Below are 57,671 nucleotides of genomic sequence, written 5' to 3'. Positions count from 1 at the left end.
CCGTTTACTGATACTTCCTGATCCAATTTTCCGTGTACCGAGTCATACTTCAATAGATGTGCAAGCATATCAGCATCTGTTAAGTCATTTACTGCAACAACCTCTACCTCGTCGTTCTTAAGTGCCTGACGAAAAACATTACGTCCAATACGTCCAAATCCGTTAATTCCCATTTTTACTGTCATGTATAATTCCTCCTATGATTTTGCAAAATTTTATTCTATTTAAAGAGACTCATCCCTTAAAATCTGTTCAGCTGCTGCTTCATCTGTTATAAGCAGATCACTTTTACCTTTCTTAAAATAAGAAGCGATTGCGTTAGCCTTTGAATGTCCTCCAGCTATTGTGATCACTTGATTAACTGTCGATAAATCATCCAGCTGTATGCCAATAGTCCTTACCTTGTGGACAACATCACCGAACTTATCAAAATAATAACCAAATGCTTCACTTATCGCTTTTTTATCCTTTAATTTCTCCATAACTTCTTCTGATGTCTTTCTTCGTTTAGCCATTGTTAACGCATCGCCTATTCCATGTAAAACAATATTGGAACCTTTAATAAGCTGGAGCGTATCATTAATGGAAGGTTCCTTGATGATGTTCTGATACGATGTTTCACTTAATGGGTCAGGAACATAAAGTAATCGATAATCACCTCTTACCTTTCTAGCCATCTTGGCAACAATCGTATTGGCCTGATTCTCCTCTTTCTCACCGATACCACCTCTTGCTGGAACAAATAAGCTGCTTGCCGCATTATCAAAAGGAACCATCATATTGGCAACTGCAGCCATTGTTGTGCCACCAGTAGCGGCAATCGTCTGAGGAGATTTCACTCTTTCCTTTAAAAAAGATGCACAAGCTTTACCCATCTCTTGTTTTACCCAATTATGATCATCGCTATTACCTGGGACAATCATAATATTACTTACATGTAATTTATCCTTTAATTGCCTTTCTAAAACGCTTAAACCCATAGCTTCATGCATGAACTCGCCCAATTGTTCTATAACTATTTTTCCCTCTTTTGTAATTTGCATTCCTTTTGTTGTGATATCAATTAAACCTTGTTCATGAAGAAAATCGATTTCACCACGCACATTACGTTCGGTTAAGTTTGTGTTTTCAGCCAAACCACGCCTCCCAATCGGTTGCAAGAGTTCGATATTCTGCAAAACAACGTAGCGATGCTGCATAATTTCCAAGAGATCAGGATATAATTTCTTCTGTACATCAATCAAAGCTCGCATGAAAATGCTCCTTCGTGGACACAATTAGTCCCGCCTGGCAATTTTTCGTCCCACCTTAGGCAAAAAAATATGTGATGGTTTTACTCTCCTTATTATTTTACCATACACACATTTTTATTCAATCATTTTGATTCTTTTAATACTCTTTCCAATTCTTCGTAACTAATTTCCTCACAATCAAGTGTAGTATCATTTACTTTAACAACCGGAATCATCAATTGATATTTTTCTAGCCATTCATCTTTTGAATAAATATCCCGCTCTTCCAATTGAAAAGGATAATCATAATTTAATAAGTCAAGTAAAGATCGTGCATCATCGCATAATGAACAATTTTCTTTTGTATAAAAAATAACGTTTTGCATGAATTATCCCCCTATTACTTTCTTTTCGTTGATGAAGCTATCCCTAACTGTTCACGATACTTCATCACTGTTCTTCGCGCAATCGAAATACTGAACTCTTCATACAGACGATTTTTAATCATCTGATCGGACAACGGCTTATGCTTGTTTTCATGTTTAAGCATTTCAAAAATTAACTGCTTAATTACAAACGACGACGTCTGCTGTCCGTCCGATTGCTTCACCCCTGACTGAAGGAAAAATTTCAGCGGGATGACACCATGCTTTGTCTGAACATATTTATTGGATATCGCACGGCTGACAGTTGAAATATGAAGCCTTAATTCTGTGGCAATATCCTTTAAGGTTAACGGCTGCAGCATAAAAGAACCATGTTCAAAATACATCTGCTGCTTGTCCACAATATTCCGGATGACATTCTCTAATGTATTTGACCTAAATGAAATTGCATGCTTCAGCCAGTCCACTTGTTTAAATTTTTCTTTTAGATAGTCCTCTGCTTCTTTCTCGTTTGCCATAAGGTTAGTATAGGATTCATTTATTTCAATCGCGGGTGAATTCCATTTATAAAAAGAAATCTTCCATTTTCCATCTTCTTCATATATGTTTGCTTCTGGAATAATATATTCCGTGCTGGTTTGTGATAGCAGTTTACCAGGCTTTGGGTGACAGGATTTTATTTCTTCTAACATAACACTAGCTTTATCCTCAGTTAATTGATATTGAACGCTTATAGCAGAAATATTTTCTTCAGCTACCCAATCCAAATGTTCTTGTAACAATTCTCCAATATATGGATAAGATTTATCCATTTGTAACTGGATACATTCCTGCAATGTTCTAGCTCCAATTCCGGCAGGTTCAAGTGATTGTATTAATGCTAATGCCTGTTCAACCTTCTCAATTGTTGTATTGCAATTTTCGGCCCAAATATTCAATTCAATATCCAAATAGCCATCATCATTCAGCGAATCAATCCCAAACGAAACAACTGGCTCCAGATTACTTGGAACATTCAGCATATACAGCTGGTTTTTCAATTGTTCGTACATTGATAATGTTGCCTGATTTATCTCTCCGATTGAAGGCTGGTCCGCATTCGAATTTTTATATTTTGTTATTTCATAATCATAGTTGACCTCTTCAATTAACGGGTTCTCTTTGGAAATTTCTTTAATATATTCAATTATTTCAATCCCAGTAAATTGTAGTAAATGGATTGATTGCAGTAGGGATTGGTTCATTTTTAATTGTAATGTCTGTTCTTGCTTTAGTTTTTGCTGCACCATAATCCCTCCAGTCTATCTTCTATTTTATTAGAAAACTTGGCATTCGCCAAGCCTTTAATTGCGAATGCCTTAGTTGCACTTATGCAGTAGGAAAGTTTTATACTTTCCTATCTGCCAATAAAAACTGGAATAAGTGAAAAAGAACAAGGCGAAGTTTATCAGCCCTGTTCTTTTGCTTATTTTATCCTCACTTTTTCATCCCCGGTAATCCAATTTGGAAAAAACTCCAATTCAATTGATATAGGTGATTTCAGTTGATCAGAACCTTTCATATTAAAGCCAATTTCCGCCATACCCTTATCAGGCCTATACCCATAGGTAAATGAACGCTCCGTTGTTACCTCTTTCCCAGTATTATCACTCATTTTTCCAAACATAAAGTAGGAAAATCGCTTTTCGGTATGCAAACTAAGACTAACCCTATTTCCATTAATCTCCAGGTTTCTTAATTTATTTCCGTTAGGCTGATTCAAGATGACTTCTTCCTCAGTATCTACTACAAGCTTACGCTTATCTTTATCAATGGCTTGCATCCTGCTGAATACCAAATACAACCTCTCAGGGTCGTGAAAATAGTTACTTTGCAAGTATATAATTTCCTCATTTTCAGCAATTTCGGATCCAACAACCCCATTTGTTTTCCCCCATGTTTCTCCACGTTCATCAACTAGCCGCATATCTTCAAAAGCTAGGATTTTCTTTGTATTGCCGGGATCCATTTTGACGTGAACAGCAACTCTCAGCGGGTAAACCGTAGCATCTAAGATCGTCATATTTTGCCCTTCGACGGTAACATCCTTGTTAAGTTCAAAAGTTTTCTTTTCTCGAATATCTTCTTTGATTTTAAAAGGAAAACTAAATTCTTCGTTGAATGAGTCACCAGTAATTTTTAGGTCGATTTCAAATTCTCTTGACTTAAATGGCTTTTCAAAAAAGTATTCGATTGTCCCGCTATACGTTTTTTTCCCTTCTTCAGAGTTATGTGGCATTCCAAAGGATACACTAGAAAGATCTAATACTTCGCCACTGGAGCTCTCCAAGTGGGTTTCTCCAATTGAAATCTCTTTCTGTTTTTTATCTGTATTTAATGTGTAAAACAAGACTATCCCGTTTTCATCTGCAATCGCCCCATCTATGACAACTTCCAGACCATCCTTTTCTTTCGAAACAGCAATTTCCTGGTAGTAATCGTTTTTAACAGCTGACATCATCCCTTTATCTTCCCGGATCAATTCTACAATCTTTTCCATACCAGGAATTGATGTTACATACTGTGCAAAGACTGGAGAAACCCGGATTGATGTCACAAATGTAATTACTATAATAGCCACCATTGCAACGCTCATTATCCATTTCATTTTACGCGGTTTTTGTTTTGCCGATTTAGCCTGTTGGAAACCTGATGATATTGCATTATCTAATGCATCAAGAGGGGTTGAGATATCGTCGTACGCTTTTTTAAAATCATTCAGTTTATCCTCTTCTTTTTCGTACATGAAGATTCCCCTCCTTTTCATCAAGCAATTCCCGTAACGATTTTAATGCTTTGTTAAGCCATGTTTTGACTGTTCCTTCCGGGCATTCCATATCTGCTGCAATATCTTTTATTTTTAAATCATGGAAATATTTAAGCATGAGAACTTCGCGTGACTGTTCATCCAAACTTTGCATCGCATCCTTCAGTTCTATCCTGATATGATTGTCTGTGACTCCATGTTCCAGTATTTTTTCGTTATCAAAAACGATGCGCTTTTTCCTCCTAAGCTGGTCATTACAATAATTAATCATCACCCGGATAAGCCAGGTCTTGAAATAAGAGGGTTTCCTGATTGTATGTATTTTTTTATATACGCGGAATGTTACCTCCTGCACTGCTTCTAATGATTCATTTTCATTTTTAAGGTAGGATAGTGCTGTTTTATATAAATCAATTTTATAATGTTTTATTAGTTTTAAAAAAGCCTCATCACTTCCTGTGATGGCTTCTTGTACTAATCTGCCGTCCTCATTCAACCTTCTACCTCCTGCCTGTTTCTTTTTCTATGTATTAGACTGCTGGAACATGAAAAAGTTTTTATTTTTCCATTATAGACGTTTTGGTGAAATGTTTTAAAAGTATTCACCATTTCATTCAATTTAGTGACATATATCACATTATTACATGGATCAGGGGATTACAATATAAGTAAATATAGCAGGGTGGTTGATCGTTATGCCATGGGAAGTCCGGCAAATTATATTAGGGATCCACATATTTCTGGCGATAAATTGGATCGGCGGGGTTATGTTCATTGGTTGGGGTTTCTTTCCATCAGTTAGAAATATGGCATTTGCTCAACAAAGAAAATTATTTCTGGCACTTATTCAATGGTCACACAGATTCCTAACAGCAGCAGGAACTGGTGTAATTTTGACAGGTATAGTACTTGGAACGATTGGTGGCCCGATTAAAAATTTAGATGACATATGGCATACATCATACGGAAACATTTGGCTAACTGCACTGCTAATCGCACTTATCACTTTACTATGGGGGGTTTTTATTGGGTATAGGCAATCCATAAAGGTATTTTCAGATGTTGCGCTTTGGGAAACTGCAGATTCAGGTGATAAAAAGCCTCTTTCAAATGCTCTAAGGATAACAATACTTTTAGAATCGGCGGAGGTTAGCGGCTTTATTGCTTTAATTATTTGTATGGTACTACTATAAGAAGGAGTGGTACACATGACACAAATTGCAATGGATCATGGACAAGTAAGATACTATTATCGTTCTTCATGGCTTCAACTTGTTAGACCGATGACACTCACAGGCACATTAACTCCTGTACTAGTTGGGACAGGGATAGCTGCGTCAAAAGGGCCTATTCAGATTGATGTGTTTTTTGCCCTGTTATTCGCAGCACTGCTAATACAATCAGCAACAAATCTTTTCAATGATTATTATGATTTCCGGAATGGGCAGGACCAGGATAAATGGACTCTTAATCCATCCGATGCACACGGTCCATCACATACAATCGTTCCTTATGTTGCAAGTTCAATGCTCGGCATCGCCATCATAATTGGAGCATGGCTTGCTTTTAAGAGCAGTTTTTGGGTTATACTAGCAGGGATTTTAGGGATCACTTTTGGATATCTCTATTCAGCTGGTCCACGTCCATTATGTTCGATTGGATTAGGTGAAACAGTAGCATTTATTTTTCTTGGCCCCGTTATTACAATTCTTGGCTACAGTGTTCAAGGACATGCGGTAGATACTCAGATTGCTGTAATTTCACTACCCTTTGCTATGCTTATTTCCTCGATGATTTTAACAAATAATATTCGTGATTTGAAAAAAGACAGCGCCTTCCGAAAAACGCTCCCAGCAATATTAGGGCGCGCCACAGCAATCAATATACTCGTTACACTGCTTTCGATTGCTTATTTAACAGTACTTGGTCTAGTTTTATACAACGTTATCGCTTGGCAGTCGCTAGCAGTCATACTAGCATTACCGCTTGCCTTTCGATTACGGTGGTCTTTGCGGCGTGGTGATAAACGTTCTGAAGAGATTAAAGGCATGAAATGGGCAGCATGGCACCATTGGGCATTCGGACTGTTATTTTCATGCGGGGTTTGGATTGGTTTTTTTATTAATTAAGGCTTCTTTCAAAGTCTAAGGTTAATCAATTCGTATTATGTAGTGTGGCTCGCCAGCCTCCCTAAGGTGCGCGTAGTGTATTTTCACCATTATGTAGCAATGCATATTCTTAATGATAAAAACATCAACCTTTTAAAGTTCATTCTAAAAAAAACGACAAGGGACTATAAATCCCTTGTCTGCAATCATTACTTTATTTTATCCGGACCACTTTTTTTATCTTTTTGCAATGCTTTATAAAAGGAAAATACCATAAGCAGCATAATTACCGAAAACGGGAATGCTGCTGAAATCAGAGCATTTTGCAAAGCTTGCAATCCTCCAGTGTATAAGAGCACAGTTGCTATTGTTGATTGGGCAAATCCCCACACAAACTTAACCGTTGTTGGAGGAGATAAAGAACCATTTGTTGTTTGCATGCCTAAAACAAATGTAGCTGAATCCGCTGATGTAATAAAGAAAGTTCCAATTAGCATTAAGGCAATTATCGATAAGACGACACCTAATGGAATTTCACCAAACATTCCAAACAACGCCTGCTCATCAGGAAGTCCAGCAATATCTGCACCTTTATTCTGTTCATCAATGCCAGTTATGCCAAATGTTGAAAACCAAAGGAAGCTGACAACGGAAGGTACAAGGAGAACACCCGCCAGGAATTCACGGATTGAGCGTCCTTTTGATACCCGGGCAATAAAGATTCCAACGAACGGTGCCCACGCTATCCACCAAGCCCAAAAGAAAACAGTCCAGTCCAAAACCCACTGCCTCTCCTCATCATCATGTGGAGCGATACGAAAACTCTCAGTTGGTAGTTGTTGAAGATATGCGCCAATTGTATCTGTAAATGAATTAAAAATGTACAGTGTTGGTCCCAATATTAATGTACCAACCAATAATATTCCTGCTAAAATCATATTAGTATTGCTTAAGTATTTGATACCTTTGCTAAGACCTGTATACGTAGATAACATGAACAATACAGTTACAATAAGGATAATAACAAGCTGAACCCAAAATGAACTCTCGATATCAAGGAGATAAGTAAGCCCTCCATTAATCTGCGTCGCGCCAAAACCAAGGGTTGTAGCTACACCAACTATGGTGGCAAAAACTGCAATAACATCAATTAATCTTCCCCAGCCTCCATTCATTTCATCCCCAAAAATCGGTTCAAGTGTAGCACTTATTAAACCTGGCTTTCCGTGACGAAATGTAAAATAGGCTAACACTAAAGCAATCACAGCATATATAGCCCACGCATGAATACCATAGTGGAAGAATGTGACACGCAGTGAATCCTCAAGCGCTTCTCTTGTACCAGGCTCTGCTGTAGGAGGGGTATTAATATAATGTGAAACAGGCGATGCTACACCATAGAATACAAGACCTATCCCCATTCCAGCACTGAAAAGCATGGCAAGCCACGTGGGATAGCTGAACTCCGGCTTTTCTCCCGGCTTTCCAAGTCTGATCTTACCAAAAGGGCTGAAAATTAAATATAAACAAAACAGCACAAACAACGTTACAATCAGTAAATAATACCAGCCAAAATTAACAGATATATAATTCATAATTGTTTTTGAGAAATTTTCAAACCCTTCAGGAGCCAAAACCCCCAAAAAAGACATACCTAATGTTATTGCCAATGTAATCCAAAAAACGGAAGTTACCTGTTTCATTCCAATCCCCTTTCTGCGTTCTTTTAAGCACCATGTAAACTCTAGTTTTAGTATCTCTGAATTTTATAGTGGTATTCAGAAAGAGGGTTGTTATTGGATTATATTTTTATTGTTTTAAAACATATTAGGAGCCATCACTTCCTTCGTCTTTTGAGTTAACACCTTCAAGATCAAGCCAAGAGAGCATTTCCCGTACAACCGTATTGATTTTCTCATTGACTGCATCATCGCCAAACTTAATCTTTGCTTTTTCAATCTGGTTCACGACATTTTGGTCAAAACCTATCAACTCAGTATCATCTTCCATTTCATTAAATAAATCAATCATAGCATCGTTCCCTTGTTGAATCTGATCGATGGCATCGCTGTATTTTTGGTAGTCTTTTTCATTTGCCTTCATATGTATCACCCATTATTAGAATATCCAAAAAGTATTACAATATTAGAAGTTAGCATAGTTCTATGTCCACGCCAATAAGAACTGTTTGCTTTCATAGAATACCTTATACTTCGGATGTCAGGACCGGCTGCACACTCGCTTTCTTAGCTGCTAAAAAGGCAAGGGCTACATTAACTGTAACCCTTGCCTTTTTAAGTTTCATTTAAGTGCGCCCAGAGGGATTCGAACCCCCGACACTTGGTACCGGAAACCAAAGCTCTATCCTACTGAGCTATGGGCGCATATTATAAAGTATTTTTGACACATACGATATTATAACGCCACATCCCCTTAGAAACAAGTCTTTTCATATAATCTATCCTTCTAGAATATATATTTTAAATATTATTATTTTTGAGAAAAAAGAGAAAAACCCCAAAATGTCTTTTTTCATTGTATACTGAAAGTTAATTCAAAACAGTCAAACTATTACAAAATATAACACAACAAAGGAGGCTACATATGACTCAGGATACTCCACTCCTCGAAGTGAAAAATTTACATACACATTTTTTTACCAAAGCAGGGGTTGTAAAAGCAGTTGATGGTATTGATTTTAAAGTCAACCCTGGTGAAACACTCGGTATTGTTGGAGAATCGGGTTCAGGTAAAAGTATTACAGCGATGTCGATACTTGGGTTGATCCCTTCCCCACCTGGAAAAATTGTTGAGGGTGAGATAAATTTTAAAGGCGAAAATCTGCTAAACAAATCGCAAAAGCAGATGCGTAAAATTCGCGGCCCTGAGATTGCTATGGTGTTCCAGGATCCAATGACATCACTTAACCCTGTATTTACTGTTGAGAAGCAATTGCTAGAAACCATTTTAGCACACGAGAATATGTCGAAAAAACAAGCAAAAGAACGTGCGTTGGAATTGCTCAATTTGGTTGGTATCCCTGACCCAGAAAATCGACTGAAAAACTACCCACATGAATTTAGTGGAGGAATGCGCCAGCGCGTAATGATTGCAATAGCATTATCGTGTAACCCTTCTCTTCTTATCGCTGATGAACCAACGACAGCACTAGATGTGACGATTCAAGCTCAAATACTGGAGTTATTTAAACGAATGCAAAAAGAACTTAATATGGCGATTGTCATGATTACACATGACTTAGGTGTTGTATCTGAAGTTTGCGACCGTGTCATGGTAATGTATGCAGGCAAACCGGCTGAATTCTCAGAAACAAAACATTTATTCAAAAAGGGCAAGCACCCATATACGCTTGGTCTCATAAATTCAATTCCTAAAATCACTCCCGACAAACAAAAGCTTGAAGCAATTGATGGTGTTCCACCTGATTTGAGATCTCTGCCTAAGGGGTGCAGTTTTGCACCAAGATGCAAACACGTAATGGATAGCTGTCTCTCTAACGATCCTGACATAAGAGAAGTTGATGATGACCATTTTGTACGTTGCTTACTATACGAGGATTCCAAAAAGGCGGTTACAACATGAGTACATTATTAGAAGTAAAAAATATAAAAAAACACTTTCCATTAAAGAGCGAAAACTTGTTTTCCAGAGAAAAGCCGGTATTAAAAGCGGTTGATGGAGTTTCCTTTTCAATCGAAGCAGGCGAAACACTGGGTCTGGTCGGTGAAAGCGGATGCGGCAAATCCACCGCAGGCCGGGTTATGCTTAAACTTTTGGAACCAACTGAAGGTGAAGTATTTTTTAAAGGAGAAAATATTACATCTTTTCGTGGAGAACAGCTTCGTAAATTGCGGAAGGACATGCAAATTATTTTCCAGGATCCATATGCATCCTTGAATCCCCGTAAAACAATTGAACAAACGATTACAGAGCCAATGAAAATTTTCAATATACCTAAAGAAGAGAGACAGAAAAAATTAAAACGACTGCTGGATGTTGTTGGTTTAAGTTCTTATCACAAGTCCCGTTATCCACACGAATTCAGTGGTGGACAACGGCAACGAATCGGAATCGCAAGGTCACTGGCGCTCGAGCCTGAACTGGTCATTTGTGATGAACCCGTTTCTGCACTTGACGTATCCATCCAAGCACAAGTCATTAATTTAATGGAAGATCTGCAGGATGAATTTAACCTTACATATCTTTTCATTGCACATGACCTTAGTGTTGTTCACCATATCAGTGATCGGGTAGCGGTTATGTATTTAGGTGAACTCGTTGAAATAGGTGAAGTTGCTGAGGTTTATCAAAATCCGAAACATCCTTATACACAAGCTTTATTATCGGCTGTTCCCGAAGTAAATCCAAATCAGGAAAAGCAGCGCATTATATTATCTGGTGACCTGCCATCACCTGCAAACCCACCACAAGGCTGTAAATTTCATACACGATGTCCTTATGCAGAAGAAATATGCCGCACCCAGGAACCGAAGCTTAAAAAAGTCTCTTCAGATGGACAAATGGCATCGTGTCACTTCGTTAAGGAGGTGGTTGATTAAAAAACCACTGGAACTGTACCTTTTATCAAAATTATTCAAAGGGGGACCTTATGTTGAAGAAGCGTAATTTCTTATTGTTGTTTACTTTACTTTTTGCAGTAGTATTCTTTTTAGGAGCTTGTACAGAAGATGCTGGCACAGGCTCTACTGATGATAATCAGTCAGAAGATGACTCGTCCGATTCTTCAGATGATTCATCCGAGGATCAGGCTACCGAGGATACCGGTGATAAAACACTCGTATTTGGTCGTGGTGCTGACTCGATTCAATTAGATCCGTCAAAAGTTACTGATGGTGAGTCCATTTATGTTACCAATCAGATTTATGACACACTTGTAAGATATAAAGAAGAAAATACCGAAGTGAAACCAGCACTTGCTGAAGACTGGAATACAAGTGAAGATGGCACAGTTTGGACATTCAAGCTACGTGAAGATGTTAAGTTCCATGATGGAAACGACTTTACAGCAGAAGATGTTGTATTCAACTTCGAACGTTGGGCAACGTCTGGTGAATTTATTTACTATGGTTACATGTTCGGTGCATCAGAGGAAGATCTTGGTGGAATTATTGAAAGTGTTGAAGCAACTGGTGACTATGAAGTGACATTCACTTTATCAGAGCCGAATGCACCATTCCTTCAAACACTGGCAATGCCTCCATTTGGGATTGCAAGCCCTGCTGCTGTTGAAGAGCATGGAGAGGATTATTTTAAAAACCCTGTTGGAACTGGACCTTTCGTATTTGAGGAATGGGTTCCAGATGACAGTATTACTGTGACAAAAAATGAAGACTACTTTGGTGAAGCTGCTAATGTAGATAAAGTCATTTTCCGTACAATACCAGATAATGGTGCACGTTTTCTGGAATTGCAGGCAGGCTCCATTGATTTGATGACTGGATTAAATCCACAGGATATTGGAACTACTGAAGATGACTCAAATTTACAAATAATCCGCAGACCTTCTATGAATATTAGCTATATGGCTATGAACACTAGTAAAGAAGGTCCAATGTCAGAAAAGCTGGTTCGTCAAGCTATCAATCTAGCAATTGATAAAGAAGAGCTTTTAACATTATATGAAGGTATTGGTAAGCCAGCTAAAAACCCTATCCCACCTTCTCTATGGGGATATAATGATGAAGTAGAAGATTATGGGTACGATGTTGAGAAAGCAAAAGCATTACTAGCAGAAGCCGGCTATGCAGATGGCTTTGATATATCACTCTATACAATGGCAAATCCAAGACCTTATATGCCACAGCCAAAAGTTACTGCACAAGCTATTCAGCAAATGCTAAAAGACATAAATGTAAACGTGAAAATTACTGAAAGTGACTGGGATACACACTTGACAGCAACTGAAAATGCTGAACATGATATGGCATTCCTTGGCTGGACTGGTGATAATGGTGACCCTGATAACTTCATGTATGTTCTTTTGGATAAAGACAATGCAAAAGTAGGCTCTGCAGGAAACATTGCATTTTATAAAAATGATGAAGTGCACGACCTATTAAAAGAAGCACAAACAGAGATGGATCAGGAAGTGCGTACGGAACTTTATATGGAAGCACAAGAACTAATTCATGAAGATGCACCATGGTTCCCAATTGCACATACGACACCGCCACTTGCGGCTAGTCAAAATGTTACTGATTACGTTCCACATCCAACAGGCAGTGAACCATTTAATTTACTAGATATAAAACAATAGACTAGTAACTTATATTTTATAATTCACTCATGTAGTTAGAAGTTATATTCTGGAGGCTGGTTAGTTAATACAGTCTCCGGATCTAACTTTAGGATTATAGCAATACATATTTTTTAACGGGAGGTACAACGATGCTAAAATACATTGTCAGACGACTATTCATGCTTATCCCCGTATTAATTGGCGTCTCGATCCTCACCTTTTCTCTAATTCATCTAATTCCCGGAGATCCTGCGAGAAGTATGCTCGGTGATAAAGCAACTGAAGCACAATTGGAATCCCTGCAGGAGGAATTGGGCTTAAATGATCCATATATTGTTCAATATGGTAGATTCTTAGGTGATATTGTACAAGGTGATTTAGGGACGTCGATTCAATCTAAGGAAGATATAGCTCTCCAATTGCTACATAAATTGCCAGCGACCATTGAACTCACAATCTTTGCTATGATTTTAGCCGTCGTTGTAGGTATTGTTGCTGGTGTAATAGCAGCAGTTAAACAATATTCCTGGTTCGATAACATCAGTATGACAGGTGCCTTGTTTGGAGTTTCCATGCCCATTTTCTGGCTCGGATTAATGATGATCTTCGTCTTCTCTGTCCAGCTTCAACTCCTGCCTCCATCGGGGAGAATGTCATCCAGTATTGAATTGGAAACTATTACAAACTTCTTTTTACTGGATAGTATTCTAACCTTGAATTGGGCAGCATTTAAAGATACATTTTTCCACTTATTAATGCCCGGAATTGCTCTTGGAACAATTCCAATGGCAATTATTGCACGCATGACACGCTCAAGCATGCTTGAGGTAATGAAGCAGGATTACATTCGTACTGCTGACGCCAAAGGACTGAAGAAGCATTTAGTTATATTCCAACATGCATTAAAAAATGCCTTTTTGCCTGTTTTGACAGTAATAGGTCTGCAGTTTGGTTTATTGCTTGGTGGTGCTGTTTTAACTGAGACAATCTTTTCATGGCCTGGTGTGGGAAGATACGTATACTTGGCTGTTCTTGGACGAGATTATCCAGTTGTTCAAAGTACAATTTTAATCATAGCAATTATCTTTGTCATGGTTAACTTACTTACTGACTTACTTTATAAATACTTCGATCCAAGGATTAAATATGAATAATAGATCTCTAGTGAAAGGATGTGCATCCGATGTCATTGCAGCCTAATCCATTACCAGACCCTAAATTAGCAGAAGCACAAGAAACTAACCAGTCAAAATCAAGTAGCTTATGGGGTGATGCTTTCTCCCGTATTGTTAAAAGTAAAACATCATTAATTGGGTTATGCATCATTCTCATCTTGATTATTACTGCCATATTTGCACCATTAATTGCAACACACAGCCCAACCGATTATGCCTCGCTAACAGATCGATACCAGTCACCATCATCTGAGCATATATTAGGTACCGATGAACTTGGTCGTGATATTTTTAGCAGGATTGTTTTTGGGTCTCGTATTTCAATTCAAATCGGGGTAATAGCAGTTGGGATTTCCATGATCATCGGTGTACTTTTGGGTGGAATTGCCGGTTATTTCGGCAGATGGATTGACCAGATTATCATGCGTTTAATCGACATTATGATGGCTTTTCCAAGTATTCTATTAGCTATCGCGCTAGTAGCCGTATTGGGCCCTAACCTCAGAAACGCCATGATTGCAGTTGGAATTGTAGGTATTCCTCAGTTTGCTAGAATTGTCCGTTCAGCCGTCTTATCTGTAAAAGAAACAGAATATATTGAAGCTGCTCGAGCAATTGGGGCCAAACATGGAAGAACTTTAATGCAACATGTACTGCCTAACTGTCTTGCACCAATAATTGTGCAAGCGACGTTAAGTATCGGTACGGCCATTTTGGATGCAGCTGGACTTAGTTTTCTAGGATTAGGAGCACAACCGCCCAAACCAGAATGGGGAGCCATGTTAAGTGATGGCCGTGCTGCATTACAAAACGCGCCATGGGTAGTTGCATTTCCAGGCATGGCTATTTTTCTTGTTGTACTTGGATTCAACTTATTCGGCGACGGATTACGTGATGCGTTAGACCCAAGATTAAAGCAATAATTACAATAGTAGCAATTTGTAGTATGATAAGGTGAAGCAACTGCTTCACCTTATTTTAATTTCTAAGGGGGATATTCAAGTGTTTAAAAAGTATATTCCTGTAATTGTCTGTTTTTCTATTGTCATTCTTTTTACATTTAGTTCAATAGGAAAGTCACAATCAAGGCATATTAATACCTACCCCAACCTCCCAGCACCGATTGCAGAAGAAAAAGTGCTTATCACTTCAGCCGGGCAGGCTACAGAGAGCAGCATTATGTTAAGTATTGCAGATAACCTTAATTTAGAAGCAGATTACCGCCCTAGGGCTCTGGGGACAGATTTATATGATTATAAAAGTGTTGTCATTATACTTGGATTTAGTGCTAACGGACTCTCGCATACTAACAGATCCTTTCAAGAAGAATTGACTCGAACAAAACAACTGGTTAGGGAAGCGAAGTTAGAAAAATTACCTATTATTCTAGTAAATATTTCAGGTGTATTTCGTGATAATATTCAAACATGGCAATTATTTGAACAAACAGCTCCATTCGCTGATTATTTTATCGGGTTAAAAAATATGAAAAAAACAGATAGTTCTATACAGATGCTGCGGGAAAATTCGGTGCCGGTTACCCTAGTGACTGAATTGGACGATCTGCATACCCCGTTTAATTCCGTATTCCGTTAATATGCTGTCAGAAAGGCTGAAATCAGATGACTAATAGAAAAAGCTACTTATTTATCGGCTGTTTGGGCTTGTTGTTGGTTACATATGGTGAGATCCTCCCCCCGTTTCTTGATGACTGGTCATTATTCATTGTTGATAGCATTAATGAAAGCATCATAAAACCTGACAGTGGATTACTTTTAATTACATCTTTTGCTTATATTGCCAGATATCTTTTGGTTTTCTTCCTGATTTACTTTGGCTCCATGTTAATAGCACATGCACTTTCAAAAGATTTGGAGTCGATGTCTTTTTCGGTAACGTATATTGGTGTTATTTTATTAACGTTATCTTTATATAGTCAATTTTACCTCGAGCATTTTTCGTACCTTGGTCATATTTTTTCAATAGGAATTATTGTACTTCTGCAATTATACATACCTAAACACAAGCATTTTCACTTCATATTTTCTATTATCCTATTTCTAGTATTACTAGCGGTACAATGGCTACATCTCATTCCAGCACTTACCGAATTTGGCTTTGGAGCAAATGACATAGCTGCAAGTATTAAAATAGCCGATAATTTCTTAACAGGTAATAGTCTTTTTAATACGATTGCAACAATTTTCTTTATCGCTTTCCTTACAATTGCTATAATTTTCACTTTTTTAATACACCTAGTAAACAAACAAACTCATACACTCAAAAAATATCAGGTTCAAGAAGAAGAATTAAAGGAAACACGAACAGCTTTAGTAGAATCAAAGGTTTATGAAGAGATAAATATGCTGGTACACGATCTTAAAACACCACTCGTAACAGTCGAAGGACTAATCTCCCTAATCACTATGAAAATGCAACCAGTAGATGGGTCAGCCTTACACAATTATTTTACACGAATGGATCATTCAGTTGAGAAAATGAAAGATATGATTACAGAAATCCTTTATGAAAATATTAAACAGAAGCTCCCCGTAAAGGAGTTGCTTGAATACGTAACAAGTCATCTAAGTCTGGATGAACAGCTTGTACATATGGAAGTTGAAATTGAAGACAACCTTCCTGCTATTCAAGTAAATAAAATTCGCTTTTCCCGTGCAATATCAAATATTTTGGAAAATGCAATAAGTTCATTTGAAGGAAAAAAAGGATTTATACATATCAATGTCAAAAGTATAGATAATGGTATTTTGTTTCAAATTCAAGACAATGGTCCAGGGATAAAAGAAGAGCATATAAATGATATTTGGCTTGATGGCTTCAGCACGAAAAATTCATCAGGGATTGGTCTTTCCTTTGTAAAACGAGTAGTAGAGAATCACAGTGGTACTATAACGGTCAAAAGTATACGAGGCAGCCATACCCAAATGAACATCACTCTGCCAACACTAAAAGTAGGTGACGAAATCGATGAGCATTACCATATTAATAGTTGATGATAATGAAGACATCCGCTTTACACTTAAAGAAATTTGTGCGTATGCTGGATGGAGCGTAGTAGAAGCATCTACAGGAAAGCAGGCTATTGAACTATTTAAGACGATAGAACCTGACCTTGTTTTACTTGATTATCATATGCCTGATTGGGATGGTCTTAAAACAACAAAGGAATTGCGAAAACATAATACTAGAATTCCAATAATTATTTTAACGGTTGATGAGCGACAAGAAATTGCAAATACCTTTTTACATGCTGAGGCAACTGACTTTGCATTAAAACCGATTAAGGCACCAGATCTAATTTCGAGAATTCGAATCAACTTAAAGGTTGGAAAATTAATTGGTGATAAAGATAACGTGTATGTTGAGAAAGGAATTAGCCAATCTACATTAAATTCGATAAAAAGCTTTTTGATCCAGCAAGACACACCTTCATCCATTAATGAAATTCAACAATCATTACCCATTGCCTATCAAACGGTTCACCGTTATCTAAACTATTTAGAAAGCAAAGGCGAAGTTGAAGCCATCTCACAATACGGTAAGCAAGGGCGTCCGAAAAATAAGTATAAACTTGTTTAGCTGAAACGTTTATATTCTATTGTAAAGGGAAAGATGGGGAAAGAGATTTTATTGCAAAACTTGTGGAACGTTTTTGTTTGACCTTTTTTGACCTATTAGTTATGATAAAAATATCCAACATTTATGGATGAATACGAGATGAAATAAGGAGGATTTTCACATGAATTTAATACCTACAGTTATTGAACAAACAAACCGTGGAGAACGCGCATATGATATCTATTCACGCTTATTAAAAGATCGCATTATAATGCTTGGCAGTGGGATTGATGATAATGTTGCAAACTCAATCGTTGCACAGTTGCTTTTCTTAGAAGCAGACGATCCAGATAAGGATATCTCATTATACATTAATTCACCAGGAGGATCTATTACTGCTGGAATGGCAATTTATGATACAATGCAGTTCATCAAGCCTAATGTATCAACAATATGCACTGGTATGGCTGCTTCAATGGGAGCATTCCTGCTAGCAGCTGGTGAAAAAGGTAAACGTTATGCACTTCCAAACAGTGAAGTAATGATTCACCAGCCTTTAGGTGGAACACAAGGTCAAGCAACAGATATCGAAATTCACGCAAAACGAATTGTTGAAATGAAACGAAAAATGAATCAAATTCTTGCTGAACGTACAGGTCAGTCACTTGAAGTTGTAGAGCGTGATACAGATCGTGATAATTTCATGTCAGCTGAGAAATCTGTAGAATACGGCTTAATTGATAAAATTTTGGAAAGAAACTCAGATAAGAAATAAATTGAAACATAAAGAGGTTATCCCATTTTGGGATAACCTCTTTATTTAACTTTGTTGGTAATTTTCGTTACTTATCTTTCATTCTATGTTTTTGAAACGAATGCAGTTAAATGATTTAATGCAATCTCTTCATCTGCACCCTCTGCAAGCAATGTAATAGTCTCTCCAGAAGTAATAGCTAAGCTCATCAAGCCCATAATACTTTTCGCATTAACCCGTTTTCCATTCTTTTCAAGAAATAAATGTGCTGAATAGCGATTTGCTTCCTGAACGAATTGAGCGGCTGGTCTCGCTTGCAGACCTGCATCTAGCTCAACTTTCACCGATTTCTCAACCAAATCTCTCATCCTCCTCATCTGAAATCGTTTTCAAAATAATATTAGAAAACTCGGCTTATCGCCAAGCCCTTAATGGCGAAAGCCTTAGTTGCACTTATGCAGTTAAAAAGTATTTTATACTTCCTAACTGCTAAAAAAAAGACAGCAGCATGGTAAATATTTCTTTATCTAGCTGCTATTGTCTCCTAAATAGTATTATATTGATGGATAGTATATCATACTGCGAATAGTTCTGTAACTTATTCACTCATTCCGAAAACGTTCCATCATGTTGAATTTTTTCAGCGAATTCATCAATCTTTTTTAGACGGTGGTTGACACCGGATTTGGATATTTTCCCACTAGAAACCTGTTCTCCCAATTCTTTTAGAGAGATATCTTGATGCTGAACACGTAATATCGCAATTTCACGTAGTTTTTCCGGAAGAGCGTCAAGTCCGACTTCCCTTTCAATTAGCTTTATATTCTCGATTTGACGAAATGCGGCTCCAATTGTTTTATTCAAGTTTGCAGTTTCACAATTAACAAGTCTGTTAACGGAATTTCGCATATCTCGGACAATCCGCACATCTTCAAACTTAAATAGCGCATTATGAGCTCCAATAATACTTAAAAACTCTGTGATTTTTTCTGCTTCCTTCAAATATGCAATATAGCCTTTTTTACGTTCCAGTTCTCTAGCTCGAAGATTGAAATTATTTAACAAATCACAAAGTGCAGTATTGTGCTCCTGATACGAATTAAAGATTTCTAAATGGTAAGAGGATGTTTCCGGATTATTAATGGAACCACCTGCCAAAAAGGCTCCTCGCAGATAGGATCTTTTACAACAATCCTTTTTCAAGTATTTAGTTGGAATTGTTCGTACAAATGAATGAGAATCTTCTAATATACCCAAATCGTACAAAAGATCTTGTACTTCTTTTTTCATACGTACAATATAAACATTATTTTTTTTCAGTTTCATTTTCTTACGTACTAACAATTCTACTGGAATAGAATATAATGATTTAATCAGCGTATAAATACGGCGTGCAATTGCAGCATTTTCGGTTTGGACATCAAGTGTGTAACTTTGCCTTGACATGGATATAGCACCATTCATACGCACCAAAGCAGCAAGCTCTGAGTATTTACAGCACGTATCCAAGTCGATTCCTGTCAGTTCTTTTTTTATTTCCGATGCAAATGACAACCCCACACCTCCTCGTTAAACCGGCTTATGATTTATTAATTATCGAATAAAGTAATTCAGCTATCTTATGTGTATCATGACGTAAAGCAGTTCTGGATGGATTAATTATATCACTTTCAATAATCTGTAATCCCATCTCCAGTAAACGATCTGTATCATAAACAACAGGTGCTGCATTTTCTTCTGCATATACATCACGTACATTTTCGTTAATCGGTTCATTATGCACAACAATTGAATCGATACAATTACCAACGTGCTCATGAATTGCCTGCACATGATCTGCAGCACTATATCCGGTAGTTTCTCCAGCCTGGGTCATCACATTGCAGACATATACAACCTTACCTTTAGATTGTTGAATCGCTACATCTATTTGTGGAATAATCATGTTTGGCAATATACTGGTATATAGGCTTCCGGGTGCAATTACGATTAAATCAGCCTTTTCTAATGCTCGTACGGCATTTGGAAGCGGCTGTACCGGTTGAGGGCTTAAAAAAACACGATTTATCTTCTTATTGGCTAAAGGGATATTAGATTCCCCTGAAACGACCATTCCGTCAGTCATTTTTGCATGCAACGACATACTTTCATTAGAGATAGGATAAATTTTCCCTTTCACATTTAACACACGTGATATCTCTTTAATACCCGTATAGAAGTTCCCTGTAATGGATGTCATCGCTGCCAAGAGTAGATTCCCCATTGAATGCCCCGAAAGGCCATTACCCATCGTGAATCGATGTTGAAACAACTCCAATAACATAGGTTCGGCATCAGACAATGCCGCGATTACATTCCGAATATCTCCAGGTGCAGGAATTGACATTTCGTTACGCAATCTTCCAGTACTTCCACCATCATCAGCCACTGTCACAAGCGCTGTTAAATGGATGGGCAAATTCTTTAGTCCCCTTAAAAGTACTGGCATACCTGTACCTCCACCAATTACGACGACTCTTGGCTGTTGATTATCACTCATATTAATGTCCCTTTCTTTTGTCGATATCTCGATGACTAATATGGGTAATGTAATTGGAAGAAAGCTGTTTGGCAAAGTATTCAGCTATTGCGACCGACCGATGTTGTCCACCAGTACAGCCAATCGCTACAACAAGCTGAGACTTACCTTCCTTCTTATATTGAGGAAGCATAAACTGTAGTAAGTCCAGTACTTTTTCATTAAACTTTTTGGTATCTCCCCACTTGAAGACATAGGATGAAACTTCCGGATTCAGCCCTGTTAACGGCTGCATATGTGACACATAGTGTGGATTCGGCAAAAACCGTACATCAAATACTAAATCCGCATCAATTGGAACGCCATATTTAAATCCAAAAGAGACCATATGAACCGAAAAAATCTCTTGCTTATCTTCTGTATATGCCTTAAGTATTTTGTCACGCAATGCTTTTGGCTTTAAATTACTCGTGTCGATTATACGTTGCGCTCTTCCCCTTAATTCATCTAGAATTTTACGTTCCTGCTGAATCCCATTAAGCGGTAATCCTCCAACAGCAAGTGGATGTGAACGCCTCGTTTCTTTATATCTTGTTACCAATGATTCATCCTGGGCATCGAGAAATAGAATATGTTCGTCGAGCCAATCTTCTTTACCTAAAATATCCAGTGCTTCAAATAATGAATCAAAAAACTCCCGACCACGCAAATCCATTACAAGCGCCACTTTATGAATGTTGTTTGTAGAATCTTTCATGAGCTCTAAAAATTTTGGAAGCAAAGCAGGCGGCAAGTTATCTACACAGTAATACCCCAAATCTTCAAAGCTGTGAACTGCGACCGTTTTTCCCGCTCCTGACATTCCTGTTATAACAACTAGCTTTGTTTCTTGTTCATTATTCGACATTACGTATTTCTCCCCTCAAGGTCTGGTTGGATCAAGGCGTAATTTAATCAGCTCATAATTTTCAGTATATGAAAAAGATCCATATAGCATTGCTTCTGAGGACAGTACATGCTCAAAAATCTTCCTATCCCCTTCAGCCATTGGTAAGTATTTAATATTATCTAACGCAACCCATTCCAATTCTCCTTCATTACAATGTTCCGTCAATTCACCAGTGAAATTCTTGCAAATAAATGTAAACATCATCCACTCATGAACAACAGATTTGTCGTTAAAAACAGAGAAAGTGAATGCGCCAGCTAATGATGGCTTTATCAATTGAAGTTCAGTTTCCTCCTGATACTCCCGAACTACTGATTCCTTAATGGATTCACCTTGTTCCATTTTACCACCAGGTATTGCGTACCAACCTCGACGTGGTTTTTTAAGTAATAAGACTTTCTCTTTATCTAATAATATGCAATTTGTAACACGTTGCATTCCTAATTCACCCCAATCGTTAAGAGGAATTCGTCCATATCATCCCTATTATACAATGAATAAATTAAAACCAACAAGGAAATGATTTCTATTCGACAGGTTTGGACAAGTATTTACAAAAACTCTTTATCATTAGAAGGACTCAACTTGTCGCTAAGTACAAAAAAAGGCGCAGGTGAAAGTTCACCTGCGCAATAAACTAATTTATCTATTAAAAGGGGGTCAATTAGTTAACTACATTGTAACTGATAAATATTTCGTGCGTGTTACAACAGCGTTAAGAAGTAATTACTTTCTGAAAAGTTACTTTTTATAATTACCATGTCAGGATTTTGTCGCTTTTAATTCTTCCATTAACTCTTCAATATATTTTTGTGCAGATTCTGCAGCAATACTTCCATCACCAGTAGCTGTCACAATTTGTCGAAGTGTTTTTTCACGGATATCTCCTGCAGCAAAAACGCCTGGAATTGATGTTTCCATATGCTCATTTGTTGGTACATATCCTTCTTCATTTGTGATACCGATTGATTTAAATGGTTCACTCAACGGTACCATGCCGATATAGATAAAGACACCGTCAATTGGATAATCATATTCCTCACCAGTCTTATTATTAACTAAGGAAACACTGCTAACTTTCCCATCTGGGCCATTAATTTTTTCTGCTTCTGTATCCCAGATAAAGTCAATTTTATCGTTATCAAATGCACGTTGCTGAATGATCTTTTGCGCACGAAGTTCATCACGGCGGTGTACAACTGTTACCTTGTCAGCAAACCGTGTAAGATAGATCCCCTCTTCAACAGCAGAGTCACCACCACCGATTACAACAAGATTTTTCTGCTTGAAAAAGGCACCGTCACATACTGCACAATAAGAAACACCTCGGCCACCTAATTCATCTTCTCCAGGAATGCCCAGTTTCTTAAATTGAGCACCTGTCGTTATTACCAGAGTTCTTGTATTATACTCTTTCTTGCCAGCAATTACGGTTTTATAATCACCATGATCAACAACATCTTTAATATCACCATACGCATATTCTGCACCAAATTTTTTGGCATGTTCAAACATTTTATTTGATAAATCCGGTCCTAATACATGTTCAAAACCCGGAAAGTTTTCAACATCTTCGGTATTTGCCATCTGGCCACCCGGAATTCCTCTTTCAATCATTAACGTGTCCAGATTTGCACGTGATGCATAAACTGCTGCCGTCATGCCAGCAGGTCCAGCACCCGCAATAATTACATCATACATACGCTCTTCGGACATTAAAATCAGCCCTTTCTTCACTATTATATTTAAGCCACATCAATCGTATAAAAAGTTAGCGAATTAGTCTATTTTTCTGCTCAGACTAGACATTCCACGGACCTTCCTCTTGTGACAAGTTAGGATGCTTTTTACAGCCTTCTTCCCATAATGATAGTGATTTGGAAGGTTCGCCGAGCTTGTAAGCTGTTACGCTATACCATTTATAATAGGATAAGTGATTTTTAACAATACTTTTTGAAAGTTTACAGAAACGTGCATATGCTTCATGATATACACCTGTTCTTGCAAGTGTAACCGCTATTCGCAATTTTTGTTGTTCATGCATTGGATATACATTTAGTAGTCCCTTAATATGGCGTTCATATTCCTGTATGCGACCCAACTCATAGAAAAAAACTGCTAAATTCACATGACTGTGCAACGAATCTGGCTGATCATTTAATATGTCCAATTCCATTTCTACCGCATCATCTTTATACCCAGAAAAGAATAAGGCGTGTGTGTAGTCATGTTTTGTTAATTTATGTTCTGGAAATAGTGTCATCATTTCTTCAAGTAATGGAATTGCTTTGTCCCATTCCATGTTGTCCATATGGTAAAATATTGTTTCCTGATAAATTAGCAGTTCATCTTCTTCCTCAAGATCCCAATCGTTATTTTCATCTTCATCGAAATCGATTAATTCCAGTAATTGTTCTGCTTCATCACAAAAGTCGCCATCCGGCTCTTTATCAAGATATGATTTCGCATATTTTTTTGCATCATTTAATAACCCTAAATGTGCGTAATTGTTTGCTAATAAATAATAGCAATCCGTATATTGACCATCTGATGATTGAAGTACTTTTGTTAAAAGCTGATTTGCTTCATGATAAGAACCAACTTCAGTATATATTATTGACAATTGACATTTATACAAATTATCTTTCGGTGTCATTTCAACCGCTTTAACAAGCCATTTTATAGAAGAATCGAACTTCCTTTTCTGAAATGCTTCTACACCTTTTGTGAAATAAAATTCGCCATCTGGTATAAAAGGGATAACATTATGTTGTCTTCCATCTGATTTATTTTCAATATGATGCATGTGTATCCCCCCAATTTGTCGAAAACTTACCGAACAAAGTATATCACAGTTTTCAGGAGATTTATATATGTAATAAATAAAGGTTGTTTCTATTAGATATAACTTCAGCGTATGAGGAAAAATAATAGAAGTTAAGACACCGTTCAGGATACCATCGGTGCCTTTAGCGTCTCCTCGCTCGCAGAACGCTCACTGTGGAGTTTTATGATTCTTCATCCGATTTGTTGCTTGATACAGTCTTTTCTGTTACATCTTCTCTTACAATCAAATCAAAATAATCAAGTGGTAATGCATCCTCTTTGGTTTCAAATGTCATATTTATGAATACTTTTGCAATGGCCATTTCACGTGCTTGACTCTTCCCTGAACCATAGGCTTCTATTACTGCATTTATTCCCTCAAAAATTGCAGCCATTTTTTTGGCAATTTTTTTAGGATACATAAGACGGGTTCGTTCATCCATCTGTTGAATTTTATTCATGAATTTTTCCAAATCATATATTGCAGTAAATAATGGCTCTGTTAGGTCCCCATTTGGCAGTGTTTCCAGCTGCTCCTTCATCTCCTGTATGAACACTTCGTGAATACGGAATTTCTCCATAAGTCGCATGACTTCTAATCCAAGTATGTTAGCAGTTCCCTCCCAAACAGTCAGCACTTGGGCATCACGCAGCAGTCTTGGTGTCACAAAGTCTTCAATATATCCATTACCTCCATGCATTTCAATCGCTTCATGGCAAAAAGCAATTGATTGTTCCGCTGTTTCTTTTTTCAAAATAGCAATATACAAACGTAAGAGAGCCTGTTCATTTGTTGTCGCACTTGAATTTTTTTGCATAACTTTATCAAACAAATTAATTAGCTTGAAAGTAGAACTTGTCTCAACTTCCAGCTTTACCGCCAGTTGGACTAAGGTTTCCTGAATCATCGGGTATGCAATCAGTTTATTTCCAAAGGCCTCCCGCTCCATCGCGTAATCTCTAGCCTCTGTGAATGCTCTGCGCATGATGCCTAGTGATGCTACAGCATTACAGACACGTGACAAATTCAGGGCTTCCATCATATACTTGAATCCCTTTTTGGCATCACCTACTAGATACCCTTTTGCGCCATCAAGTTCAACTTCAGCTGACGGTACTGCTCTTACACCAAGTTTATCTTTTAACCGGCGAATGGCTATATTGTTATCCTTCCATGGTACAAGGAATAAACTTAATCCTTTTGTTCCTGGCTGTGCTCCGTTCACTCTTGCAAGCACCATTGCTACGCCGCACATCCCGGCATTACTTGCAAAATACTTTTCTCCTTGAAGTGTGTAATAACCGTCTTGTTCAATCGCTTCCACCTCGTTTGCACCTACATCTGATCCACCTTGACGTTCTGTTAGAAAAGTGGCCCCTTCAAACAATTCCACGTCACCCGTTGCGAGAACATGTGGAAGGAATTTATCCTTTAATACCTGATCAGCATAATGATCAATCAAATAAGCAGTAGCCATTGTTAGTGTGACAGGACAATAAAACCCTGGTTCTGCCTGTGATAATAAATATCCTTGTGCAAATGAATATAGATAATTACCCTGATGACCCAGTTCCGGAATTTCTTTATGAACATACCCGACAATACCAGTGTTATAGGTTTCTTTCACGGTTTGCTTATAACCTTCATTCACCCAAACATGTGAAATATCATTACCCATTTTGTCATATTTGACTAATCTTGGCTGACCCTCACGATCCGTGTGGGCAGCACGTTCATCGATGGCTGTAGCGACCCTTTCTCCAAAATTAGTTAACGATTCATTAGCATGCCGAAAAAAATCCGCAGGCAAATTACTTTTTAGAATGGCCTGAATTTTATTATCAGATGTGTAAAAATTTTTCACTTAACTTACCTCCCCGCTATTGTGTTTACATAGCTTTTTCTTCAATAATTTACCGGTCACATATCGTAGCAGCGCTTCCAATTTTTCATATAGTTATTCTGTTTGACACATGAAAAATATGCAGCCGTATATGCCTTTTCCTTCACTCATATAAACACAATATTCTCTAAATTTAGTTTACCATTAATGTTAACGTAAAGCGCAACAAATCTTAGAGGAATTTCTAAAGTTTTTATTAGTTGTGGCGGTAAAGTGTTGCTGAAGTTGTTAGTTTTTACTCCTTCTTTTGATATTCACGCCTTCTTCTGTTGATTCACGCCTTCTTCTGGCGATTCACGTCTTCCTTCTGCTGATTCACTCACTCCTTCTGTTGATTCACACCTTTCTTCTGGCGATTCACTCACTCCTTCTGTTGATTCATGCCTTCTTCTGCTGATTCACGCCTTCCTTCTGCTGATTCACGCCTTTCTTCTGTTGATTCACTCCCTCCTTCTGGCGATTCATGCCTTCTTCTGCTGGGTTTATTCATTTCACGTTCATATTTTAGACACAAATTACAGAAGGAAATTGCATTTAGATGGAGAAAATCTATTATTAGGAATATAAGGAGTGAGCAATTTGTTCGAAAATTATAGAAAAAAATCATACGATCTGTTAATTTACGAGGCATTGCTGAGACGGCTTAAAGGAGATCTCTGGTTTAATGAAAAAATCATTGCTGGATATAAAAAGGAAAAGGCAGGATATGATGGCGAAAGCGCAGTTGACTATACAATTTCCACATTTCGGCGTAATGACTTTGTTATTCTTAGAGGGTTACGTTTGAAAAATCCCCCATTTTATTTTCAAATTGACACGCTTATCCTCACAAAAAAATTTATTTGTATCCTGGAGATAAAAAACTATAAAGGCATATTCAGCTATGATTCCAAACAGCATCAGTTAACTCAAAAAGTAAATGGCCGGATAAATTCTTATAAAGATCCTATTCTGCAGGCAGAAGCTCAAAAAAACCATTTGAAGACATGGCTTGTACATCGCGGGTTTTTTAACATACCAATTGAAACGCTTGTCGTAGTTGCGTATCCTTCCACAATCGTTGAAAATGTTCATCAGGATACAACGGTATATAATAAGATCATTCATACAGCAAGTTTGCAACTCCAAATAGAGAGACTGAATAACCTTTATTCAAAGGATTCATTGACCATGCCAGCAGTACAGGAAATTGGTAGACAACTTCAACAGGCAGATGAGCCACTTCGAACAAATATCCTGCAACAGCTCGGTTTAGCTGAGCATCATTTTATAGACGGGATTCTATGCACGAAATGCAACAAGTCTCCTATGAAAAGGTTGTATAAAAAATGGCTTTGCTCAGGATGTAAAAACACAGATACAAAAGCCCATGAACAAGTCATATATGATTATTTCCTTATTCATGGAGACACTATTACTAACAGCCAATGCCAGCAAATTCTTAAGATTAAATCGCCGCGAACGCCTTATACATTACTAACAGGTATGGAACTTAGACAGTCGGGCAATAACAGGACAAGGAAGTACCATGCCCCGTCCTCCCAAGGCTACCCACAGAAATCTTATATACCAGCAAACAGACTCATGAGGTTACAACAGGAATATTCCATTTGAAGAAACTCCAAACTTATACTAGATGACAGAACCAGTCACTTTTGGTTAGCTACCGTCACTCTTTCAATCCAGGCCGTTATATCGCAAAAAAACCCGGCTGAGTGAAATTTACTCAACCGGATTTACTGCTTCATCTAATAACTGTTCTAGTTCGGCCGTATAGCTTTCTTTCTGGGCTGCACCCCAGTGCAATGCTTCTGCCATATAATCAATAACCCTATCCTTATGTGCCCACACGAAATCAATATCGAAAAATAATGCTCCAGTCCGCCGCACGAAGAAGTCAACTGGTTTAAATATCATTTCATGCTCAAGAGCATATGTTAGTTCCGCAAAAACTACGTGATCAATCCCAGCTTCATCCGCAGTTGGCTTTTCCCCTTGATAAAATTCAAAAACTTTATCAATATTTGCTCCATATTTTTGAATTAAAAATAATGCTGTTTCTTCATCAATTCCCAATGCTATTGCTTCAGCAACTTTTCGATCCTTGAAGCGTTGGAAACCTTTTGAGCCGCCAACTTCACCACCAGAAATAGGAAGATGTTCTGTATCAGAATAAGAATAAAGGATTCCATCTTCATTTTTCAGCTGTTCAACAATCGTATTAACAGCCTCTTCCGCCATTTTACGATACCCAGTTAATTTTCCACCAGCCATTGAAATAAGACCAGAATCAGAAATGAAAATTTCATCTTTCCGGGAGATTTCACCCGGATCTTTACCTTCCTCGGCAATTAATGGCCTTAACCCTGCATAACTTGATTCCACATCATCTTTTGTCATATCTAACGAAGGGAACATAAAATTAATCGTATTAAGCAAGTAATCACGATCATTTACCGTCATAGTTGGATGTGATATATCTCCTTTATAGCTTGTATCGGTAGTTCCTACATAGGTAATTTTATTTCGTGGTATGGCAAATATCATTCGTCCATCTGGTGCATCAAAATAAATAGCTTGTTGTAAAGGAAACCTGTCTTTTGAAAATACTAAGTGTACCCCTTTTGTTAACTGCAGTGATTTCCCCTGTTTGGAACCATCTATTTCACGTAGGTTATCCACCCACGGTCCACCAGCATTGATTATTTTTTTAGCATAAACATTATGTGTTTCGCCACTAATTTGATCCTCGACTAATGCACCTTCAATTTTTCCGGATTTATAAATAAAATCAACGACCTTAGCATAATTGATGGCATATGCACCTTTTTCAACTGCTTTTTTCATTACTTCAATCGTGAGCCGTGCATCATCCGTTTTATATTCAACGTAGTACCCTGCACCTTTAAGACTTTTTTCCTTAACAAGTGGTTCTTTTTCCAGTGCTTCACCAGGCTTCAACATTTTCCTGCGCTCGTCTTTCTTTACTCCTGCTAAAAAATCATAAACACGTAACCCAATACTTGTTGTAAACGGTCCAAAGTTACCATCTTTATAGAACGGGAGCATCATCCACTCAGGTGTGGTAACATGTGGGCCGTTTTCATAGACAATCTCCCGTTCTTTTCCAACCTCAGCAACCATCTTAACTTCATACTGTTTTAAATATCGAAGGCCGCCATGAACAAGTTTGGTCGAGCGGCTTGAGGTGCCAGCGGCAAAATCCTGCATTTCGAAAACCGCAGTATTCAGCCCGCGTGTCTTCGCATCAAGTGCGATTCCCGCTCCAGTAATACCACCACCAATAACCAGGACATCAAGTTCATTCCCTTTAATTTGCTGAAAGTTTTCTTCTCTATGATAACTTGAAAAAGTTGTCATATTACTACACTCTCCTTATAATCCATGCTATTACTATCATTATAAAGGCCATTACATATATACTAGAAAAAAAGAAACCACAAAAATAAACTAATGAACTCTACTAATCATCAGCAATTTGTGGTTTCTCCATTTCTCCGACACATCTATTAACTTAATTATATTGTAGCACAATTCTTCAAAATAGGTAAAGCAATTTAATCTTTTACTTCTCCGGTATTATGTTATCCAAACTCCTTCATTAAAGCGGAATACACATTTTCAATATCCTTACCCATGCCGGATTCCACAGCTGCCACATATGCTCCTTCAAGTAATGGGGCTTCTATTATTTTGATATTATCTATTCCCGTCATTTCAAGAGCTACTTCAGCATTCATCTTTGCACTTCCAATATCATAAAAAAGCAATACTCCATTCCCGTCATTTGCACGATCTATAGCCAGCTGTATCTTATCAATGCTTGTTCCAATATCATTTTCGTCCGTACCACCAGCAATTTCAATAGGTACTTCTTTAATCACTTGGCGGATAATATCTTTTATTCCCTCAGCCACCTTATTACTATGCGAAATCAATACGATACCAACGTAAGACATTACTTTTCACCTGCTTTAATCACTTCAGATAATGCCTCAAACATATAAAAGGATGTAGCCGCTCCTGGATCGATGTGTCCAATTGATTTTTCTTTGAAATAAGCTGCTCTTCCCTTAGTTGCCATAATATCCTTTGTGTTTTCCATGGCTTTCTTTGCTTCACCTGCTATTTCACCTGCTTTAAAACGATCGACTCTTTTGAAGTACTCAACCATTGGCGACCAAACATCAATAAGTGTCTTCTCACCTTCCACAGCCTTTCCTCGCTGTTTGACACCATTAACCGCTTCTTCTAACATCCTTGTAATGTTATCATGATTAATCGTATCACTCCCTTTTGCTACTAAGGACATTTTTAGAAATGCCGTCCCAAATAATGGCCCGGATGCACCACCGACTTTAGACATTAATGTCATAGCTACATCCTTTAATAATTCAGCGACATTTTCATAATTCTCCATCGTAATTTTATTGCTTACTTCCTGAAATCCTCGTGCCATGTTTATCCCATGATCACCGTCACCAATTGGTTGATCAAGTGATGTTAGATATTCCTTATTGATATGGATTTTTTCATTAATTCTTTTCATCCATTCAACTGCTTCGGTTACTTGTAATCCCATGTCATACACTCCTTTAGATACGAAAAGCAGGTGCTGACGACTCCGCATTAAGTAATGACTTTATTTCGTCATCTAGCTTTAATAATGATACTGAACAGCCTGCCATTTCTAATGATGTCATATATTCACCTACAAATGTTTTGTAAACCTTGATTCCTTTTTCTTTCAAGATTTCTTGCACGCTTTTATTCACAATATAAAGTTCCATTTCAGGTGTCGCACCTAACCCATTTACCATGACTGCAACATCACTCTCTGAGAAATCTCTATCATTTAAAACTTTTTCGGTAAGTTCTTTCGCAATTTCATGTGCAGTAGCCATTTCCTTTCGCTCAATACCTGGCTCTCCATGGATACCAATTCCTATTTCCATTTCATTATCTTCCAGTTGAAAACTGGGTTTCCCTGCAGCGGGGACAATACAAGATGTAAGAGCCATACCCATAGAACGAACATTTTCAACCACTTTTTCGGCAACAGCTTTTACTTCTTGTAATGATCCTCCTTGTTCAGCTATCGCGCCTGCAATTTTATGAACAAATACAGTTCCCGCAATCCCTCTTCTTCCAGTAGTAAATGAACTATCTTCAACTGCAACATCATCATTGACAACTACTTTTTCAACTTCAATTCCCTCCGCCTCTGCTAGTTCTGCAGCCATATCAAAATTTATCACATCACCGGTGTAGTTTTTAATCACTAAAAACACACCCTTCCCACTATCAACTGCTTTAATTGCTTCAAGCACTTGATCAGGGGTTGGAGATGTAAAAACTTCTCCAGATACTGCAGCATCAAGCATTCCCTTTCCAATATAGCCAGCATGCGCGGGCTCATGACCACTTCCTCCACCACTCACTATCCCAACTTTATTAGATACAGGTGCATCTTTCCTGACGATTACAGTAGTTTCAGGTAGCTGTTTAACTTCGTTTGGATATGCTGCTGCAATTCCTTCAACCATCTCTTGCAAAGCCCGATCTGGGTTATTAATAATTTTTTTCATAATTTACACCCTCCACTATTTTGATAAAAAAAGAGAGAAATTCACATAGCCCCCTTTGGATATTATGACTTCTCTCTTTTTACAAATTACTTAAATTTCCTTGTTGCTTCTACAGCTTTTTGCCAACCACCATATAACTTGTCGCGTTCTTCTTTTTCCATATCATGATTGAAAATTTGATCTGTCTTCCATTGTGAGGCAATTTCCTCTTTGTCTTTCCAGTAACCCACTGCCAAGCCAGCTAGATATGCTGCTCCTAAGGCAGTAGTCTCCTGAACTACAGGACGTTCAACTGGTACACCTAAAACATCACTTTGGAACTGCATTAGGAAATTATTTTTCACTGCTCCTCCGTCTACTCGAAGTGTTTTTAGATTGATCCCAGAATCTGCAATCATCGCATCCAATACATCTTTTGTTTGATATGCAAGTGATTCAAGTGTTGCACGAACAAAATGTTCCTTTGTAGTTCCACGTGTTAGACCAAAAATAGCACCTCTTGCATCACTATCCCAATATGGAGTACCTAGTCCAACAAAAGCTGGTACCATATAGACCCCATCTGTTGAATCTACTTTTTTTGCTAATTCTTCAGTCTGTGGTGCATTTTCAATAACTTTTAATCCATCACGTAGCCATTGTATTGCCGAACCCGCTACAAAAATACTGCCTTCCAACGCATATTCCACTTTACCGTCAACGCCCCAGGCTAATGTTGTAAGCAAACCATTGTCAGATTTCACACCTTCTTCGCCAGTGTTCATTAACATGAAACAGCCTGTACCATATGTGTTTTTCGCCATACCTTTATCAAAGCAGGCCTGCCCAAATAATGCTGCTTGCTGATCCCCCGCAATCCCAGCAATCGGAACTTCATGTCCAAAAAAATGATAGTCAACTGTTTTGGCATAGACTTCAGAAGATTGTTTAACTTCTGGCAGCATACTTTTAGGTATATTTAGAATCTCAAGTAATTCATCATCCCATTTAAGATCATATATGTTGAACATTAAAGTTCTGGATGCATTCGAGTAATCGGTGATATGTGCCTTCCCACCAGAAAGTTTATGGACAATCCATGTATCCATTGTACCGAACAACAGATCACCATTTTCCGCCTTCTCCCTTGCACCTTCTACGTTATCCAAAATCCATTTTACTTTTGTACCAGAGAAATATGGGTCTAAAAGCAAGCCAGTTTTTTCTCTGAACAAGTCGTTGTAATCCTTTGCACGTAATTCTTTACATATATCCTCTGTTTGCCGAGATTGCCAAACGATTGCTTTATAGATTGGCTTTCCAGTATTTTTATCCCAAACAACCGTTGTTTCTCGTTGGTTTGTTATACCAATACCAGCAATTTGGTTAGGATCAACTTCTGACTTTCGTAGTACTTCTGCAATACAAGCAAGAACTGAAGTCCATATTTCATTTGCATCATGCTCTACCCACCCTGGTTTTGGAAAGAACTGTTCAAACTCTTTTTGAGCTGTTTCAACAATTGCACCATCATGATCAAATAGAATTGCTCTTGAACTTGTCGTACCTTGATCTAACGATAAAATATACTCTTTTTTCATTGTAAAATTCCTCCTTAGCTAATTTTCTTCTCTACATTGTCTGCAATTGTATTCCCTTTTTTCAGTTCTGCGCTAGTAGCTCCGAATAAAATTACAGCAATAATTGCACTTAGAACCCAAAATAATACTGAGTATTCACCTAAAAATATTGCTTTATAGAATACTGCACCATAAACACCGCCAAGAATTGGTCCTACTATTGGAACCCAGCTATATTTCCAATCAGAGCCGCCTTTTCCTGGTATAGGAAGTAGTGCATGGGCAATTCTTGGACCCAGGTCACGTGCTGGATTAATAGCATACCCAGTAGCTCCACCTAGTGACATACCAATCGCAACAATCAGTAAACCAACAATTAGTGGGTTCAAACCTTCTGTAAATTCGTTAGCACCAATAAACATTAGTCCCATTAGTAGAATAAAAGTTCCAATTATCTCACTAACTAAATTGGAAAAGGGACTTCGTACAGCAGGGTCGGTTGAGAATACTGCTAATTTTGCGCCTTGATCCTTTGTTTCTTTCCAATGTGGTAAATAATTTAAAAAGACAACAACTGCACCAATGAACGCTCCAACCATTTGAGCTGATATATACATTGGTACCTTAGACCAAGGAAACTCTCCTACAGCCGCAAATCCAAGTGTAACTGCAGGATTTATGTGTGCTCCAGTGAAACTACCAACAGCATATACCCCCATTGTTACACCAAGACCCCAGCCAATTGTAATAACTACCCAACCTGCGTCTTCTGCTTTTGATTTCTTTAATACAACTCCTCCAACTACTCCTCCCCCCAGGATTATAAGAATCATCGTACCAATTACTTCCGCTAAAAATTCCGGCAATTTTAAACAACTCCTCTTTATTAAATTATTAAGCTAAAAAACGTGGAGTGGTATTGAGTAGATTAATAGATAGCACGAAAAAGACCCACACTGCATAAGCGTACTTCTTTCAAAGTACTGCTGCAGCGTGGGTCTCCATGTCTCCACCACGTTCTTAACTTGTTGAATATAATAATACATCAAAATGTAAACGCTGTCAATATTTTTTTACAATTTAAATTTAGAGTAATTATGGTTATGGCCAATCCATCCTATGCGGATCAATAACTAACTTTCTAGATGCCTCGCCATCAAACTGCTTGTAACCATCCGAAGCATGATCAAGTGAAATTAATGTAGCGTTTACTGCCTTCGTAATTTGCGCGTTACCACATAAGATCGCCTTCATCAAATCCCTGCGACACTTCATCACAGGTGTTTGCCCAGTTACAAAGTATGTGCCTTTGCAAAGCCTAAACCAAAGCGAAATTTTTATTGTCTTTCCTTGGTATCCACATCCTTGTAACTAGGCTCTTCGTATATATAGTTCTTGAATTCCTAGACGTCCTCACGCCCTTGTTGCTTGTTGCTCACATAAAAGAGTTCAACACCACCGCTCTGTTATTCGCCATAAGTGCCTTCATAAGTTATATAAAGACGCCTTTTTTGTTGGTCTTATCAATTTTTGTTAAATTTAAGCACTCATAACATAATTTTCAGAAAACTTAACAGATAAAATTAACAAGTCCATAGTTTAGTATTCGAAGTGGATACTGCAATAGCCCCTGCCTCCAATACTTCAGATACTTCTTCCTCTTTATTTATAAGACCACCTGCGATGACAGGGATATTACTTTCCTGACTTATCTTTTCAACGATACTTGTCATAAGGCCTGGCAGTACCTCAATGCAATCAGGCTTAAAACGATCAACTAACTTGAGATTATGATCTAGTGCCATACTATCTAGTAAAAACATACGCTGGATAGCGAGTAACTTATGTTTCTTTGCAAGTTTAATAATGTTTCCCCTAGTTGACAATATTCCATCTGGCTTTACTTCGCGTAACAAATATTCCATTCCATATTCATCTGCTTTTAAGCCTTGAATTAAATCAAAGTGTACTAACACCTTTTTATTTGAGCGCTTCGTATAATCCACTAAGCTCTTTAGTTGGGATAGTCGAGTTTCCAGTAAAACAATAAAATTATGGCTTGATTCCAACGCCTTATCAAAGTCTTTCATATTTCGAATCGCTGGTAAGACACCTGTAGGCATTTCCATTCTATACACCACCATCGACATTATTCTTTATCCATCTCTTCCTTCGTATAAATAAGCTGCATAGGATTACCCCCAACAAATGCACCAGCCGGAACATCCTTATTTACTAGCGTTCCTGCTGATACCACTGCTCCGTCACCAATTGATATGCCTGGAAGAATTGTTGCGTTTGCCCCTATCAACACCTCATTACCTATGATAACTTCACCAATACGATATTCTTTTATCAGGTACTCATGCGCTAAAATAGTAGTATTATATCCGATTACACTATTAGCTCCGACTGTTATTTTTTCTGGAAACATAACGTCAGGCATGACCATCAATGCAAATGCTGTTTGTTTTTCTACCTTCATTCGTAAAAACGTGCGATAAAGCCAATTTTTCACACCTAAAAAAGGCATGTATCTGCCAAGCTGAATAACAATAAAGTTTTTTGTCACCTTCCAGAAGGACACTGTCTTATATATTTGCCAGAGTGAATTGGCATTTTTAACTGGGTATCGATTGGTTTTACGCATATCTACACTCCCAAAATTTTAAGCAGGTCCCGCATGTCATCTAGCATATACGTTGGCTTATACTCGGATAACTTTTCCTTACCTTTCAAGGACCATGCAACCCCAGCAGTTTGAACACCTGCATTTTTTCCTGCATCAATGTCATGATGGTTATCCCCGACCATAAGTGTTGAATCGGCCGATGCTTCTAATTCCTGCATTGCTTTCAGAACCGGCTCTGGATGCGGTTTTGCATGGACAACATCATCTAATGTAATAATAGTTTCAAAGTAATTAGACAAACCAGTAACTTTCAGTCCCATTTCTACTGTTCGATTCATTTTCGTTGTAACGATTCCGAGCTTAAAATTTTTCTTTTGTAATTGGTCAATCGTTTCGACAACATTTGGAAAAGCTGTTACATAGTTATCATGGTGGTACAGATTATGCTCTCGGTATGTTTCAACCATTGCCTCAACCTGATCAGGGTCAACCTGATGGAATGTGTCCCTTAAAGGAGGTCCGATAAATTCGATTGCTTCTCTACGGGAAAGCTCTCTTCCATATTGTTCAAATGTATGCATGAACGATGAAATAATCAATTCATTTGTGTCTATTAAAGTGCCATCAAGATCAAAGAGTATTGTATGAATGTTCATGAGATGCGTCCTTTCTTTTCCGATTATCAATACGCCGCCAAATAAATGCTACAGTCATTGTTAATAGTATTGCCGTGACCAATCGAATTAAAAGTAATGGCAGGACAGGAATACCAAGCGGAATAAATATTAACGTATCCTCCACTACCGCATGACAGGAAACAAGAAAAATTAGCGCCAAATACATATCGCGCCGTGACACACCATCTTCTTCCACCGCTTGAATCATTAGCCCGGCACCATAGGCAAGGCCGATTGTAAGTCCAGCTACAAGCGTCATAGAAGTATTTTTTTCCATGCCCAGCATTCTAGTAAATGGTGCAAATTTATTTGAAAAAATAGTTAACCAGCCTTTTTCACGTAAATATTGCATGACTATCATTAACGGAATGACGATTAGTGCCAGCTGTGCCACACCAACGACAGCGGTTTGGAATCCTTGCAGTAAAATCTCGCTCCATCCATTCAATTCTGGATTTGACGTAGAAATGAGACCGTATTGCGCTTGTTCAGCCCCTCCACTCCATAAGAGATTAATCGTTATTGCCGAAATGAGCGCTAATGACAACCGAATTCCCGAAATAAACCACCAGCTAACGCCTACCCTAGCAGCCACAGTCGATTCGATGAATAAGTTATGGGAAAACGACAGCATCACAGCTAATATAAAGACTTCTTTTACTGTAAAATCAAACGATACTATGGCAGCAATTCCAGCGTATAAATTCAGTGAATTCCCTAATACCAATGGCACTGCAGCCTCTCCACTTAATCCAACCAAGCCCATAATGGGACTAATCTGGTCAATAACCCATGGCAGTACCGGTGTATGTTGTAATATGGTCACAATCAAAGTAATTGGAAAAATGACTTTTCCTAATGTCCATGTGACTTGAAGGCCTTGTTGTAAACCACGCTTAAAAATCCCTGCCAATCGTTCATCCCTCTTTTCAGTTACTTCTTCTTAGTTACTTTTTTACCATTATAATGCTTATTTTCCTGCCCTGTTTTACGGCGATAAACAATTACCGCTAATCCAATCAGAATAATAGCAATCGAGATTAGCTGCGCCACACGGAAAGGACCGAAATATAGACTGTCAGTACGCATACCTTCAATGAAGAAACGACCAACTGAATATGCCATTAGATAGCTTACGAATACTTCACCACGTAATGGGTTTTTACGACGTAGTATAAGTAGGATAATGAGTACAACTATATTCCAAAATGATTCATATAAAAATGTTGGGTGATACATTACGCCATCAATACACATTTGATTCATAATGAAATCAGGTAAATATTGATGAAAACTATTATATGTAGCTTCAGAGATCGCTCCTCCGTGTGCCTCCTGATTCATAAAGTTTCCCCAACGACCTATAGCCTGTCCAAGTATTAAGCTTGGGGCAGCAATATCAGTCAACTGCCAGAATGAAACTTTTTTAACACGAGCGTAAACAATTGTCGTTAGCACAGCGCCGATTAAAGCACCGTGAATTGCTATTCCGCCCTCCCATATTGCAAAGACGTCCCACCATGTTCCACCAGTATAACGTTCCCATTCAAAAATCACATAGTAAATGCGAGCAAATATAATCGAAATCGGGATAGCAAACACAATCAAATCGACCATTAAATCTTTCTGTAAACCTAGTCGATCCGATTCCTTAGTGGCCAGATACAACCCTATAAATGCTCCCGCTGCAATAATTAACCCATACCAATAAATAGTCAGTGGACCAATATCCAGAAAAACACGGTCCAATGCTGGTGCACTACAACTCAATCCAATCACTCCTATTCATCTGTTTCATCTTTATCCTGATCAATCATCGTTGTAAGACGATCAGAAAATTCCTCGGCTGCATTAACGCCCATTCGTTTTAGCCGGAAGTTCATCGCTGCAACTTCAATAATTACAGCTAAATTTCGCCCTGGACGAACAGGAATTGTTGCTTTTGGAAGATGAACATCCATTATTTTCATCGTTTCCTCATCTAAACCTAAACGGTCATATTGTTTCTGCTGATCCCATAATTCCAAATTAATAATCAATGATATTTTTTTAAAACTTCGTACGGAACCTGCACCAAATAGAGTCATAACATTGATAATACCAAGTCCGCGAATTTCCAATAAATGCTCAATTAGTGGTGGGGGATTACCAATTAGACTATCATAGTCCTCTTGACGAATTTCAACACTGTCATCAGCAACTAGACGGTGCCCTCGTTTCACTAACTCAAGCGCTGTCTCACTTTTACCAACACCACTTTGACCCGTTATCAGCACACCCACACCATAAATATCGACTAATACGCCGTGAATTGCAGTAAACGGGGCAAACTTTGCTTCCAAATAGTTGGTAAGTCTGCTTATGACTCGAGTCGTTTTGCGTGGGGAGTGTAAAATTGGTACTCCGGATTCATTCGCAGCCTCAAGTAAGACCTCTGGAATATCCATTCCGCGTGATACGACGATTCCCGGGGTTATATCCGTGCATAATTGTTTCGCACGACTCCTTTTATTTTCATCTGTTAAATCAAGGAAGTATGCCATTTCTGTCTTGCCTATTAGCTGCAAACGTTCCTTAGGATAATACTTAAAATAACCTGTCATCTCAATTCCTGGACGGGAAATATCACTTGTAGTAATTTCTCTATGTATGCCATCTTCCCCGGCAACCAAGGTCAGATTAAAATTTTCCAGCAAATCTTTCGTACGAACTTTTACCATCTATATAAACCTCCAATAATATGCACAATTACTGATTTTCATTGTAGCATATTTTGGCGTGTTGAAGTATCGGGAAGTTTTGATAAAGACCGTTTATTATAAGTGAACGAAAAAATCGCAGGATAGCACCTGCGATCTCAAGTTTTATTTCATTGTATCCTTCACTAACCTGTTTAATAATAAATTCAATATCGAAATAATTACAGCAGCAATAATTGCTGTGCCAAAGCCTGTGATAACAAAAGAAGCATCCATTATGGCTTGGGTAATCATTAACGTTATAGCGTTTATGACAAACAGGAATAAACCAAGTGTTAAAAAAGTAATTGGTAGAGTCAACACTACTAAAATTGGTTTGACGATCATATTTAAAATTGCCAAAATAACACTTGCCAAAATAGCTGTGCCGAAGCCTTCGAGCTGGAAGCCTTCAAATAGCTGTGCTACTGCAATTAATGCAACTGCATTTAATAATATGGATAAAAACCAGCGAAGCAGCATTAACGCACCTCCCCTTCTTTCGGAATAACAATCATTCCTATTAAGTAAATGAATATTGCCGCCGCACCTACAAATACACCCGCAACGAATAATAGGCGGACAATTGTAGAGTCAATATTAAAGTATTCGGCAAGCCCACCACAAATTCCTCCAATCATAACATCGGATTCTGAACGATATAACTTCTTACTCATTATGGACCCTCCTTTATTAGTGGTTATTCATATTTCCAAATATAAAAATGCTCTTTCCCTAAACGTTTTTTCGCTTCCTCTTTAAGGTCATCATCCAATTCAGGATTTTCCTTGAATTTGCTTAAAATTCCACTTGCTTGAGACTCATGAGCTAATATCGCCTCCATCTTCTGGTCAAAAAATGGGGTTACATCATTATTGATATCTGGTTCCCCCAGTTCCTCAACATAATTATTTGTGATAGGCTGAACCCACACTGTTGGGCGATTCTCAGGTTCCATCAATTTAACAGCTTCAACAGCAGCCGCCCCAAGTGCATCATGGTCAGGATGTACTGCTCTTTCTGGGTAATGCGTAATTACTAAACTCGGATTAATCTCTTCTAAAATACCCTTTAAATGACTTGCAACCTCAAGCCTATCTTCAAACTCAAGTGTTTTGTCACGATAACCTAACATTTGTAAGTCAATATCAAGCCTCTCACAAGCATTAATTAACTCTTCTTTTCGAATTTCCGGTAATGTTTCTCGATTAGCAAAAGTTGGTGAACCCATGTTTCTTCCCATTTCACCTAGCGTTCCACATAAATATGTCACTGGAACACCTTGCTCACGATATTTCGTAATCGTCCCAGCCGCACCAAATGACTCATCATCAGGATGCGGATAAATTACAACAACATGTTTTTCCATTTTAAAATCACCTAGCCCTTAAATTAATAGCGAAATGGAGTTTCACTGATTTGTAGCGACACCATTAACCGACCTTCACGATCATGTCCTGCAAGTAATAGCTGATTAGCACCATGAATTGTCCAATCTGTTAATCCTTCCGCATAAATCCAGCCTATTTCCATTTTTAATCCCACACGGTACGTCTTTCCATTTCCAACAATTTTCGCTTGAGAAAACTTAACTTTCGCATTACGGATGTACGCTCCGACATTATAAGCCTTATCATCAAAATGGCTAGCATAAGCACCATTAGTTGTTTCTAAATGAACATAAACATCTTTATTCGAATAATTTTCTAATAAATTTTGCATTTTTTGAATCTCAATTGGTTTCATTAAAATGTTTCCTCCCTAGCACCTTCTCATTTAACCTTACCTAAACGACAGGAATGCGTCAAAAATTTTGACCACAAATTTGTCTCATTATATGGAGGGGCGCACTTTTTCTCCTCTTACATGTTGATGTTGTTCTTGATTTGTTTTTCGTCTCTTTTGATACTATTTCCGATTCGCTACTGTTATTCGTACTTGTCCCTGCAAATAAGTCTCTCACCCTATTCAGGAAACTTGGTTTATCGCCAGTTTGGAAGTGAAACCCTTAGTTACATTATACGGTATGAAAATATTTATGCTATCTTAACTGCAAATAGAGGATAGCCAGCCCATTCCAGACTCACTACCCTCTTTTTTTATTTCGATCCAACTTTTTCAAGTTTCTCGACATCTGCTTCCATACGTTTTCGATCGCGTTCCAATACTGGCTTCAAATATCGTCCAGTATATGATTGCTCGGTTTCAGCAATTTCTTCAGGTGTTCCGGTTGCAATAATCTCTCCGCCACGATCGCCACCCTCTGGTCCGAGGTCAATTATATGATCAGCCGTCTTCACCACATCCATATTATGTTCGATAATCAAGACAGAATCACCATGATCGACCAGTCGTTGCAGTACACTTAACAATCGTTTGATATCATCAACATGTAATCCAGTCGTCGGTTCATCCAGAATGTAAAATGACTTGCCATCTGACCGCTTGTGGAGTTCACTCGCCAATTTAACCCGTTGTGCTTCACCACCGGATAATGTTGTTGCAGGCTGCCCCAGCTTAATATAACCAAGACCCACATCATAAATTGTTTGCAGTTTCCGTTTTATTTTCGGGATGTTTGCGAAAAAGTCCAATGCTTCTTCAATAGTCATCTCAAGCACTTCTGAAATGTTTTTCCCCTTATATTTCACTTCCAATGTCTCCCGGTTATACCGCTTCCCATGACATACTTCACAAGGTACATATACGTCCGGCAGAAAATGCATTTCAATCTTTATAATGCCATCGCCGCGGCATGCCTCACAGCGACCACCTTTCACATTAAAACTGAAGCGACCCTTTTTATAACCACGAACCTTAGCCTCATTTGTTTGCGCAAAGACATCACGGACATTATCAAATACACCTGTATATGTTGCCGGATTCGAACGTGGTGTCCGTCCAATAGGTGCTTGATTAATGTCGATAATCTTTTCAACCTGTTTAATGCCATTTATTTTTTTATGGCTTCCAGGTTTAAGTTTCGCACGGTTAAGCTGTTTTGCTAACGATTTGTATAGAATATCATTTACCAGCGTACTTTTACCAGATCCAGATACCCCTGTCACAACAGTCAATAGTCCAATCGGGAATTTAGCTGTAACATTTTTCAAGTTATTCTCTTCAGCACCGACTATTTCGATATTGCGTTTTGAACGCTTGCGTCGCTTTGATGGCAATGGAACATACTTATCACCTGCCAAATACTTTCCAGTCAATGATTTTTTATTTTTCATTACCTTGTCAGGTGTACCGCTCGCAACTATCTCACCACCATGTTCTCCAGCGCCAGGACCAATATCAATCAGATAATCGGCGGCAAGCATCGTATCCTCATCATGTTCCACCACAATCAGCGTATTATCTAAATCACGCATTTGCTTTAATGTGTTAATTAAACGATCATTATCACGCTGATGAAGCCCAATTGATGGTTCATCCAGGACATAAAGAACACCTGTAAGTGCAGAACCGATTTGAGTTGCTAGTCGAATCCGCTGCGCCTCGCCTCCAGACAATGAGCCGGCTGAACGAGACATCGTTAGATAATCCAGGCCAACATTATTCAAAAAGTCCAATCGATCACTTATTTCCTTCAATATCATGCGAGCAATTTTTTCTTCCTTCTCAGTTAGGTCAAGATTCTGGAAAAAGTCCTTAGCTTCCATGATAGAGTAGTCGGTCACTTGGCTGATATGCCTGTTATTAACCATTACGGCAAGGGCACCCTCTTTTAAGCGATATCCATCACATGTTGGGCAGTTTGTTTGAGCCATATATTTTTCCAATGTTTCACGGATAAAATCAGACGATGTTTCCCGGTACCGGCGTGCTATATTTTTCAAGACACCTTCAAACAGGATATTATTATCACGTATATTGCCAAAGTCATTTTCATAATAAAAATGGATTTTCTCTTTGCCGCTTCCGTGAAGTATTTTATCCATTTGACTAGATGGAATTTTTTTAACCGGTGTATCCATATCGATACCATAATGATTGCAAACACTCTTCAGTAATTGCGGGTAGTATCGGGAACTAATAGGTTCCCATGCTGCAATCGCATGTTGGTTTAATGTCTTATCCCAGTCCGGAATAACTAGTTCCAGGTCAACCTCCAAATTGGTCCCTAATCCATCACATGTCGGGCAAGCTCCAAATGGACTATTAAATGAAAATAGCCGAGGTTCCAATTCACCAATGGAAAAGCCACAAATTGGGCATGCATGATTTTCATTGAACAACAATTCTTCTTCACCAATGACATCGACAATAATTTTCCCTTCACCTAACCCAAGAGCTGTTTCGATGGAATCACTCAATCTTCCGGCAACACCATCCTTTACAACGATTCGGTCAATTACCACTTCAATTGAATGTTTTTTATTTTTTTCCAGTTGAATATCATCGGTTACTTCACGCATTTCATTGTCAACGCGAATCCGAACATATCCTTCTTGCTTCAGCTTTTCAATTACCTTGACATGCTCACCCTTGCGTCCGGAAACAACAGGGGCCAATATTTGCATTTTTGTACGATTCGGGTATTCCAAAAGTCGGTCAACCATTTGCTGAACGGTTTGTGAGTTAATTTCAATACCATGTTTTGGACATGTTGGCCGTCCTACACGAGCATAAAGTAATCGTAAATAATCGTATATTTCTGTAACGGTACCAACTGTTGAACGGGGATTCTTGCTCGTAGTTTTCTGATCAATTGATATCGCTGGTGATAACCCCTCAATTGAATCCACATCCGGTTTATCCATCTGACCTAAAAATTGGCGTGCATATGCAGAGAGTGATTCTACATAACGTCGTTGTCCCTCTGCGTAGATCGTATCAAAGGCAAGCGATGACTTACCTGAACCAGATAAACCTGTTAAGACCACAAGTTTATTTTTAGGAATGGTTATATCTACATTTTTTAAATTATGTGCACGAGCACCTTGCACTTTTATCGATTTACTTGGCATGAACAGGTCATCCTTCCGCTTTAAGTTCAAGTATTATATCACGTAATTCAGCAGCTTTCTCAAAATCAAGTGCTTTTGCTGCTTCCTTCATTTCTTTATCCATATTTTCGATAACTTTAGATTTCTCTGTTTTAGATAATTTTGCAATACTCTTCGTTTTCTCTGAATAACTTTCCTCTTCCTCAGATGCAACAGTTGCCTTGATAACATCACGTACATCTTTCCGTATTGTTGTCGGCCTAATATTGTACTTTTCATTATAAGCTATTTGCTTTTCACGACGTCGGTTTGTCTCATCAATGGCTAACTGCATCGAATTTGTTATACGATCGGCATACATAATAACTTGACCATTTTCATTCCTCGCTGCACGACCCATCGTCTGGATAAGTGATCGTTCAGAACGCAGAAAACCTTCTTTATCTGCATCCAGAATAGTTACTAATGAAACCTCAGGTATATCTAGGCCTTCACGTAACAAATTAATGCCTACAAGAACATCATATTTACCAACACGTAAATCACGAATAACTTCAATCCGCTCTAGCGTTTTTATTTCTGAGTGCAGATAAGCGACTTTAATTCCAATTTCCTTCAAGTAGTCCGTTAAGTCTTCTGACATTTTCTTCGTGAGTGTTGTCACTAGAACACGTTCATTTCGCTCAGATCGCTTATTTATCTCCTCGATCAAGTTATCAATCTGACCCTCAATTGGTCTCACATCGATTTCTGGATCTAATAATCCCGTCGGGCGAATAATTTGCTCGGTTACCCCAGGTGAATGCTCAATCTCATATGGCCCTGGCGTTGCCGAAACATAAATTAGTTGATTTGTCGCCTTCTCAAATTCATCAAACATCAATGGACGGTTATCTAGCGCTGACGGCAGGCGAAAACCATGATCAACTAACACCTGTTTACGAGCTCTGTCCCCTTTGTACATTCCACGGACCTGAGGAAGTGTAGCATGTGATTCATCAACTACAGCTAAAAAATCGTCCGGGAAGAAATCAAGTAATGTGTAGGGTGTTGCCCCTTCTTCACGAAATGTTAAATGCCGTGAGTAGTTCTCAATCCCTGAGCAGAATCCCATTTCATGCATCATTTCCACATCGTAATTCGTGCGTTGTTCCAATCGTTGCGCTTCCAATAATCTATTTTCTGCGCGGAGTTGCTTTAAGCGTTCTTCTAGTTCTTTTTCTATATTAACAATTGCCTTTTTTAGTTTCTCTTCACGTGTGACGAAGTGGGAAGCCGGGAAAATCGCCACATGTTCACGGTCACCTACAATTTCACCAGTTAAAGCATCCACTTCACGGATTCGGTCAATTTCATCGCCGAAAAATTCAATCCGAATACAGTGTTCTTCTTTGGAAGCAGGGATTACTTCAACAGAATCACCACGAACACGGAAAGTTCCGCGCTGGAAATTAATATCATTTCGCGCGTACTGTATATCAACCAATTCACGTAACAGTTGATCACGGTCTTTTTCCATGCCCATTCTTAATGAGAGAACCTGACTTTCATAATCTTCCGGTGAACCTAGGCCATAAATACAGGAAACACTCGAAACAATCAAAACATCACGTCGTTCAAACAATGCCGATGTTGCTGAGTGGCGCAATTTATCGATTTCATCGTTAATACTTGCGTCCTTTTCAATAAAAGTATCAGTTGATGGTACATATGCTTCTGGCTGATAATAATCATAATAGCTAACAAAATATTCAACTGCATTGTTTGGAAAGTATTCCTTGAATTCACTATATAATTGACCTGCCAACGTTTTGTTATGTGCAATTACAAGCGTTGGACGGTTAATTTCCTCAACTACATTTGATACCGTAAACGTTTTCCCGGTACCCGTTGCTCCAAGTAACGTCTGATGACGCTGCCCAGATTTCACTTTTTCTACTATTTCTTTAATAGCTTGTGGCTGATCGCCACTTGGTTCATATTGTGCAACAAGATCAAATTGATTTTCCACAAAGCAAACCTCCGTTCATCACTCTGCTTACTAGTTTACCATATTTATTATCTAATTTTAACATATAAGCGAACAAATATTCGATTATTATGCTTCTCCCTCTCTACTGCTACATTTTACCCGTTTTAATTTATGGAAAATCATTCACAAAGGTTTCACACGTATATATTGTTTCGCTTAGTTGAATGTCTTATAATCGGAGTAACATAGCTCTAGAGAGGATTTTATACATGAAAAAAATGATGACATTATTATTCATCATAATAGTTCTGGCAGCATGTGGTCAAAGTGAAGACACTGAAAATGGGGCAACTGATAATGTTGTTAAGGCGATTGAAGCTAATTTGGAAGTTCCTGAAATAGGTGATAAAGATCAGGAAATAACCTTTTCTGTAACAGTTACACAGGACAGCGAACCAGTTGAGGATGCAAGTGAAGTGGAGTTTGAAATATGGAAAGATGGATTCAAAGATGAAAGCGAAATGATCAGGGCAAAACATGTTGACGACGGCACATATACTATAGAAAAATCATTTAAAGAAAATGGTCTATATCATGTTCAGTCACACGTTACTGCCCGTACCATGCATACGATGCCTAAAAAGGAAATAACCATTGGCGATCCAAAAGCTAGTACCACAACAGGCAAAAACCAGAAAGAAGACGACCAAAACCATACACACTTATCTATAGATTTACAACAGCCCGATACAGTTAAAGCGACTGAGGAAGCTGAGTTCACAGTCAAGGTGCTAAAAGAAGAAGAATTACTAGAAAAGGCTTTCGTAACGTTGGAAACCTGGCAAGAAAATAAAGAGAACCATGAATGGACCGATATGATCGAGACTTCTTCTGGCACGTATCAATCTACTGCAACCTTTAACAACAGCGGGACATATAATGTTAATGTTCATGTTAAAAAAGAAGATATCCATGGCCATAAAGAGTTCACTGCAAATGTGAAATAAAGTAGAAAATTATGACCAAAAAACATTTGCTGAAATTGCTAATGTTTTTTTTGTATTATTTCCTCAATTAACAGCGACAGTGGTCTTTCGTCTAAGTTCCGATGATACGCATCAACCTTCTGCCTGTAAATACACTGTTTTCTTTCATCACAAAAAAAATCAAGGATTTGCTCTTCCAGTAAATTATTTTCTAAATCAACAGTAAATACCACACCTATTTGATTCAACTGATTAACGTTGATTTTCTCCTGTCCAGGTAATGGGTCATAAACAAATATTGGCTTTCGCTTCATTAAGCATTCACTGACTGTCACCCCACCAGGCTTTGTTAAAACCGCATCCACTTTATTATATAATAGATTCATTTCTTCTTTACTTGTTATATATGGTAGCGGAGTAACGGTTGGTTTGTCTTTCCGTAATAATTGTTCATAAAGTACTTCATTTTTTCCGCATAACACATAGTAATGAATCCTGTCCGAATGGGAATAGTTAAGCAACTTCCTTATAGCACCCACCCCTAGACTTCCACCAGTAACTAATACTGATATTCCTTCATCTTTCGTTTGTTGTTCTTGTCCCGAGTGAAATACCTGATGAATTGGAATTCCTGTGATGAAAATCCGTTTTTCTGCAACACCTTTTTCTAACAAGTATTCCTTTACAGAAACGGTTGGAACCATGTGATAATCAATTCCATCTATTCCCCATATTCGGTTTATAAAAAAATCCGTGTACACGTTTACCGTAATAGATTGCAATTTATTCTTCTTTTTTAAGACAGCGGCAATATTCGATGGAAGTGCATGTGTACAGAATAGAACGCTAGGATTTTGTTGATTGGTTAGTCGTTTTAAAAAATAAGTAAACATTGTTTCATACAGATATTGACGGTTATGTGGTGATGTTTTCTTATACGCTGCTTGTTTATACAGCCAGTCATATACATCCGGAAACTTTCTAATCCATGCTAAATATGTAGACGAAACGACTTTCTCCACTCCACCATAGCTATATGATAAAATATCTACTTTATCACATACGATATCCTTATGAGTCGTTTTAATCTCATTTATTAATGCATCCGCCACATGATGATGCCCTGTAGGGATTTGCATAAAGGGTAGAAATAAAGCCTTTTTCTGATCCATTTTTCATTGCCTCCATTTGGCTTCAATTACCAATGATAGAGTCACTGTCAGCATGATATACTTTTATTCGTGAGAGAAAGGAGTAATCGCGATGACATATCTATTCATTACTACTATTATTATATTTTTCATTTGCTTTCTGCTTTTTAAAGCCTATAAAAACACCCAAGATATTAAAATAAATAAAATTAACGTAGCTTCAGAATCAGGCATAAACAATGACTCGACATTATCGATTCTTCATCTATCCGACTTACATCTCGAAAACATCTCGTTAAGCCCCATGCAACTGGAACGTAAGCTAGAGAATGAATCTGTTGATCTCATTGCATTAACCGGTGATTTCCTAGACCGAAAACGCTCTATACCGAAATTACTTCCGTATCTGAGAGTGTTGAATCGCCTTGAACCCACACATGGCACCTATGCGGTATTTGGTAATCATGATTATGTGCTAAAAGGTGACGACTTGAATGAGCTCAAAACATTGCTTGAGGATAATAATGTTCACGTATTACAGAATGAAAGTTCAACTATATCAGTAAACGGAGAAGCTATAAATATAATTGGGATTGATGACTATAGTACAAACCGAAGCAACTTATCCCTTGCATATAAGCATATCGAACAAGGCAAAAATATTGTGTTAACACACGATCCTACTATTGTACTTGATATGCATGAATATGCGTTTGACTATTTAATGGCTGGGCATTTTCATGGTGGACAAATTTGTTACCCTAAGGCATATCACCTTGCAAAAATGGGGAAACTTGCGCGTAAAAATGTTATAAAAGGGTTGCATTTGCATAACAGCACACCATTTTATATAAGTGAAGGTCTTGGTCAAACAGGACTCAATATCCGTATTGGCAGCAGACCCGAAATAACATTTCATGATGTAACTGTTGGAGTAAAAGCTAGTTAATTTATTTCACATTATATTTTTCATGCAGTGTCTCTTTCGACATAAATAAATAAGCAGGTAATGCGTGGTATGATGTATTTGCTATGTGATTAATAGGAAGAAATGTCACCTTCTTATACAGACGATAATAAGGATTTCTTATAGGAACTGTTTCAAAGCCAAGTCGATTTGCACCTCGATACAATGTCGTAATTCCTATTATTCCTTTTATCTCATTATTTTTTTCATGAGATAAAACATATCGGGAGAGGATGGGCAAAGCATCTTTAATCATGTGGTAAAAAAGAACTGCTCGCTTTATATCACTTCTGATTGGCAATAAATCGCTTAACATCCTTACATTATGCAAATGTATCTTTAATAGCAGGTCATTTTTATAAATAATTGTTCCATCCTTAAGTATAACCGTCGCCCCTTTGTATCTCGTAAGTCTGACTCGAAATAAGGTATTGCGCTTATCGTTATCAGGTACGTAATGAAGTCTTGAAACATTATAATAAATAGGGTCAATCGCATTCCATACACCCAATATATAGCTCTTCATCTTATTTCCCCTTCTTTTTTATCTAGTTTGCTTAAGTAAAAGCAATATTATAGAAGGAATTTTAATCCAATGAAGAAGGCTCCTACTCAACTGAGTAGGAGCCTTTGCATAACCAATATTTGTTAACTATTATTCAGTAACTTCAATTTGTCCTAGTGCTCCTTTTGTAACATGATCAAACGCGTGTGTTACGAAAGGATAAATACCTGCTTCCTTAACTGTGAATTCAACAACCATAGAGCCAGAAACCGGAACCATTGCTGTTTGTAAGCCACTAAGTACATTTCTAGGATCGCCATCAATATAAACCGTTTCAAGCTGAGAACCAATTACATGGAAGCTAGAAACTTCGTTTGGCCCAGCATCAAGGAAATTGATACGTATTTTATCGCCAACTTTTGCTTGAATCATCTCTCCTTTTACAGCTTGCGTGCTTCCGTTAAATAATACATATTCAGGCTCACCATCTAACATGTCACTGTAGTTACCATCTTTATAAAACTCACTTTGAACAACTGTAATTTCTTTATCAATTTCATTATCTGTTGGATAACCATCTTTTGGCTCTACAATCATTGTTCCGTACATTCCATTTGCGATATGCTGTAAAACGGGCTCTGTTGCACAATGGTACATGTAAACACCAGGAGAACCCACTTCATAAGTAAATGTTCCTGATTCATCTGGTTTTACGTCTGTGAAGTCTTTATTTGGAGCAGCATATACAGAATGAAAATCAACTGAATGATCTACTTTAGGGTCCATGTTTTTGAGTGTAAATGTAAGTTTGTCGCCTTCCTGAACACGAATTACTGGACCAGGAACTGTTCCGTTGAATGTCCAAGCTTTGTACATTTTTCCTTTATCAAGTTCAATATCGGTAATCTGAGACGTCATTTCAATATTTACTTCATGTTCACCAACACGCTCTACTTTAATTGGTACTGGTTCTTGGTCAATACTTTCATGTGGTCCGATGTTTTCAATTTCTGGTGTTTTTGCCTTTTGTTTAGCTGCAGCTTGAACAGTTATGTCCTCTTGTTGTTCCACATCTGATTCATCATTTTTCACTAGATCTGACCCACATGCGGTAATTAATAAGGATAAAACCAGTACAATAACAATTGCTCCAAACTTTTTCAAAAACATTCAAAACACCCCTCTTAAATTTTATTGTTTTAGTATATGGAGTGACTATTCACTTTTCATTCTGTGACTATCTCTCCCTTACAATTTAAGTTTACGATAGACCTAAAATCCTACATGTGATTCAAATCACTAATCCTTGTGAATTTGTGAACAATATATGTCAATAGTAAATATAGTGTAAATCCTTTGTATGAAAGTATTAATAATTATTATTACAAGCTTAATTTGTGCGTAAATGAGCATTGATGGAAACGCGTATAAAAATATAAAGGCTATTGTCTACAAAATTGTTGTTTCTGACAGAAAAGGTATTAACTGCGACACAATACAGAGAAATACTCGACCAGGTCCTTTCGTCCTATGAAGACGCGTTTTATTCTATTTAAACAGCTTTTGCGTTCTCATAACCCTAATGAAGACGCGTTTTATTCAATTTAAACAGCTTTCGCGTTCTCATAACCCTAATGAAGACGCGTTCCATTCGATTTAAACAGCGCGTTCTCATAACCGTAGCAAATTTAAAGAGCAACAAAATCAACGAACAGAGCCTAAATAAAAAATATCCCGACAGGTCTATTATTGATAGTCCTGCCAAGATATTTTCCTAGTTATGTGCCTTCCGAATGATCGGTAAACACATTTTGAAGCATATACAAAACAATGCTCACTGTAATAATTAAAAATCCCCACCCAAGCACTTTTTGCTCGACCTCCAAATAGTTATTACATAAGCGTACAGGAGCATCAATATATAGCCATGCCATTAAACCAGACATGAGGATAAAATTAAAAATAATAAAACTTCTGCCAAGAGAATTAAGTTTCTTCCAGCTATCCTGAAGCGGAATCCCCACCAAAAATGGTAAACTGACAATTTTGAATAGCTCAATATACCACGCATTCAGTGCTTCGTCCAATGTACGCGGGATCATCCAATAGGTTATAAGAAATACAACCAATATAATTCCCGGAACACCATTACTATTCCACTTAGAAAAAAAGCCTGGAAACTTGCACTGAAAATAGCCGGATATCAACCAACCAGATATAATCAATAACGGAATTTGCACAAGCATATGGACTACCATTACGGATTCCATCAAATTTCGTATAGGCGGAATGATCAATAATACGAACAATAGAAACCCATACTTTGTCTGTAACATCAGATCATTTCCCTCCTACAAGTCACGCCAATTTCTTATCTTTCAAATCTTCTTTTGCGTTCACTTTATTTCGCTTATTAATATAACGAATAAAGTGAATAACAAATACGGTAACAGATAGAACAGCAAACACACCCGCAACTGCTCCAAATACAGCAGGAGCCATCCATTCAGGAATGTGCGTTGCCCATCTTCTTGGAGTGCTTAATGCCCCCGATACAAGGAAAGATCCACTTAACCCAACAATAGATAGGGTAAAGGCAATAAACGCAATTTTATCCAATATATATGTCTTCATGTTACTATCTTCCTTTGCAAGAAAATACATAAATCCAAAAATCATTGCACATGCTCCGAGTGCCATATACATGTGAAAATGTCCCGGAACCCATTTTGTGTTATGCATAACATGGTTAACGACAATTGTAGCGTCGACGATTGCAGGTACAACTCCGACTACCCAACCAAACATAGACATGTAAATCAAACCAGATGCCATATCCCATTTAATACCTGATTTGTAGACAATCATTAATGCACCATAAGCTGTAACAACAAGTACTGGCAGTCCATTTGCGTACGATAGAATCTGTCCCATAATTAACATCCAATTAGGCATTACCGAGTCCATCAACAAGTGGTGTGTATATATTATTAACGTGAATACCGTTGACATTGTCCATGCAATCAAAAATGCTTTACTGGATTTCCAAGGACGATTTGTATATCGTGGCAGTATTTCATATACCGCTATTACACCCATGTAAATAATCGAGTTAGCAAAAATATGTCCGAATGCATATGTCAGGTTTTTCGCCAATAATGGATCAAATGTAATCGCAGGATTAATCACATTGATTATATTCATAATTAGTACGGTTGCACCTGCTGTTAGAGCTGTTATGTTAACGATTGTTACCATTGTACTTGCCACAACGGCACCTGATGGAGCATCTTTCTCCGACTTTTTACCAGAGATAACATCCCATCCCAAACCTTTTGCTAGGCTTCCGTGTTTTTTTATAATAGCTCTACCAGAATCCAAATAAAATAATAAGAAACCAATTCCCAATATAAGCATACCGAACAAGTAAAGCAATGGTCCGACAGTCCCCCAGGCACTTGCAGAAAGCGCTGGTAATGGGTATAAAAATGTCCATGAGCTAGCATACTTAAATGAAAATACTCCAATGATAACCATTACTACTCCTACAAGGAACAGTACTAAGTTAATTGACATAACCTTTTTTGATAGATCTACATAATGGCTAAGAAAATACCACATAACACCAGCAGCTGCTAATGCCGCAGCACCAACCATACCAGTCCCGTGAATTGTCAGAAACTGATAAAATGAAGCAGCAGGTAAATCCAATACTCCACCCTGAGCTAATAGCATTAAAATTCCAAAAATCATCATGACTATAATTACAATTCCACCAACAGTTATATAACTTACAACCAAATTACTACGTGACTTCATTGTTGTTTCCATCTTTTTTCACCTCCACCTCTTTATTACTTAACTTCAATTTTTGTTTTCATTAAATGATGGGCTGTACCACAGTACTCCAGACAAAGAATTTCATATGTTCCGGGTTCATCAAATGTAATATACACTTTGTTGGTATAGTCCGGCATAGCTTGTGTCTGAGCAATCATATTCATCTCTTCATCATAAATCCCAAAACCGTGATTAACATCTTTACTTGTTACGTGAAATTCAACAGGTTCACCTACTGAGAATTCTGTTTGATTCATATTCCAGCCAAATTGAAGTGCTTCTACATCAACTATTGTTGGATCATTTCCAGCACCATAAACTGGTTGATTATAAGGTAGTTCTCTTAACGTATAAATAGTGATGATCAACATTAAGGATACTAAAGTGATTCCATAAAATGTACGAGCCTTATACCATTTCTTCTTAATTGGTTCATACTCTCTCTTTTCCTTGGACTTCCACGCTACAAAGCTAAAAACCGCTACAACCATAAGCATGAAGAATAAACTAACAATCCACGCAACTGTTTGCACCATATTAAATAACCTCCCGTATATGTTACCTAATCATAAAGGACTAAATCATTAGTTTTATGATCTGGTTTATCATACGAAAATTAAAGACATTCGCGAGTGATTCAAATCACTGATTTTAAACTATTTTGTGAATAAACAGTTATATTTGTTTTTACTGTTATAATAGTGTTTAACTCTTATTTCATTAGAAATCCTAGCATTCTTTAACCGGGTTTCTTATAAGATCAATTCTGCTTTCTTAGAACCCCTTATACATTGGAGTGCAACTCTTAATGGCGAGTTCCTTCGTTCACTTATGTATTTACTAAAAAAAAGAGGTAATGAAGTACTTGCACATATACTTCATTACCTCTATTAAGATTTAACTAAAAATCAATTTGCTTTTGTTTTATTGTCCTGATAGCGATTACTTGTACTAATAATTCCTAATTCATGATGATCCTCTTCATATAATGCACTTTGCACATATCTTATTTCTCCATTATCACCAATAATCTCTAGCTTAAAAAATGCGCCACTATCCTGCAACCCGTAATAGAATTCATCCATATTATTAATACTTTGGCGATTCACTTTAACAATTGTCTCACCAACTAGGATTCCTAATCGATCAGCAGGAGTTCTTGGAATGACTGCCAGCACTTTTAAACCACGCTCATTTTTATTAAAATAATTAGGTTTTTCTTTATCTGATATGCGATGCCTGTAATTGATATACTCTCTTCCTAATATCGCCACTACCACTGCAACTAACGATAGCCAGCCTACATATATACTTCCAACTGCAAGCATCAATACAAACAAACTCAGAATGTGAATTGATCTCGCTATATGTACTGCAGCTTTTTCTGGAATATTTCCTCTTACAATATGATCAAAGCCCAGCAAAAACGGTACAAGCAACAAACTATATGTCTCACCATTCATTCCAAAATATGGCCAAAATGGTACGATTGGTGTAATGAGTCCAGATGGTATCACAACAAAAAATGGAATTATACTTAATTTCTTAATATGATGCATACCTGCCCATACACCACGACGCCCAAGTTCCAAATCCGGAAAGGTCGTATTGCGGGTGTTACGTTTCAAAAGAAGTGCTTCAACAGTTAGAAGAATGGCAACTAGTAAACTTAAACCGACGAAATTTGTATTTGAAAACATGTCATCATCTACAATATCTTGTTGTTCAAGAATAAATGGCATTAACAAAAGAATCATATATGTAATACCAATTGTATAACTTGCTGACAGCATCGAGAATCGCAATGTTATACTTAACCCAATCGTCACTATACTCAAAAGAAGAATTGTCTCATAGGAAAAGATCATACCAGAACCAACAAGGACGATGGAAATAAGTAATCCTGAGATAATGGATAGGAACCACGTATTTTTCCATTCTGAAAAAATGTCAAATAATTTAAAACCAAAATTATTCCGCTCTCTGCGAATCCGTTTGTATCCGGCTAATAAAACCAATATGAATGTCCAGTAGAACATTGGATTCAAAAAAAGCCTTCCTATACCTTTCGCTAGTTCTATAAACCAAGATTCTGCCAATATAATCACCTTCCAGCACGGATGCAATACATAGTCTTCTTTAGCTATATTCGATATTTGTCGATTAAATTCCTGCTAGAATTAAATCTTTGTTAAAAAAGGAAATCCGCGGGCATTACCCGCGGACAGCATATCTATTCATATAACACGTTTAATGCTTTTTCCTTTTGTCGATCGTCATCACCATCACGAACTTTCTCAACTATTTTTGCCTGTATTTGCCCAGCAGTCTTTTCATTTATTTCACCAGTAACTTCCAAATCATTGTCAGCTTGAAAAGCTTGAACAGCCTTTTCAGTTTCTTTACTGAAATAACCATCTGTTCTGCCTGGCTTATAGTCTAATCCTTTAAGCATTACCTGGACATTCTCCACCTTATCACCCGTATGGTTGTAAGCAATAGAATCTTCAACTTGAACAGGATTTGTGAAATAATAATCTGGTTGCTCCACTTTCTCTGTTGGTTTAACACCTTTTTCATGGATCCATGTGCCTTTTGGTGAAAGCCACTTGAAGAAAGTCAGTTTAATTGTACTACCGTCACCCATAGGAACTGCTTGTTGAACAGTCCCTTTCCCATAACTTTTAGTACCAACTACATCATAGCCTGCTTCCTTCATCGCAACAGCAAGAATTTCAGATGCTGAAGCACTTCCTTCATCAATAATTACGCTAATTGGATATGGTTTTTTCTCTTCTAGTTCCGAAAATGACTTAGACTTTTCACCTTTTTGATTTTCTACTTGTAAGTAAGGCATATTCTTAGGAATAAAGTTCTTTAGAATATCCTCAACAGCTGTCAATAGTCCACCAGGATTACCTCGAACATCAACAACTAACCCTTCTATGTTCTTATCTTCCAGTTTTTTTAGCTCTTTCGAGAAATCTTTTGCTGTATTTTCAGAGAAAGTTGTTATCTCAATAACACCAGTCTTCTTGCCATCAACTGTTTTCACCTCTGAATATACTGTTTCCACTGGAATGTCATCGCGAACAATTTTCACATCAAATGGGTCAGATACACCAGTACGTTGAATTTCAAGTACAACTTCTGAACCCTTTTCTCCCCGTATTTTTTCTACAGCGTCATATAAATCCATACCAACGACACTTTCGTCATCAACGCTTAGAATCTTATCATTTGGCCTAAGTCCAGCTTCTTCCGCAGGAGAATCTTTAATAGGGGCAACAATTGTTACCTTCCCATTGACTGTACTAACTTCAGCACCAATACCCTCAAATGAAGATTCAATCGTTTCGTTAAATCGTTCCATAGTTTCCACATCCATATAAGAACTATATGGATCCTCCAACGTTGTAAGCATGCCTTGTATAGCACCTTCAATTAATTGTTTATCATCTACGTCATTCAGGTAGTTGTCTTTTATTAAATTAAAAGCCTGTGATACCTTTTCGATGTTTTCTGGTGGTGCACTTGTCTCTTGAGATGTATTTGGTGCTTCT

General features: G+C 37.8%; 57 protein-coding genes, 1 tRNA gene and 1 pseudogene (2 of these 59 running past the window's edge). 14 read left to right on the top strand and 45 right to left on the bottom strand.

All coding sequences use genetic code 11. The features are described from left to right. From gap to BMY13_RS05615, 6 genes are all read right to left on the bottom strand, one after another. A protein-coding gene (gene gap / locus BMY13_RS05640) for a type I glyceraldehyde-3-phosphate dehydrogenase (RefSeq protein ID WP_092503161.1) crosses the window boundary here: on the bottom strand, positions 1-185 show its 5' end (the start). Its footprint begins 826 nt before the window's first position; 185 of the gene's 1,011 nt are visible here — the first part of the coding sequence; its start codon is at positions 183-185; the stop codon falls past the left edge of the window. Between the two features lie 39 nt (positions 186-224). Further along, positions 225-1,253, bottom strand: a complete 1,029-nt coding sequence (locus tag BMY13_RS05635; RefSeq protein WP_092503159.1) for a sugar-binding transcriptional regulator — start codon at positions 1,251-1,253, stop codon at positions 225-227. 122 nt (positions 1,254-1,375) lie between these two features. Next, positions 1,376-1,618 carry a glutaredoxin family protein gene (locus tag BMY13_RS05630; RefSeq protein WP_092492032.1) on the bottom strand — a complete coding sequence of 81 codons (243 nt, stop codon included), beginning with the start codon at positions 1,616-1,618 and terminating at the stop codon, positions 1,376-1,378. A gap of 14 nt (positions 1,619-1,632) precedes the next feature. Then, positions 1,633-2,907, bottom strand: a complete 1,275-nt coding sequence (rpoN, locus tag BMY13_RS05625; RefSeq protein ID WP_245736031.1) for an RNA polymerase factor sigma-54 — start codon at positions 2,905-2,907, stop codon at positions 1,633-1,635. 176 nt (positions 2,908-3,083) lie between these two features. Further along, on the bottom strand, positions 3,084-4,403 hold the full coding sequence (locus BMY13_RS05620; RefSeq protein WP_175476718.1) for a DUF4179 domain-containing protein: 1,320 nt from the start codon (positions 4,401-4,403) through the stop codon (positions 3,084-3,086). After that, the gene (locus tag BMY13_RS05615; protein ID WP_092503155.1) at positions 4,381-4,920 is read right to left on the bottom strand and encodes a sigma-70 family RNA polymerase sigma factor; all 540 of its coding nucleotides are present in this window, start codon (positions 4,918-4,920) and stop codon (positions 4,381-4,383) included. Before BMY13_RS05615 ends, BMY13_RS05620 begins: the two co-directional genes overlap by 23 nt. A gap of 199 nt (positions 4,921-5,119) precedes the next feature. Here BMY13_RS05615 and BMY13_RS05610 point away from each other — a divergent pair, with 199 nt between their 5' ends. Together BMY13_RS05610 and BMY13_RS05605 are read left to right on the top strand one after the other, a co-directional pair. Beyond that, positions 5,120-5,617, top strand: coding sequence for a hypothetical protein (locus BMY13_RS05610; protein WP_092503153.1), 498 nt, complete (start codon positions 5,120-5,122; stop codon positions 5,615-5,617). A 15-nt stretch (positions 5,618-5,632) separates the two neighbouring features. Next, a complete protein-coding gene (locus BMY13_RS05605; RefSeq protein ID WP_245736029.1) occupies positions 5,633-6,553 on the top strand; it encodes a prenyltransferase in 921 nt (306 codons plus the stop codon). A 188-nt stretch (positions 6,554-6,741) separates the two neighbouring features. On the opposite strand, the gene BMY13_RS05600 is transcribed toward BMY13_RS05605, so the two are convergent. From BMY13_RS05600 to BMY13_RS05590, 3 genes are all read right to left on the bottom strand, one after another. Then, on the bottom strand, positions 6,742-8,235 hold the full coding sequence (locus tag BMY13_RS05600; protein ID WP_092503151.1) for a glycine betaine uptake BCCT transporter: 1,494 nt from the start codon (positions 8,233-8,235) through the stop codon (positions 6,742-6,744). Positions 8,236-8,359: 124 nt separating this feature from the next. Beyond that, complete coding sequence (locus BMY13_RS05595) at positions 8,360-8,635, bottom strand: hypothetical protein (RefSeq protein WP_092492026.1); 276 nt, start codon at positions 8,633-8,635, stop codon at positions 8,360-8,362. 207 nt (positions 8,636-8,842) lie between these two features. Further along, positions 8,843-8,916: transfer RNA gene (locus tag BMY13_RS05590), tRNA-Arg, on the bottom strand. A gap of 220 nt (positions 8,917-9,136) precedes the next feature. Between BMY13_RS05590 and BMY13_RS05585 the strand changes: the two genes are divergently transcribed. The 9 genes from BMY13_RS05585 to clpP all read left to right on the top strand — a co-directional run bounded on the left by BMY13_RS05585 (position 9,137) and on the right by clpP (position 18,341). After that, on the top strand, positions 9,137-10,135 hold the full coding sequence (locus BMY13_RS05585; protein ID WP_092503149.1) for an ABC transporter ATP-binding protein: 999 nt from the start codon (positions 9,137-9,139) through the stop codon (positions 10,133-10,135). After that, positions 10,132-11,112: an ABC transporter ATP-binding protein gene (locus tag BMY13_RS05580; RefSeq protein WP_092503147.1), complete on the top strand. Its 981-nt coding sequence runs from the start codon at positions 10,132-10,134 to the stop codon at positions 11,110-11,112. The genes BMY13_RS05585 and BMY13_RS05580 overlap by 4 nt, the downstream gene beginning before the upstream one ends. Before the next feature lie 50 nt (positions 11,113-11,162). After that, positions 11,163-12,830 (top strand): ABC transporter substrate-binding protein, encoded by a 1,668-nt coding sequence (locus BMY13_RS05575; RefSeq protein ID WP_092492023.1) that lies wholly within the window; start codon positions 11,163-11,165, stop codon positions 12,828-12,830. A 131-nt stretch (positions 12,831-12,961) separates the two neighbouring features. Further along, positions 12,962-13,966, top strand: coding sequence for an ABC transporter permease (locus tag BMY13_RS05570; RefSeq protein WP_092492022.1), 1,005 nt, complete (start codon positions 12,962-12,964; stop codon positions 13,964-13,966). Between the two features lie 29 nt (positions 13,967-13,995). Beyond that, on the top strand, positions 13,996-14,910 hold the full coding sequence (gene nikC / locus BMY13_RS05565) for a nickel transporter permease (RefSeq protein ID WP_092492021.1): 915 nt from the start codon (positions 13,996-13,998) through the stop codon (positions 14,908-14,910). A gap of 79 nt (positions 14,911-14,989) precedes the next feature. Next, positions 14,990-15,583 carry a DUF6305 family protein gene (locus tag BMY13_RS05560; RefSeq protein ID WP_092492020.1) on the top strand — a complete coding sequence of 198 codons (594 nt, stop codon included), beginning with the start codon at positions 14,990-14,992 and terminating at the stop codon, positions 15,581-15,583. Between the two features lie 26 nt (positions 15,584-15,609). Next, the gene (locus BMY13_RS05555; RefSeq protein ID WP_092503145.1) at positions 15,610-17,001 is read left to right on the top strand and encodes a sensor histidine kinase; all 1,392 of its coding nucleotides are present in this window, start codon (positions 15,610-15,612) and stop codon (positions 16,999-17,001) included. Then, complete coding sequence (locus tag BMY13_RS05550; protein WP_217633934.1) at positions 16,976-17,587, top strand: response regulator; 612 nt, start codon at positions 16,976-16,978, stop codon at positions 17,585-17,587. Before BMY13_RS05555 ends, BMY13_RS05550 begins: the two co-directional genes overlap by 26 nt. A gap of 160 nt (positions 17,588-17,747) precedes the next feature. Continuing rightward, positions 17,748-18,341 (top strand): ATP-dependent Clp endopeptidase proteolytic subunit ClpP, encoded by a 594-nt coding sequence (clpP, locus tag BMY13_RS05545; RefSeq protein ID WP_092492018.1) that lies wholly within the window; start codon positions 17,748-17,750, stop codon positions 18,339-18,341. A gap of 83 nt (positions 18,342-18,424) precedes the next feature. On the opposite strand, the gene BMY13_RS05540 is transcribed toward clpP, so the two are convergent. From BMY13_RS05540 to BMY13_RS19900, 9 genes are all read right to left on the bottom strand, one after another. Beyond that, the gene (locus tag BMY13_RS05540; protein WP_092492017.1) at positions 18,425-18,679 is read right to left on the bottom strand and encodes an HPr family phosphocarrier protein; all 255 of its coding nucleotides are present in this window, start codon (positions 18,677-18,679) and stop codon (positions 18,425-18,427) included. Positions 18,680-18,926: 247 nt separating this feature from the next. Next, positions 18,927-19,874, bottom strand: coding sequence for a DNA-binding protein WhiA (gene whiA / locus BMY13_RS05535; RefSeq protein WP_092492016.1), 948 nt, complete (start codon positions 19,872-19,874; stop codon positions 18,927-18,929). Between the two features lie 25 nt (positions 19,875-19,899). Beyond that, the gene (locus tag BMY13_RS05530; protein WP_092492015.1) at positions 19,900-20,859 is read right to left on the bottom strand and encodes a gluconeogenesis factor YvcK family protein; all 960 of its coding nucleotides are present in this window, start codon (positions 20,857-20,859) and stop codon (positions 19,900-19,902) included. Position 20,860: 1 nt separating this feature from the next. Beyond that, entirely contained in the window at positions 20,861-21,745 is an 885-nt protein-coding gene (gene rapZ, locus BMY13_RS05525; protein WP_092503143.1) for an RNase adapter RapZ, read from the bottom strand. 15 nt (positions 21,746-21,760) lie between these two features. Beyond that, the gene (locus BMY13_RS05520) at positions 21,761-22,225 is read right to left on the bottom strand and encodes an NUDIX hydrolase (RefSeq protein WP_092492013.1); all 465 of its coding nucleotides are present in this window, start codon (positions 22,223-22,225) and stop codon (positions 21,761-21,763) included. A gap of 324 nt (positions 22,226-22,549) precedes the next feature. Next, the gene (gene trxB / locus BMY13_RS05515; protein ID WP_092492012.1) at positions 22,550-23,503 is read right to left on the bottom strand and encodes a thioredoxin-disulfide reductase; all 954 of its coding nucleotides are present in this window, start codon (positions 23,501-23,503) and stop codon (positions 22,550-22,552) included. Positions 23,504-23,588: 85 nt separating this feature from the next. After that, positions 23,589-24,593: a tetratricopeptide repeat protein gene (locus BMY13_RS05510; RefSeq protein WP_175476717.1), complete on the bottom strand. Its 1,005-nt coding sequence runs from the start codon at positions 24,591-24,593 to the stop codon at positions 23,589-23,591. A gap of 202 nt (positions 24,594-24,795) precedes the next feature. Continuing rightward, positions 24,796-26,478, bottom strand: coding sequence for an acyl-CoA dehydrogenase family protein (locus BMY13_RS05505; protein WP_092503141.1), 1,683 nt, complete (start codon positions 26,476-26,478; stop codon positions 24,796-24,798). Between the two features lie 400 nt (positions 26,479-26,878). Beyond that, positions 26,879-27,007, bottom strand: a complete 129-nt coding sequence (locus tag BMY13_RS19900) for a hypothetical protein (RefSeq protein WP_281243653.1) — start codon at positions 27,005-27,007, stop codon at positions 26,879-26,881. An 89-nt stretch (positions 27,008-27,096) separates the two neighbouring features. Between BMY13_RS19900 and BMY13_RS05500 the strand changes: the two genes are divergently transcribed. Then, positions 27,097-28,131 carry a nuclease-related domain-containing protein gene (locus tag BMY13_RS05500; RefSeq protein WP_245736027.1) on the top strand — a complete coding sequence of 345 codons (1,035 nt, stop codon included), beginning with the start codon at positions 27,097-27,099 and terminating at the stop codon, positions 28,129-28,131. A gap of 108 nt (positions 28,132-28,239) precedes the next feature. Here BMY13_RS05500 and BMY13_RS05495 read toward each other — a convergent pair whose 3' ends face one another. The 19 genes and pseudogenes from BMY13_RS05495 to uvrB form a co-directional block, all read right to left on the bottom strand. Then, positions 28,240-29,898 (bottom strand): glycerol-3-phosphate dehydrogenase/oxidase, encoded by a 1,659-nt coding sequence (locus BMY13_RS05495; RefSeq protein ID WP_092503137.1) that lies wholly within the window; start codon positions 29,896-29,898, stop codon positions 28,240-28,242. Positions 29,899-30,122: 224 nt separating this feature from the next. Continuing rightward, a complete protein-coding gene (dhaM, locus tag BMY13_RS05490) occupies positions 30,123-30,497 on the bottom strand; it encodes a dihydroxyacetone kinase phosphoryl donor subunit DhaM (protein ID WP_092503135.1) in 375 nt (124 codons plus the stop codon). Continuing rightward, entirely contained in the window at positions 30,497-31,120 is a 624-nt protein-coding gene (gene dhaL / locus BMY13_RS05485) for a dihydroxyacetone kinase subunit DhaL (RefSeq protein WP_092503133.1), read from the bottom strand. The genes dhaM and dhaL overlap by 1 nt, the downstream gene beginning before the upstream one ends. 13 nt (positions 31,121-31,133) lie before the next feature. Further along, positions 31,134-32,126, bottom strand: a complete 993-nt coding sequence (gene dhaK / locus BMY13_RS05480) for a dihydroxyacetone kinase subunit DhaK (RefSeq protein ID WP_092503130.1) — start codon at positions 32,124-32,126, stop codon at positions 31,134-31,136. 86 nt (positions 32,127-32,212) lie between these two features. Continuing rightward, a complete protein-coding gene (gene glpK / locus BMY13_RS05475) occupies positions 32,213-33,706 on the bottom strand; it encodes a glycerol kinase GlpK (protein WP_092492004.1) in 1,494 nt (497 codons plus the stop codon). A 14-nt stretch (positions 33,707-33,720) separates the two neighbouring features. Continuing rightward, positions 33,721-34,551: an MIP/aquaporin family protein gene (locus BMY13_RS05470; protein WP_092503128.1), complete on the bottom strand. Its 831-nt coding sequence runs from the start codon at positions 34,549-34,551 to the stop codon at positions 33,721-33,723. A gap of 235 nt (positions 34,552-34,786) precedes the next feature. Continuing rightward, positions 34,787-35,098, bottom strand: a pseudogene (locus BMY13_RS20040) (formaldehyde dehydrogenase, glutathione-independent); the annotation flags it as partial. 170 nt (positions 35,099-35,268) lie between these two features. Next, complete coding sequence (locus tag BMY13_RS05465) at positions 35,269-35,814, bottom strand: glycerol-3-phosphate responsive antiterminator (RefSeq protein ID WP_092503126.1); 546 nt, start codon at positions 35,812-35,814, stop codon at positions 35,269-35,271. A 20-nt stretch (positions 35,815-35,834) separates the two neighbouring features. Continuing rightward, complete coding sequence (locus tag BMY13_RS05460; protein ID WP_092503124.1) at positions 35,835-36,335, bottom strand: acyltransferase; 501 nt, start codon at positions 36,333-36,335, stop codon at positions 35,835-35,837. A gap of 2 nt (positions 36,336-36,337) precedes the next feature. Continuing rightward, positions 36,338-36,973 carry a pyrophosphatase PpaX gene (gene ppaX / locus BMY13_RS05455; protein WP_092503120.1) on the bottom strand — a complete coding sequence of 212 codons (636 nt, stop codon included), beginning with the start codon at positions 36,971-36,973 and terminating at the stop codon, positions 36,338-36,340. Next, positions 36,948-37,907 (bottom strand): nucleoside recognition domain-containing protein, encoded by a 960-nt coding sequence (locus BMY13_RS05450; protein ID WP_092503118.1) that lies wholly within the window; start codon positions 37,905-37,907, stop codon positions 36,948-36,950. The genes ppaX and BMY13_RS05450 overlap by 26 nt, the downstream gene beginning before the upstream one ends. A gap of 20 nt (positions 37,908-37,927) precedes the next feature. Next, entirely contained in the window at positions 37,928-38,764 is an 837-nt protein-coding gene (gene lgt, locus BMY13_RS05445) for a prolipoprotein diacylglyceryl transferase (protein ID WP_092503116.1), read from the bottom strand. 11 nt (positions 38,765-38,775) lie between these two features. Continuing rightward, the gene (gene hprK, locus BMY13_RS05440) at positions 38,776-39,714 is read right to left on the bottom strand and encodes an HPr(Ser) kinase/phosphatase (protein WP_092503114.1); all 939 of its coding nucleotides are present in this window, start codon (positions 39,712-39,714) and stop codon (positions 38,776-38,778) included. Between the two features lie 144 nt (positions 39,715-39,858). Further along, on the bottom strand, positions 39,859-40,215 hold the full coding sequence (locus tag BMY13_RS05435; protein ID WP_092491996.1) for a phage holin family protein: 357 nt from the start codon (positions 40,213-40,215) through the stop codon (positions 39,859-39,861). Next, positions 40,215-40,409 (bottom strand): PspC domain-containing protein, encoded by a 195-nt coding sequence (locus BMY13_RS05430; protein WP_092491995.1) that lies wholly within the window; start codon positions 40,407-40,409, stop codon positions 40,215-40,217. Before BMY13_RS05430 ends, BMY13_RS05435 begins: the two co-directional genes overlap by 1 nt. A gap of 23 nt (positions 40,410-40,432) precedes the next feature. Further along, positions 40,433-41,101, bottom strand: a complete 669-nt coding sequence (gene bshB2, locus BMY13_RS05425) for a bacillithiol biosynthesis deacetylase BshB2 (protein WP_092503112.1) — start codon at positions 41,099-41,101, stop codon at positions 40,433-40,435. A 23-nt stretch (positions 41,102-41,124) separates the two neighbouring features. Beyond that, a complete protein-coding gene (locus BMY13_RS05420; protein WP_092491993.1) occupies positions 41,125-41,478 on the bottom strand; it encodes a YojF family protein in 354 nt (117 codons plus the stop codon). Positions 41,479-41,831: 353 nt separating this feature from the next. After that, the gene (gene uvrA, locus BMY13_RS05415; RefSeq protein WP_092503110.1) at positions 41,832-44,708 is read right to left on the bottom strand and encodes an excinuclease ABC subunit UvrA; all 2,877 of its coding nucleotides are present in this window, start codon (positions 44,706-44,708) and stop codon (positions 41,832-41,834) included. A gap of 7 nt (positions 44,709-44,715) precedes the next feature. After that, positions 44,716-46,698, bottom strand: a complete 1,983-nt coding sequence (gene uvrB / locus BMY13_RS05410) for an excinuclease ABC subunit UvrB (protein ID WP_092503108.1) — start codon at positions 46,696-46,698, stop codon at positions 44,716-44,718. A 230-nt stretch (positions 46,699-46,928) separates the two neighbouring features. Between uvrB and BMY13_RS05405 the strand changes: the two genes are divergently transcribed. Next, positions 46,929-47,666, top strand: a complete 738-nt coding sequence (locus BMY13_RS05405) for a FixH family protein (RefSeq protein WP_175476715.1) — start codon at positions 46,929-46,931, stop codon at positions 47,664-47,666. A gap of 38 nt (positions 47,667-47,704) precedes the next feature. Here BMY13_RS05405 and BMY13_RS05400 read toward each other — a convergent pair whose 3' ends face one another. Then, the gene (locus BMY13_RS05400) at positions 47,705-48,817 is read right to left on the bottom strand and encodes an MGDG synthase family glycosyltransferase (RefSeq protein ID WP_092503104.1); all 1,113 of its coding nucleotides are present in this window, start codon (positions 48,815-48,817) and stop codon (positions 47,705-47,707) included. 91 nt (positions 48,818-48,908) lie between these two features. Here BMY13_RS05400 and BMY13_RS05395 point away from each other — a divergent pair, with 91 nt between their 5' ends. Further along, positions 48,909-49,745 carry a metallophosphoesterase gene (locus BMY13_RS05395; protein WP_092503102.1) on the top strand — a complete coding sequence of 279 codons (837 nt, stop codon included), beginning with the start codon at positions 48,909-48,911 and terminating at the stop codon, positions 49,743-49,745. A gap of 1 nt (position 49,746) precedes the next feature. Here the strand turns inward: BMY13_RS05395 and BMY13_RS05390 are convergent, their stop codons facing one another. The 7 genes from BMY13_RS05390 to BMY13_RS05360 form a co-directional block, all read right to left on the bottom strand. Then, positions 49,747-50,289: a YkoP family protein gene (locus BMY13_RS05390; RefSeq protein ID WP_092503100.1), complete on the bottom strand. Its 543-nt coding sequence runs from the start codon at positions 50,287-50,289 to the stop codon at positions 49,747-49,749. Positions 50,290-50,418: 129 nt separating this feature from the next. Continuing rightward, positions 50,419-51,438, bottom strand: a complete 1,020-nt coding sequence (locus BMY13_RS05385) for a multicopper oxidase domain-containing protein (protein WP_092503098.1) — start codon at positions 51,436-51,438, stop codon at positions 50,419-50,421. Between the two features lie 608 nt (positions 51,439-52,046). Further along, positions 52,047-52,604 (bottom strand): hypothetical protein, encoded by a 558-nt coding sequence (locus tag BMY13_RS05380; RefSeq protein ID WP_092503096.1) that lies wholly within the window; start codon positions 52,602-52,604, stop codon positions 52,047-52,049. Positions 52,605-52,626: 22 nt separating this feature from the next. Next, positions 52,627-54,099 carry a cbb3-type cytochrome c oxidase subunit I gene (locus BMY13_RS05375; RefSeq protein ID WP_092503094.1) on the bottom strand — a complete coding sequence of 491 codons (1,473 nt, stop codon included), beginning with the start codon at positions 54,097-54,099 and terminating at the stop codon, positions 52,627-52,629. Between the two features lie 23 nt (positions 54,100-54,122). Continuing rightward, positions 54,123-54,644, bottom strand: coding sequence for a cupredoxin domain-containing protein (locus BMY13_RS05370; protein WP_092503091.1), 522 nt, complete (start codon positions 54,642-54,644; stop codon positions 54,123-54,125). 372 nt (positions 54,645-55,016) lie between these two features. Beyond that, entirely contained in the window at positions 55,017-56,207 is a 1,191-nt protein-coding gene (locus BMY13_RS05365; RefSeq protein ID WP_092503089.1) for a PDZ domain-containing protein, read from the bottom strand. 134 nt (positions 56,208-56,341) lie between these two features. Beyond that, positions 56,342-57,671, bottom strand: the 3' portion of a protein-coding gene (locus BMY13_RS05360; RefSeq protein WP_092503087.1) for a S41 family peptidase. The gene runs 131 nt beyond the window's last position; the window shows 1,330 of its 1,461 coding nt (coding positions 132-1,461); its start codon lies off the right edge, out of view; the stop codon is at positions 56,342-56,344.

The sequence above is a fragment of the Virgibacillus subterraneus genome (genome assembly GCF_900110695.1).
GTDB lineage: Bacteria > Bacillota > Bacilli > Bacillales > Amphibacillaceae > Lentibacillus > Lentibacillus subterraneus.
Note: the sequence above shows the minus strand (reverse complement) of the source record. Positions and strands in the feature narration are given on the sequence as shown.

Bases quoted from the DNA above. Each gene is read 5' to 3' on its own strand.
- BMY13_RS05630 (WP_092492032.1), bottom strand. From the start codon at position 1,618: ATGCAAAACGTTATTTTTTATACAAAAGAAAATTGTTCATTATGCGAT.
- BMY13_RS05555 (WP_092503145.1), top strand. From the start codon at position 15,610: ATGACTAATAGAAAAAGCTACTTATTTATCGGCTGTTTGGGCTTGTTG.
- BMY13_RS05635 (WP_092503159.1), bottom strand. From the start codon at position 1,253: ATGCGAGCTTTGATTGATGTACAGAAGAAATTATATCCTGATCTCTTG.
- BMY13_RS05385 (WP_092503098.1), bottom strand. From the start codon at position 51,438: ATGTTTTTGAAAAAGTTTGGAGCAATTGTTATTGTACTGGTTTTATCC.
- BMY13_RS05390 (WP_092503100.1), bottom strand. From the start codon at position 50,289: ATGAAGAGCTATATATTGGGTGTATGGAATGCGATTGACCCTATTTAT.
- BMY13_RS05530 (WP_092492015.1), bottom strand. From the start codon at position 20,859: ATGAGTGATAATCAACAGCCAAGAGTCGTCGTAATTGGTGGAGGTACA.
- BMY13_RS05420 (WP_092491993.1), bottom strand. From the start codon at position 41,478: ATGAAACCAATTGAGATTCAAAAAATGCAAAATTTATTAGAAAATTAT.
- BMY13_RS05510 (WP_175476717.1), bottom strand. From the start codon at position 24,593: ATGCATCATATTGAAAATAAATCAGATGGAAGACAACATAATGTTATC.
- nikC (WP_092492021.1), top strand. From the start codon at position 13,996: ATGTCATTGCAGCCTAATCCATTACCAGACCCTAAATTAGCAGAAGCA.
- BMY13_RS05620 (WP_175476718.1), bottom strand. From the start codon at position 4,403: ATGTACGAAAAAGAAGAGGATAAACTGAATGATTTTAAAAAAGCGTAC.
- ppaX (WP_092503120.1), bottom strand. From the start codon at position 36,973: ATGAACATTCATACAATACTCTTTGATCTTGATGGCACTTTAATAGAC.
- glpK (WP_092492004.1), bottom strand. From the start codon at position 33,706: ATGAAAAAAGAGTATATTTTATCGTTAGATCAAGGTACGACAAGTTCA.
- bshB2 (WP_092503112.1), bottom strand. From the start codon at position 41,101: ATGGAAAAACATGTTGTTGTAATTTATCCGCATCCTGATGATGAGTCA.
- BMY13_RS05520 (WP_092492013.1), bottom strand. From the start codon at position 22,225: ATGCAACGTGTTACAAATTGCATATTATTAGATAAAGAGAAAGTCTTA.
- BMY13_RS05610 (WP_092503153.1), top strand. From the start codon at position 5,120: ATGCCATGGGAAGTCCGGCAAATTATATTAGGGATCCACATATTTCTG.
- BMY13_RS05430 (WP_092491995.1), bottom strand. From the start codon at position 40,409: ATGAGTAAGAAGTTATATCGTTCAGAATCCGATGTTATGATTGGAGGA.
- BMY13_RS05580 (WP_092503147.1), top strand. From the start codon at position 10,132: ATGAGTACATTATTAGAAGTAAAAAATATAAAAAAACACTTTCCATTA.
- rapZ (WP_092503143.1), bottom strand. From the start codon at position 21,745: ATGTCGAATAATGAACAAGAAACAAAGCTAGTTGTTATAACAGGAATG.
- BMY13_RS05550 (WP_217633934.1), top strand. From the start codon at position 16,976: ATGAGCATTACCATATTAATAGTTGATGATAATGAAGACATCCGCTTT.
- BMY13_RS05380 (WP_092503096.1), bottom strand. From the start codon at position 52,604: ATGTTACAGACAAAGTATGGGTTTCTATTGTTCGTATTATTGATCATT.
- rpoN (WP_245736031.1), bottom strand. From the start codon at position 2,907: ATGGTGCAGCAAAAACTAAAGCAAGAACAGACATTACAATTAAAAATG.
- BMY13_RS05495 (WP_092503137.1), bottom strand. From the start codon at position 29,898: ATGACAACTTTTTCAAGTTATCATAGAGAAGAAAACTTTCAGCAAATT.
- dhaL (WP_092503133.1), bottom strand. From the start codon at position 31,120: ATGGGATTACAAGTAACCGAAGCAGTTGAATGGATGAAAAGAATTAAT.
- BMY13_RS19900 (WP_281243653.1), bottom strand. From the start codon at position 27,007: ATGAATAAACCCAGCAGAAGAAGGCATGAATCGCCAGAAGGAGGGAGT.
- BMY13_RS05585 (WP_092503149.1), top strand. From the start codon at position 9,137: ATGACTCAGGATACTCCACTCCTCGAAGTGAAAAATTTACATACACAT.
- dhaK (WP_092503130.1), bottom strand. From the start codon at position 32,126: ATGAAAAAAATTATTAATAACCCAGATCGGGCTTTGCAAGAGATGGTT.
- BMY13_RS05375 (WP_092503094.1), bottom strand. From the start codon at position 54,099: ATGGAAACAACAATGAAGTCACGTAGTAATTTGGTTGTAAGTTATATA.
- uvrA (WP_092503110.1), bottom strand. From the start codon at position 44,708: ATGCCAAGTAAATCGATAAAAGTGCAAGGTGCTCGTGCACATAATTTA.
- trxB (WP_092492012.1), bottom strand. From the start codon at position 23,503: ATGTCCGAAGAGCGTATGTATGATGTAATTATTGCGGGTGCTGGACCT.
- BMY13_RS05570 (WP_092492022.1), top strand. From the start codon at position 12,962: ATGCTAAAATACATTGTCAGACGACTATTCATGCTTATCCCCGTATTA.
- BMY13_RS05370 (WP_092503091.1), bottom strand. From the start codon at position 54,644: ATGGTGCAAACAGTTGCGTGGATTGTTAGTTTATTCTTCATGCTTATG.
- BMY13_RS05575 (WP_092492023.1), top strand. From the start codon at position 11,163: ATGTTGAAGAAGCGTAATTTCTTATTGTTGTTTACTTTACTTTTTGCA.
- hprK (WP_092503114.1), bottom strand. From the start codon at position 39,714: ATGGTAAAAGTTCGTACGAAAGATTTGCTGGAAAATTTTAATCTGACC.
- BMY13_RS05405 (WP_175476715.1), top strand. From the start codon at position 46,929: ATGAAAAAAATGATGACATTATTATTCATCATAATAGTTCTGGCAGCA.
- BMY13_RS05605 (WP_245736029.1), top strand. From the start codon at position 5,633: ATGACACAAATTGCAATGGATCATGGACAAGTAAGATACTATTATCGT.
- BMY13_RS05595 (WP_092492026.1), bottom strand. From the start codon at position 8,635: ATGAAGGCAAATGAAAAAGACTACCAAAAATACAGCGATGCCATCGAT.
- BMY13_RS05460 (WP_092503124.1), bottom strand. From the start codon at position 36,335: ATGCGTAAAACCAATCGATACCCAGTTAAAAATGCCAATTCACTCTGG.
- BMY13_RS05465 (WP_092503126.1), bottom strand. From the start codon at position 35,814: ATGGAAATGCCTACAGGTGTCTTACCAGCGATTCGAAATATGAAAGAC.
- BMY13_RS05600 (WP_092503151.1), bottom strand. From the start codon at position 8,235: ATGAAACAGGTAACTTCCGTTTTTTGGATTACATTGGCAATAACATTA.
- BMY13_RS05435 (WP_092491996.1), bottom strand. From the start codon at position 40,215: ATGCTGCTTCGCTGGTTTTTATCCATATTATTAAATGCAGTTGCATTA.
- BMY13_RS05395 (WP_092503102.1), top strand. From the start codon at position 48,909: ATGACATATCTATTCATTACTACTATTATTATATTTTTCATTTGCTTT.
- BMY13_RS05400 (WP_092503104.1), bottom strand. From the start codon at position 48,817: ATGGATCAGAAAAAGGCTTTATTTCTACCCTTTATGCAAATCCCTACA.
- clpP (WP_092492018.1), top strand. From the start codon at position 17,748: ATGAATTTAATACCTACAGTTATTGAACAAACAAACCGTGGAGAACGC.
- dhaM (WP_092503135.1), bottom strand. From the start codon at position 30,497: ATGTCTTACGTTGGTATCGTATTGATTTCGCATAGTAATAAGGTGGCT.